This is a genomic window from Chitinophaga sp. W2I13, assembly GCF_050434005.1.
Taxonomy (GTDB): Bacteria; Bacteroidota; Bacteroidia; order Chitinophagales; family Chitinophagaceae; genus Chitinophaga.
Window position 1 is genome coordinate 6,499,091 of sequence record NZ_JBNPWD010000001.1, and the last position, 57,671, is coordinate 6,556,761.

Genomic DNA, 57,671 nt, shown 5'->3' on the forward strand with positions numbered 1-57,671 from the left:
TTGAAACACCTATTGAAATCAACGACACCCTGGAATACGAACTGAAACCGGTAACGGAAACGGGCCAACTGGAATTGCTCCGCAATAACCCCACTTACCGCCTGGTGGAAAACAAAACGGACCTGGCCAATGTAGCTGTAAAGGCGTCGCGGTCGCTCGCCCTGCCCAATATTTTTGCCATCGGCAGCCTGAACCTGTACCAGAAAGATTTACCGGTAACCATACCGCCATGGCTCATCGGGGTGGAAATGCAATGGAACCTCTTCGACGGCTTCCAGAAATATAAACGTACCAAAGCCAGTAAAATGCTGGTGGAAGAAGCGCAGATGGCGGCCCTGAACACTAAAACCTCGCTGGAACTGCAACTGAGGGTGTCGATCAATAAAATGAAAGCCCTGCAAAATGATGTGGCCTCGCTCGACAGCGCCCGGCAACAGGCGCACCTCACCACCACATTGGTCACCGACCGTATGCAAAACCAGCTGTCGTCTGTAAAAGATGTTAATGATGCACTCCTGCAGGAAGAGGAAATGCATAAGATCTACTATACCGCCGTAATGGGCTACTACCTCGCCCTGGCGCAGTACTGGAATGTAATAGGCACACCGGAACAATTTGCAGAATATGTTGACAGATAAACAGATTTTTTCATGAGAGCTGTACTTAAAAATTATTGGGCCCTGCTGATCCCCATCGCTATCCTGGTGATTGCGCTGATCTTCTTTGTGAAGAAGCCGGCAGCTGCAGATGAATCCATGATAGGCATGGTGGACGCCGACTACGTGGATGTGGCGGCAGAATTCCCCGGCCGGCTGGACAGCCTCCTGGTGAAACAGGGAGATACCGTCCGTAAGGGGCAGTTGCTGGGGGTGCTCCGCTCCACCGAAATCAATGCTATCCGTAACCAGGCGCAGGCGGCCATAGATGCGGCAAAAGGACAGCTCACGCTGTTGCAGAAAGGCGCCCGGCCCGAAGCCATCAAAGCAGCCGATAACCTCTATAATATCACCCAGCAACAGTATGAGCTGATGCAGAAAACCTATCAGCGTATGCAGAACCTCTTTAACGATGAGGTGATTTCCGGGCAGGAAAAAGACCTGGTATACTTCAAACTGCAAGCCGCGAAAAAAGAAATGGAAACGGCCAAGCTGAACATGGATATGCTGCAACAGGGCAGCCGGCCGGAACTCATCACCACCGCATCAGCCATTGTACGGCAGGCGGAACAAGGCTATGAACTCACCAAAGCATTATCTGATAACACTTATATACATGCGCCGTCAGACGGCATTATCACTTCCATGGTCATAGAAGAAGGGGAGATCGTGGCTATTGGCTACCCGCTGATGACGATCCAGAAACCAGCCACGTATCATATTACCTACAATGTGCGCCAGGATGATATGCCGCGTTTCCCGCTGGGAACCCGTGTACAGGTGCGGGTGCCGGGATGCGATCCGGAGAATTTTGAAGCCGAGGTACATAAGGTAGCGCCTTCTCTCACATTCGCCAACTGGGTACCTGTAAAAGAACAGGGCAGGTTTGAACTGCGCACTTTTACGGTAGACCTGAAACCTGTTAACCAGGCGGCTGTGAAAGGTCTGCGCCCTGGTATGACCGCCTCCATGAAACTGCCATGATGCGTTCCATCCTCCATATTGCAATCAGGGAGTGGAAGCGCATACTTACCCTCCCGGAACATTACATCGTACTGCTGGTGTTGCCGCCACTGGTATGCCTGCTCTATGGCTATATCTATAATAACCAGTTTGCCCGTGACCTCCCGGTGGCCATCTGGGATGAATCGCATTCGCCTTTATCGCGCAAGTTTGCATTTATGCTGGAGCAAACGGAGAGTATTCATATCACACAGCAGGTAGATAATGAAATCACCCTGCAAAAGATGATGGAACAGGGTGTGATCCAGGGCGCTGTCCATTTCCCGGAGAAAATGGATGATCATATCAAAAGCCGTCAACCGGTGTATATCACCGTATATACAAACACCGCAGCGGTAGTAACAGCAAAGCTGATCTATAAGGATGCCGCCAAAGTATTGATTACGGCGGGCTCGGGAGTTACGTTACAGAAGTTTGTAAAAACCGGCATGCCTGCCGGCAGGGCGATGGCGCTGGTGCAGCCCATCCGGCTCACCTCTTATATGTTATACAATCCGCAATACAACTACCAGCAATACCTGGTGCCGGGGCTAATTGCAGTGGCACTACAGATGATGATCATCATGGTAACAGTGCTTGCTTTAAACCTGGAAGAAAAAAGAGGCACCTTCGCGGAACTGAATACAATAGCCAATGGGTCAGCCTCCAATGTATTGCTGGGCAAAGGTTTGGCGCACCTGAGCGTAGGATGGCTGCATTATATCCTGGTAACATGTATTGTGTTCCCGCTTTTTGCGCACGGACGAATGGGCGGCTCCTGGCCGCTTTTCCTGCTTTTTACCTTGCTGATCATCGGATGTATCAGCATAGGATTGATGGTATCGGCCATTGTAAGCGATGTAATGGTGGCCTGCGACCTCGGACTGTTCTATACTTCCCCGGCCTTTGTATTCAGCGGTTTTACTTTTCCCCGCTGGGCCATGCCGTGGTATGACCAATACTACGCCTGGCTCATGCCGTTTACGCCTTTCCTGGATGGATTCTTCAAAGTATATTTTATGGAGTTGCCCATGCAGTATGTATATAAGGAAGCGGGCCAACTGCTGATCTATATAGCAGTTACATTCCCGGTGGCATTGGTATTCCTGCAACGGAAACTGGATAAACTTTCCTTACAGCATGCGTAATTTTTTCCATCATATAACCCGGTTGTTCCTGCGGGAAGTGAGGATGGTAGCCACCGACCACAGTTTGTTGCTTACCCTGCTGATAGCGCCGCTCCTGTATGCTTTTTTCTATGGCAGCATTTATAGTTATAAGGTAGAAGAGAAAGTATTACTGGCGGTGGCGGACGACGACAAAAGTGAATTATCCCGCGCCTTCCTGCAGCAACTAAGCAAAATGCAGATTGCAGCCGTAACAGGCGCCAGGGACCTGCAGGATGCACAGGAGAAAATGTATTACGGCGAGTGCCAGGGCTACCTGTACATTCCCCACGGCGTAGAGAAAAAAGTGCTGGCCCTGCAACAGGCCGATATTGTGCTGGCCGTGAATGCTGCGCGGTTTCTGCCTTCCAGCGAACTGGCCGGTGGCATCACCACGCTGGCGCTTACCGTAGGGGCAGGGGTAAGGCTGAAGTATAACGAAATGCAGGGGTTGAATGCCCAGATGGCCATGCGGGAAACCCAGCCGGTGAACCTCGACTACCGGCCGATGTACAATGCACGCTCCAGTTATGGCGCGTTCCTTTTACCGGGACTGCTGGCGCTGATATTACAGCAAACGCTGCTGATAGGTCTTTCCGAAAGCATGGCGCTCGACAAGGAAAAAGGGCGCGTGCATGAACTGGTGAAAACCGGTGGTGGCGGCTTATCGGCCACCCTCTGGGGGAAAGGACTTTTTTATATGGTGCTTTTTTGCTGCTATGCGTTTTTCTTTATGACGGTCAACTATACGACCCTGAACATCCCTTTCCGCGGACGGGTGCTGGATGTGGCAGTGGTGTTCTTCCTTTTCTTTTTCTCACTCATTCCCCTGGGAATATGGCTGGGCACTATGTTCCGCAGTCAGCTGATGGCGGCGCAGATGATGGTGTTTTCCACCTACCCGGTATTCCTCATTGCGGGTTATGCATGGCCATATGAATCCCTGCCGGTACCACTGCAGTGGTTATCGTCCATGGTGCCTACCACACCGTTCCTGAAAGTGTACCAGTCCATTGTGCAAATGGGCGGCACCCTGGCGGATAATGCTTCTTCCGTATTACATTTGCTGGCGCTGTCGGGGTTTTATACCCTGCTGGCATTACTTGGATTAAGGCGTTTGAATAAGCGGCAACAATCCATATCTTTGTAACGGATGTATGCAATTGTAGATATTGAAACGACAGGCGGGCATGCCAGCGCCAATGGTATAACGGAGATCGCCGTTTTCCTGTACAACGGGAACGAAGTGACGCAGCATTACCAAACCCTGGTAAACCCCGGAATCCCCATTCCTTATTACATAGAGTCGTTAACGGGCATCAGCAACAGTATGGTGGCGGATGCACCTCCCTTTGAGGCTATCGCCCCGTTATTATACGACCTGTTGAAAGACCGGATCTTTGTAGCCCATAATGTAAACTTCGATTACTCATTTATAAAGCACCAGCTGGCCAATGCGGGCTTCGACCTGCAATGTAAGAAACTGTGCACGGTACGGCTGGGACGCAAGATCTTCCCGGGGCTGAAATCATATAGCCTGGGTAATATCTGCCGCCATTTCAGCATACCGGTTAATGGCCGGCACCGGGCCGGCGGCGATGCCGAAGCCACCACCGTGCTTTTCGGGATGCTGCTGGCCAACGATAAAGAAAAGGTAATTGCTTCCATGCTGAAGGTGGGATCAAAGGAACAGTTCCTGCCGCCTAACCTGCCACCGGACCAGGTGAAAGGACTGCCGGCCCACCCTGGTGTTTATTATTTCCATGACCACAAAGACAAAGTAGTATACGTAGGCAAGGCAAAGGACCTGGGTAAACGGGTAAACAGCCATTTTACCGGGCATAGCGCCAGCCGCCAGCGGCAGAATTTCCTGCGTACTATTCACCGCATTTCCTACCAGGAAACGGCTACCGAATTAATGGCCTGCATCCTGGAGTCGGTGGAGATAAAGCGCCTGTGGCCAATTTTTAACTATGCCCAGAAGCGGGTGGAGTTCAGGTATGGATTTTACCTGTTTGAAGACCAGCAGGGATACCTGCGACTGGTTATAGAAAAGAAGCGGAAGTATTCGCACCCTGTACACAGCTTTAACCTGCTGATAGACGGTCACCGGCTGCTGCGCTCCCTCATAAAGGAGTTCCAACTGTGTCCCAAACTCTGCTTCCTGCAAAAGGGCAATGGCACCTGTGCGGGCATTACCGCCGGCACCTGTAATGGCGCCTGCGATAAGGTGGAAAAGCCGGAAAGCTATAATGAGCGCATGAAAGCGGCGATTGCATTTTTACAGGAGCAACAACCCTCCGTGATTATCGTAGACAAAGGCCGCAACAGCAGCGAGAAAAGCTGTATCCTGATGGAAAAGGGCCGCTTTTATGGAATGGGCTATATCCCTGCAGAAGTGAATACCGCCGAAGCCGCCCACGTCCGCGACTACCTGACCCCTTACGCCGAAAACGAAGTGATCATCAGCCTGCTCCGGCCTTATGCCGGCAACAGCCGGTGATGCGGATTTTGTCTTTCTCGCTGATTACGCTGATTTTACTGATTTAGAGATTTGATCACTTTGGATTTTAAATGATTTTGGGAGATATAAGCGAATATCTCCCAATCCATTAAAATCCTTATAAAATCCAAAAAGTAAAATCAAAGTAATCAGCATAATCAGCGTAATCAGTGAGAAAGACAACCTCCGCTAAGAAAAAAAATACACGATCGTTATAAATCACCTGATTCATGATTACTTTTGCATCTCGTAAAAGTGATTTTCATTTTTAATTATTAATATTTTTTTATTCATGTTAGAGTCAAGTTTCAAATTACCAGGTCAAACTGCCTTTTACAAAGGAAAAGTACGCGATGTTTACACCATTGAAGACAGGCTGATGGTAATGGTAGTAAGCGATCGCATCTCTGCATTTGATGTGGTACTGCCACGCCCGATCCCCTTCAAAGGACAGGTACTGAACCAGGTTGCGGCCATTATGCTGGAAGCGACCAAGGATATCGTTCCTAACTGGGTAAAATCTTCTCCGCTGCCTAATGTAACTATCGGGCTGAAATGTGAAACTTTCCCGGTGGAAATGGTGGTACGCGGTAACCTGACCGGTCACGCCTGGAGAACTTACAAATCCGGTGAGCGGGTATTGTGTGGTGTAACCATGCCGGAAGGACTGAAGGAAAACGACTTCTTCCCGTCGCCTATCATTACTCCAACCACCAAAGCACATGAAGGTCATGATGAGGATATTTCCCGTGATGAGATCATTTCGCAGGGACTGGTAAGCAAGGAAGACTACGAGCAACTCGAAAAGTACACCCTCGCTTTATTTGAAAGAGGTAAGGAAATGGCCGCCAAACGCGGACTGATCCTGGTGGATACAAAATATGAATTCGGTAAGATCGGCGATACCATTTATGTAATCGACGAAATTCATACGCCCGACTCTTCCCGCTATTTCTACGCGGAAGGTTATGAAGAGAACCAGAAGAACGGCGCCCAGCAGAAACAGCTCAGTAAGGAATTCGTGCGTGAGTGGCTGATGGCAAACGGTTTCCAGGGTAAAGACGGTCAGCAGGTACCGGAAATGACAGACGAATTTGTAACGAGCGTAAGCGAGCGCTACATTGAACTGTTTGAAAATATTACCGGTCAGAAATTTGTGAAAGAAGAAGTAGCGGCTGCGGATGCAGAATCCAGGATAATAGCTGCACTTAAAAGTTTATAATCATTCGATCGCTCCGGTGCAATGCCGGAGCGGTTTTTATCCCTTTGTGCACGATGAAATTACAATTATTGATCCCCGCGGTAGTTTGTTTGTTAAGCTTTGCCGCCTGCAACAACACCTCCAAATCCCCTAAAGAATTAAGCAGCGAGGAAGTACTGGAACTGGCTGGAAAATCGCCGGGCATGAATGCCGGCAGAGGAACCTTTACCGTAAATACCCCCGCCGGCTGGACGAAGATAGATACCGTGATGAGCCGGATAGAATATACGTTTATGATGGCGCCGGTAACCGATGATAGTACCTTTCAGGCCAATGTAAATATTGTTACGCAGGAACTGAAGAAAGGATTTACGCTGGATAAGGTGATGGAAAGCACCCAAAAAGAAATGGAAAGTTTCTTCGTGGATTATAAAAAGATCGATACCGGCGAACGCACGGTAACCGGCGTAAAAGCCAAATGGATGAAATGCCAGTATGCCCACCGTGAAAGCGGTACCCTGCTCAACGGAGAGGTAACCATCCTGGTAAAAAATAATATCGCCTACGCCATTACCCTCACCACACTCGCCGACGACCTGGCAAAATATGAACCAGCGCTGGAAGAGATCCTGGGGTCTTTTACCGCAAAGTAAAATAGGCGGATTTTGTCTTTCTCGCTGATTACGCTGATTATACTGATTAGTTTGATTTTTACTTTTGGATTTTATAAGGATTAAGGGAGATAGAAGCGGATATATTCGCTCTTATCTCCCTTAATTATTACTTGAGGAAAATCTAAAAATCAAAAAAAATCCAAAAGTAAAAATCAAACTAATCAGTATAATCAGCGTAATCAGCGAGAAAGACAAAATCCGCGGTCTTCTCCTTTATGCTTCGAATGCCTTATTTTTGTTTGCAAATTGACGACCGTTGAAACACCTTGCCGCGCTTAATAAATACTTTCTTACCAATAAATGGCTGCTGATCCTTGGACTGTTGTTTACCGCTATATCCATTGTGTTCAGTGTCTTCCAGCCTATCATGGTACGCCAGATCTTTGACCTGCTGGCGCATAATATAGATGAATACCGGCTGCTGGACAATACTGCACTGAAGGTGGCCTTCCGTGCGGATTTCACGCATGTACTGGCGTTTTACGGGGTGAGTATCCTGCTGTTTGCATTGCTGAGCGGATTCTTTTTATTCCTGCAACGGCAAACGCTGATTGTAATGAGCCGTCATATCGAGTACGATCTGAAGAATGAAATTTACCAGCATTATCAGAAGCTGGATCTTAACTTTTTTAAGATGCATCGTACCGGCGACCTGATGAGCCGTATTACGGAAGATGTATCACGGGTACGCATGTATGTAGGTCCTGCTATCATGTACGCATCGCGGACTGTATTTCTCATCGTGATCATTGTATACCTGATGCTGGAGGTGAATCCTTTGCTGACGCTGTATACCTTGTCGCCATTGCCTTTCCTTGCCTTAACCATTTATTATGTGAACAGGATCATTCACCGCAAAAGCGAAAAGATCCAGTCGCAGTTATCCAATATTACTTCCATTGCGCAGGAATCTTATTCCGGTATCCGCGTAATAAAATCATATATCCAGGAAGATGCCAGCGCACGCCATTTTGAAGAAGCGAGCGAAGCGTATAAAGACAGCTCTATCAGCCTGGCTAAAACAGACGCCCTGTTTCAGCCCACTATGGCGCTGATGATTGGCCTGAGCGTGATCCTCACTATTTTCATAGGTGGTATTCAGGTAATCAAGGGAAATATTACTGTGGGCAACCTGGCGGAATTTGTGATCTATGTAAACATGCTGATGTTCCCGTTCTTTTCTATCGGGATGGTGGCGTCCATGATACAGCGTGCGGCGGCCTCACAGCAACGTATAAACGAATTTTTACAGATAGCGCCTACGGTGAAGGATGAACCGGATGCGAAAACGGTGAAGCTGAAAGGAGGGGTGCGGCTGGAAAACGTGACTTTCACTTATCCGCATACGGGGGTTACCGCCATCAGCGATTTTAACCTGGATATCAAACCGGGGCAGAAGGTGGCCGTTATTGGCAGAACCGGGTCCGGCAAAAGTACGCTGGCGCAACTGCTTATCCGGATGTACGATCCGCAGGAGGGGAAGGTGATGGTAGACGACCAGGATATCCGTCACCTGCGGCTGGCCGATTTGCGTAGCCAGATCAGTTATGTGCCGCAGGATGTGTTCCTGTTTTCCGACAGCATCGCCAATAACATCCGTTTTGGCGATCCTAGCGCCAGTATTCAGGCGGTGCAAACCGCTGCCAGGCAGGCTTCCGTGGAGAAAGACATCCTGGGTTTCAACGAAGGCTTTGATACCGCCATCGGGGAGAGGGGCGTAACGCTGAGCGGTGGCCAGAAACAGCGGATCTCCATTGCAAGGGCGCTGATCAAGGACCCGGACATCCTCATTTTCGACGACTGCCTCTCCGCTGTTGATGCCCGGACCGAAAAAGAGATTATAGGTAACCTGTATGCCTATCTGAAAAATAAGACAGCCATTATCATCACTCACCGGATATTTGCCTTGTTTGAGTTCGATAGCATAATCGTACTCGATGAAGGAAAAATTGTAGAGCAGGGAACACATAATGATTTATTGTCATTGAACGGATACTACGCAGAGCTGTACGCGCGTCAGCAATCCGGCGACGAAGAAAGTGTAAGTGAGTAGCAATCACGTGCTTGTATATTCCCTGCCGCAGCCCGTTACACGTGGCTTTTATGATTTTTCAAAATCATTTAAAAATATTTTGATATTTGTAAAACAATAGTATATTTGTCTCTTATTGTAACAGGATTTGATTCGTTAACACTTAAATCTATCAACTGTGGCGTACGAAAACAACAATCAACAGGAAAGAAACAATGATAGCATCTTTTCTAAACGATTGAAAGCGGGCAAAAGAAGAACGTACTTCTTTGATGTAAAGACCACTCGGGGAAACGACTATTTTCTTACTATAACAGAAAGTAAGAAGCGTTTTAATGACAACGGTTATGACAGGCACAAAGTATTCCTGTACAAGGAGGACTTCAACAAGTTCCTGAACGCACTGACCGAAACCATCAACTATGTGAAAACTGAGTTGATGCCCGATTTCGACTTTGATGCCTACAACCATGATTATGTGCAGGAAGAACAGGACGAAACAGAAACAGAAGGAGTTGAAGTTAGCGCTTCAGTAGCCCCTGTTGAGGTAGAAGTACCTGTTGAGGCGTCAGTAGCCGCCCCGGCTTCACATAGCTCAGACGAGGTAGACAAATGGTAAGATTTTTACTTAAAGATTTTTACAAAAAATAATAGGCAACCCCCGGATTTCTCCGGGGGTTTTTTATTACCCGGATTTTGTCTTTCCCGCTGATTACGCTGATTATACTGATTACTATGATTTTGTTTTTTTTGATTTTATAAAGGATTTTAAATGATTAGAGGAGATATAAGCGAAAATATCCGCTCATATCTCCTCTAATCATTTAAAATCCAAAGTGATCAAATCCCTAAATCAGTAAAATCAGCGTAATCAGCGGGAAAGACAACATCCGCGTTCGCCGGAGGCGAACAATTACGCCGTGCGCATATGCTTCCACGCGTTGATCAGGCCATTGGTGCTCGCATCGTGGTTAAGTATGATGTCGTTGTTTTCCAGTTCGGGTAATATTTTGCTGGCTAATTGTTTGCCGAGTTCCACGCCCCATTGGTCGAAGCTGTAAATGTTCCAGATCACGCCCTGAACAAAGATCTTGTGTTCGTAGAGGGCGATCAGTGAACCCAGGGAGCGGGGGGTTATTTCCTTTACCAGGAAGGAGTTGGTGGGGCGGTTGCCAGGGAAAATTTTCGATGGCAGGATATTCGCCATTTCTTCTGCCGAAGCGCCGGACTTCTCCAGTTCAGCACGTACCTCTGCTTCCGTTTTGCCATTCATCAGCGCTTCTGTTTGTGCAAAAAAGTTCGACAATAGTTTCACATGATGATCACCGATGGGATTGTGGCTGATAGCCGGTGCGATAAAGTCGCAGGGAATCAGGCGGGTGCCCTGGTGGATGAGCTGGTAGAAAGCATGTTGACCATTGGTGCCTGGTTCGCCCCAAACGATAGGGCCGGTTTCATAACTAACGGTGTGGCCTGTACGATCGGTGGATTTACCATTGCTTTCCATATTGCCTTGCTGGAAATAAGCAGCAAAGCGGTGCATGTACTGGTCGTATGGCAATATGGCTTCTGTGGCGCTGCCGAAGAAATTACCATACCACAGGCCAATCAGCGCCATGATAATAGGTATATTCTGTTCCGGTGGTGTATCGGCGAAGTGCCTGTCCACTGCATGTGCGCCATCAAGTAGCTGCGTGAAGTTGTCGTACCCGATGGTGAGTGCAATAGATAAGCCGATAGCGGACCACAGGGAGTAGCGGCCGCCAACCCAATCCCAGAATTCAAACATATTCTTTGGATCGATACCAAAGGCTGTTACTGCTTTTTCGTTGGTAGATAAAGCAGCAAAATGTTTGGCTACAAATTTCTCATCTTCTGCGTGTTCCAGGAACCAGTTGCGCGCGGTGTGGGCGTTGGTCATGGTTTCCTGGGTGGTAAATGTTTTGGAGGCGATGAGGAACAAGGTTTCGTCCGGTGTAACTTTTTTCAGGGTTTCGGCGATGTGCGTGCCATCTACGTTAGATACAAAATAGGTTTGTATGTTAGGTTTCCAGTATGGTTTCAGCGCTTCCGTAACCATCACCGGGCCGAGGTCGGAACCACCGATACCGATATTTACGATATAACGTATAGGCTTACCCGTGTATCCTTTCCATTCGCCGGAGTGTATCTGCCGGCAGATGTGATCCATTTTGTTCAATACTGCTTTTACATCAGGCATTACATCGCGGCCATCCAGTAAAACAGGTTTATCTGATGTGTTGCGTAAAGCGGTATGCAGTACAGCACGGTTTTCTGTAACGTTTATTTTTTCTGCGCCAAACATCGCTTTGATCGCATCCGGTACGCCGCATTCTGCTGCCAGTCCTAATAACAGGCTGCGGGTATCTTCCGTAATAATATTCTTGGAGTAGTCGAAAAGGATGTCTTCAAATTTCAGGGAAAACTCACTGAAGCGTTCTTTGTTTTCCATAAACAAGGCACGCATATGTACCTTTTTCATTTCTTCTGCGTGCTTCTTTAAGGCGTCCCACGATTTGGTGGTTGTTGGATTGGTAGATGGAAACATAGTCGTGTATATATTAAATGCGCATCAAAAATAATCTTTTAGATTCATGATTTCTGTTTCCTGTACAATTGCCAGGAAATTGTTATGGCAATCACGCCAATGGCAATAATGCAGGTATGGATGATGGGGTTCTCATCCATGGTGTCGGCAGCCCTTCTCTTCAGCAGGATACCATAGAAGGCCCACACAATAACAAGGGCATAGGTGATATTGTTGCGAAGCAGCACCATGGCTATACTCAGCAGGGTACCCACGCTGATCATGGCAATAGCCCACAGCACCTGGGAATGGCGGCTGCCTTCCCACCCGGTGTATACCAGCAGCGCCGTGATATTAGCGATGGTGGCAATAGAAATCCATCCAAGGTAGATGCTGAAAGGAATATGAATAAATAATTTCTCCGTCAGCGTAGCAGGAGCGATGCCGATACCAAAGTTGAGATGTACGATGATCAGTGAAATCAGGAGGATCACCATGATAGCCACGCTCACAGGTATCAGGTGATAATGCCAGGCAAACAGCCAGCAGGCATTGGCCACACAGGAAATGAGGAACCAGTCTTTCATACGCTGCATCACATATGCCAGCGTTGCAGGTTGTTTATTAGAGAAAGATAACCATAATTGATATATGATAAATGCCGTTAAAGAAAGATAGATAACACTCCAGATAGAGAACGTAATTCCCGCCGGTATAAAAAGGTTAGGGTATTCTTCCGAAATCTGTGCGGTTGTTTTACCATTGATGGGAAGCAGCACTGCCAGTGCGTTTGCGGCTATCATGATAATAAAACCTAGCGTGTTGAAGATGGACCGGTTTTTAAAGTGGAGGGTTTCATGGCTCACCATAACGGATGGGTGCTTTTTATAATATTAGTGACATTGGTTACCGTGTTACAACACAAAAATTATGCTAAAGTAAACAATCACAACAAAGTTTGAAAGCCGTTAGTATATATCTCCATTTTTTCCATACATTTGCCAGCTATGACAGCTGAGCAACTTAAAGCTATGAGGGACCGTTTATATGTCCTGGGAGGTTTTCTTTAACGTACCTGACCGATTAGCAAAAATAGAAAACGACAAACAACTAAGCCTGGCGCCTGGTTTCTGGGACGACAACGTCAGAGCCACTTCGATTCTGAAGGAAATAAAGGTTAACAAATATTGGGTAGACCTTTACGATCAGGTGAATGCTGCTATTGACGACAGCGCTGTACTGAACGATTTTTTCAAAGAAGGGGAAGCAACGGAAGAAGAGGTAGAACAGGCCTACAATGCTGCAGTAGCAGCGCTGGACGACCTGGAATTTAAATCCACCCTCAACCAGCCGGAAGATGAAATGCCCGCAGTATTAACCATTAACTCCGGTGCAGGCGGCACGGAAAGCCAGGATTGGGCCGAAATGCTGCTGCGCATGTACCGCATGTATGGCGAAAAGCAGGGATGGAAAGTATCAGAAATTGATACACAGTATGGAGATGGAGCCGGTATTAAATCCGCTACACTGGAATTTGATGGCGACTTTGCATATGGTCATCTGAAAGCGGAAAGCGGTGTACACCGCCTCGTCCGTATTTCACCTTTCGATTCCAATGCACGCAGACATACTTCTTTCGCCTCCGTATATGTATATCCGTTAGTAGACAATACTATCGAGATCGCTGTGAACCCGGCAGACCTGGAATGGGAATTTTACCGTTCAGGTGGTAAGGGCGGACAGAACGTAAACAAGGTAGAAACAGCGGTACGTTTGAAGCACATCCCGTCCGGTATCATCATCGAATGCCAGCAGGCACGTACGCAGGGAGAGAACCGTGAAAAAGCGCTCACCATGCTGAAATCACGCCTGTATGAAGAAGAGATCCGCAAAAGGGAAGAACTGAAAAATGCAGCCAACGCCAACAAACGCAAAATTGAGTGGGGATCACAGATCAGATCATACGTATTCCATCCGTATAAAATGATCAAGGACCATCGCACCGACTTTGAAGTAGGCAACGTAGGACCTGTAATGGACGGCGACCTGAACGGCTTTGTGAAAGCATACCTGATGATGCAGAAGGAAGAGGACAATAATTAATAAGTATCGACTAATTATTAATAAGCGCGTAGGCGTTGTATAACTTAATTTTGCTGCGGAAACAATACTCGTAGTCATTTGTTTATTTGATTGTTTGTGGGCCTCCAGGTTTACAAATGATCAAATAAACAAATATAAAAATTAGGATACAATGAATACAGGATACTTTGAGTACGCAGCGCCTGCTAATGAGCCTGTGTTGTCTTATGCACCCGGTTCTGCTGAGAGAATTGCATTAAAGAAACAATTAGCCGCCTTCAAAAGCGAAGTAGCAGATATACCCATGTATATCGGGGGTAAAGAAATCCGCACCGGAAACACCGTTGATCTGCGCCCTCCCCACGAAATCAAACACAAATTAGGTCACTTCCATATGGGCGATGCGTCTCATGTGAAAACCGCCATCGCAGCAGCGCTGGAGGCACGTGAAAAATGGGCCAATATGGACTGGGAACAACGCGCCGGCATCTTCCTGCGCGCTGCCGAACTCCTGGCCACCAAATACCGCTATCACATCAATGCCGCTACCATGCTGGGCCAGAGTAAGAATCCTTACCAGGCTGAAATTGACAGCGCATGTGAACTGATCGACTTCCTCCGCTACAACGTACACTTCCTGAGCGAAATATACCGCCAGCAGCCGGTTTGCGCCCCCGGTATCCATAACAGGGTAGAATACCGCCCGCTGGAAGGGTTTGTACTGGCCGTTACACCTTTCAACTTCACCGCTATTGCCGGTAATCTGCCTACGTCTGCTGCTATGTGCGGTAATGTAGTAGTATGGAAACCCGCCAATACACAGGTGTTTGCCGCACAGGTGATCATGAAGGTACTGATCGAAGCAGGCCTGCCCGATGGCGTTATCAACCTCGTGTATGCCAACGGTCCCGTTGTCGGCGACGTTTGCTTCGCAGATCCTCACTTTGCAGGTATCCATTTCACCGGCTCTACCGGCGTATTTCAGACCATGTGGAAAACCATCGGTGAAAACATCCACAAATACAAAACTTACCCGCGCATCGTTGGTGAAACAGGTGGTAAAGACTTCGTACTGATCCACAAATCAGCGGATGTTGACATCGCCGTTACCGCTTTGGCCCGCGGCGCTTTTGAATACCAGGGACAGAAATGTTCTGCCGCCTCCCGTGCATACATACCAAACAATCTTGCTGACGATATAAAATCAAAATTAGTTGCGGAGCTGAAAACCATGAAAATGGGCAGCACCGAAGATTTCAGCAACTTCATCAACGCAGTGATCGATGAACGCTCTTTCGATAAGATCGCGCAATACATCGACAATGCAAAGAAAGATCCGGCAGTAAAGATCATTGCCGGTGGTAATTACAACAAAGCTGAAGGTTACTTTATTGAGCCTACTGTTATCGAAACTACCGATCCGAAATACATCACTATGTGTGAGGAAATTTTCGGACCCGTATTAACGATCCACGTGTACGACGCAGAGAAATTTGAAGAAATCATGCAGGTGGTAGACAGTACCTCCGAGTATGCTTTAACCGGTGCCATCATTGCGCAGGACCGTTATGCAGTGGAACTGGCTACCCGCACCCTGGTAAACAGCGCCGGTAACTTCTACATCAACGACAAGCCAACCGGCGCAGTAGTAGGGCAGCAGCCATTTGGCGGCGCCCGCGCTTCTGGTACCAACGATAAAGCAGGCTCTATGCTGAACCTCTATCGCTGGTTAAGCGCCAGGAGTATCAAAGAAACTTTTGTACCGGCTACCGATTACCGGTACCCGTTCCTGAAAGAAGCTTAGTAAATGTTCATGATTTATATGCGGGCGGTGGATCTATATCCATCGCCTTTTTTGTACCTTGCATCCTCATTCAGTATCCAGGAATTATGCAGGCAGATATCTTACAAAAATACTTCTCAACACCTCATGAGCATTACCGCGTAGCAGACCTTGAACAATTACTGCTCGCCGACGGAACGCCGCAGCCCGAAGCCAGCATCGCTGCCGCCGGCGCTTTTGATGAGTATTTTAAGAAACAACTGCGTAAAAAAGGAACTAAAGCGGCTATCTTCTTTGGCGTGGGCCTCATTGCGCTTATCCGCGTTATAACCCTCACCAACCGTGAAGAAGGCAGCTTTATGCAGGTATCTTTGTCCCTGGCGCTGGTAGCTTTTGCGTTGGTGCTAGGGATCATATGGGGCATGCAGCTGTTTGCGCTTAAGGAAGAGATTTCCACATTTAAGGATATGAGAAAGTTGTAGTATCTTAAGATACCCATGAGGCAGCTTTTTATCTTCATTTCTTTATCCCTGGCAGGTTGTAGTATACACCACAAAGAACCTGCAGATAAAATCATTCAGCCTGCTCCCGTAAAACAGGTTATCAAATCCCCACAAATTGTATTCAGTAAAGTAACCGGAGAACCCACTGAGATTCCCGTCAAGGATCTCGATAATTTCCTGCGGGAGAAATATCATTTACAGCGTTCCTTCGAAAAAGAACTGGAAGTTAAAATGAAGGAGACGGAAGAAGTGATGGGAGAAAAACTATTAAAGCGGGTCGATTTGCAAAATGAGCAGTACAATATTCATTATGAATATTTTTCAGGTTATACGGAACCAACTGCTGTTAAGCTAATCATTAACGATAGAAAAATAGACAGATGGTTATGGGAGTCATCCAATGAAAACCAGGCAGCATCAGATCTTACGTTGAATAGCGTATACACATTCCATAGTAATAATGCTGATTACCTTGTTATTACAGGTAATAACTTACAAGCGGTAGGTAAGTTCAGCCAGATCACCTTCGGACTTCTGATTAACCTCTCTAATTCATCACTTACAGCAAAGGTATTGACAACCTATAGTAATCCCGGAAGATTTTTCTTTAATCCTAATGGGGAAACAGGCCGTCTAAAGTATTTAACTGCCTATCCACTGGATAATGATGACGGGGAACTGGCAGCACATCTTTCTGTACAGGTAAATGAAATAGTGATGCCTTGAGGCATCACTCACTGCAACTTCTGCAACGCCGCCAGCGACTCTGTTACATGTTTCTCTCCATCACGCAGCGAATTAAATTCATGCACAATCACGCCATTCTTATCTACGATATAAGTCACACGACCCGGTATCACAAAAGTTTTAGGCACACCAAATAATTTGCGTACTTCATTTTTCGGATCACTGAGCAGGGTGAAAGGAAGATTATGATGCGTGGCAAAACTGCGATGCGAAGCCACGTTATCGGCACTGATGCCGATTACCAGTGCGCCGTACTTCTGAAAGTCCTGGTACGAATCACGGAATGAACATGCTTCTTTGGTGCATACACTGGTTTCATCTTTCGGATAGAAGTAAATGACCAATGGCTGTTTGCCTAATACGGTATTGATATCAAAAGTTTTTCCATTCTGGTCCTGTAGCGAAAAGGCTGGAATTTTATCCCCTGTTTTTAATTGTCCCTGGGATTTACATCCCCATAATTGCAGAAAGGCGGTCATAGCTAAAATGATCTTTAAAAGTTTCATACCCCGTTTATTGATACTGCTAAAGTACGAAGAGTAGAGGAGCAACGGGTCATATTGATTTTTTTGTGTAACTATAAGGCAGCAAGCCTGTTTTAAAACAGCCCTGTTTTAGAAAAGATTCCCTTGTTTATCAATCTTTTCTAATATTCAGCTTTTTATCTGTAGCATTTAATCATTATTTTTGGCCCCTAAAACGTTGTGTTTTGAAAACCATACTAAACGGCAAGCAAATGGCTATTACGATAGACAGGCTTTGTCATCAGTTGATAGAAAATAACTTACAGTTTGAGCAAACCGTGCTGATTGGATTGCAGCCCCGGGGAATTTATTTATCCGGAAGAATTCATCAAACCTTGCTGAAATTAGTACCCGGAGCGCGTATCGATTACGGTAAACTCGATATTACTTTTTACCGGGACGATTTTAACCAGAGCAAAACCCTGCATGTACCCAACGAAACGAATATTGATTTTTCCATAGAAAATAAAAAGGTAGTGTTGATAGATGATGTGTTGTATACCGGCCGTACAATCCGTTCGGCGCTGGATGCAATGCTGGACTTTGGCCGGCCCGCGGCTGTGGAGCTGCTCACGCTGATCGATCGTCGCTTCAGCAGGCAGTTGCCTATTCAGCCCGACTATACCGGACGTACCATTGATGCCCTCATTTCCCAGAAAGTAAGGGTGTTGTGGAACGAAAGAGATGGTAAAGACGAAGTAGTTCTGATTGACTAAAATGAATCCGGATTTCAGAATTCAGATTTCACCCTTTATATTTGCACATTAATGTCACTTTCTGTAAAACACTTACTCGGAATTCGCGATCTGCAGCGCCAGGATATAGAGCTTATTTTTCAAACAGCCGACCAGTTTAAGGAGGTTTTACAAAGGCCTATTAAAAAGGTTCCTACGCTTCGCGATACAACAATTGTAAATTTATTTTTTGAGAACTCTACCCGCACACGCATCTCTTTTGAGTTAGCGGAAAAGCGCCTGGGTGCAGATACGGTTAACTTTTCTGCCTCCGGTTCTTCCGTTTCCAAAGGGGAAACGCTGATAGATACGGTGAACAACATCTTATCCATGAAAGTGGATATGGTGGTGATGCGCCACTCTGCCAGCGGTGCGCCGCATTTCCTGGCAAAGCACATCAACGTGCCCATCCTCAATGCGGGCGACGGCATCAATGAACATCCCACCCAGGCATTGCTGGATGCCTTCTCTATCCGGGAAAGGCTTGGTAGTGTGGAAGGTAAGAAGGTAGCCATCTGTGGCGATATCATGCACTCCAGGGTAGCCCTTTCCAATATCTACTGCCTCAAAAAACTGGGCGCAGAAGTAACAGTGGTAGGCCCGCCCACACTGATCCCGAAATACATGGCAGCTGCTCTCGGCGTAAATGTGAGCTACAATATCCGCGAAGCCCTGCAATGGTGCGATGTGGCCAATGTGTTGCGTATTCAGCTGGAAAGACAAAACACCCCGCTGTTTTCTTCCCTCCGGGAATATTCCCTCGCATACGGTGTAAACCGCCAATTGCTCGATAGTTTAAATAAAGAAATTGTGATCATGCACCCCGGACCCATTAACCGCGGAGTGGAAATAAATTCTGATGTGGCAGACTCAGGTCAGTCCATCATCCTCGAACAGGTGGAAAACGGTGTGGCCATACGTATGGCGGCATTGTACCTGCTCGCAGGAAAGAAAACGGAGTAGAAACATACTTACTACCTGCTATGTTGCCTAATGAAGACGATTTTCCTCCGTTGAATTCAAAATCCGCAAGACGGCTAACCGTTGTGCTGAAAGTATGCCTGCTGACCTTTTTTGCATTGGTCCTGGCGGCGCTACTGGCAGGTGTGGTATTTTCCTTTTGGATAAAAGAAACAGGTGCACGGATGCTTACGATAGGCGTCGCAGCGCCGGTTTTATGTGCTTTGATATGGATGGCAGTCGCCACTTACCGGTCAGGCAAGCCCCGGTATACGCAGGCCCGGGTAGACAGGGAAGGGCTGCACCAATACGGCGAAGGTGTACCTGCGCTGTCGTTGTGTTATGAGGCGCTGAGTACAAATAGCAGCGGCGATGCGTACGACGTGCTTTGGACCGATTGGGGTTACGACGAAACGAATCCGGGTTTGTATGTGTTTGTCAAAAACGAATCCGGAGCGGTGCGGGTGCAGGCGGTGGAGTTTAGAATTTTCCTGGTACCCAATGGGAATGACCTGCTGGCGCATTTTGTAAAAGGTATCATGCGCTTTCGACCCGATTTGAAAATAGCGCCCCAGGTGCTGAGCCGCTACAGGATTGCACACTAGCTGATTTTAATGGCAGTGCATAAGGCCGGATCAGAAGCCAACAGTCAGCCCCAAAGTATATGATCTGAAAAACGGATATACGTTTCCGTTATAACCTCCCGCCTGTTCAGGATCATAATATTTAATTTTCATTTTAGTAGTTTCCCACAGATCCTGTCCGGAGAAATAAATACGCAGATTAGTGATCCATATTTTCTTCAGCCAGTTCGGCGGCAGGGTATAACCTACCTGCAGGTTTTTCAACCGGATATAGGCGCCATTCATTGCCCAGTGGGAGGATGGGGCGGTATTCTGCTGGTCGTTCAGATACAGCCGTGGAAATAATGCGTTGGGATTTTCCGGCGTCCAGTAGTCCTGGTTAATGTCCCAGGGCTGCTGCCAGTTACCGGTAAAAGGAAGATTATAACGCGGGTCAGGCATCACCTTGCGTCTAGCCACTCCCTGGAAGAAAACGGAGACATCAAATCCTTTCCAGGCAAAGCCCGCGTCGATCCCGTAGGAGAACTGCGGATCGGTGCTGCCCAGGTATACGAGGTCGGCATTGTCTATTTTGTTATCGCCGTTGATGTCTTTGTAGCGAAGGTCGCCCGGACCGGTATTTTCGTGCTGGAAGGCATGCTGAGTCACTTCACCGGCCGATTGGAAGTAGCCATCAGACTCATAGCCAAACAGGGAAGAGTAAGGATATCCTGCGATGCCCTGGTTCCAGCCAGCCTGTGGCGCCACATTATCATTTTTCAGTACTTTATTGCGGTTATAAAAGAGATTCCCGTTAATATACCAGGTAAAGGGGCCCCGGTCGTCTCTCCAGCCCAGGTTGATTTCCCAGCCCCAGGATTTCATTTCACCCCGGTGAAAATCCAATGGCCAGGCCCCATCTGTGGAGGCTGTCAGTACCGGGATCTGCATGTCGCGGTTATGCTTAATAAAATAATCTGCTGCAATGGTCAACCGGCCCCTGAACAAGGTAGCATCCCAGCCGTAATTATTGGTAGCAATGTTTTCCCATCCCTGTGCCTGGATGATGGGGTTCTTGTAAACAAAAGGCTGAAAACGGGGCAAGGTGTTAAAGCTGAAAGTCTGCAACCGTTCGTCGTTAGGAATACTGTTCCAGCTGTTGATATTCCCCAATCTGCCCCATGACCACCTCAGTTTGAACTCATTGAAAAATGGCAACGCGCGGTTAAACCATGTTTCGTTATTCAGGCGCCAGCCGGCGGAAAACGACGGGAATGCCTGCCACTGTTCGCCGCCAACAAAAGAGGTGCTGTACTGTGATAAGCGCGATGCTATGAGGTTTGCTTCCAGCAGGTAGCGGTTGTCGTAGTTGTAACTGATCTTTCCGAATATCGACAACAAAGAACCGCTGGCCGCCAGTAACTGCGTGTATGCAGGCGCGTTATTAAAGTGATTGGAATTGATTTCAGCCTGGCTGATATCGTACGATGCCGCCGTGTTTTGCGTGGTGTTGTATGTTTCCTGCGTGGCGCCGCCGAGCAGGTGAATGTTATTTTTATTTTCTTTGATGTCGTAGTCGGCCAGCAGTTGCAGGTTGCCGCCTTTTGCTTCCAGCTTGCTTTTCTGCAGCATATTATGCGGCTGTACCAGCGTGGCGGTATCCACCCGGTTCCATAAGGCAATGGTATTGCGGCCCATATCGTCCCGCAGGGTGTGTTTTTGCGGACTGTAAATAAGCCGGAGCGTAAGACCCTTTGCGAGGCTGTCGGCCCGCAGGGTAAATACCGCATCGATATAATTATTTTTTTCATCGCGTTCCCCGCCGTCTTCCAAAACAGCATATCCCGGTGCGCCGCCATAGGCATAGTTGCCGGTATTGGGCACATACACCGGCACATTACCCGGTCCCCGGAAAATGCCTGCCAGCAAGCCATTGGGGCCCTCTACCGGCTGGGAAGGGGAGAAGGTATTGGTTTGGGCGTACGACAACCGCGTTTCCAGGCTGAAGTGTTTACTAAAGCGGTTGTTCAGGTTCACGCGGGCATTCACTCGGTGGGTACGGTCCGGGCCAACGGCAAATAGTCCCTGCCGCCCGAAGTAACCCAGCGATGCAGAGAACTGGTTGGAGCTGTCGCCGCCTTTTACCGACAGGTTATAGTTTTCGATGCCGGTTCTGCTTTTGGTAAGCACAGGCAAAGGATTATAGTTATAATAGTATTTATAGAAGTCAGGCTTTTGATAGTCGATCGCATAGTGGTTCCCCGTTTTCATTAAATCTATCTCCATGGGGTCCCAGGGGGCGGTTTGACCGGCATTTTCCGCGGCGGTGTTCTGCATGGCGGCCGATTGCCAGGAGGGCAGCCGGTTGGGCAACCGGATGGGTGTTTCAAATCCGCCAAGGGTGTTGAAATCCACTTTCAGCTTACCAGGTTTCCCGGTGCGGGTAGTTACCAGCACCACACCGCCTGCGCCGCGTGCGCCATAAATAGAGGCGGCAGCTGCATCTTTCAGGATGGATACGGATTCAATGTCGTCCGGGTTGATGACGGCCAGGGAGCCGGGCACGCCATCGATGACCACAGGCGTATTACTGCCGGAAGAAGAGCCTACGCCCCGTACCTGTATATTAAATCCTTCGCGGCCGGGCTGTCCGTTGCTGCGGGTCACCACCAGGCCGGTGGCGGTACCCTGTAAGGCGGCCATCACGTTGGCTACCGGGCGGCTTCTGAGCCGTACGCCATCCACCTGCGCAATGGCGCCTGTGATATTAGCGCGTTTCTGCAGGCCATAACCCAATACTACCAGCTCGTTGAGCTTCCGCAGATCAGGTTGCAGCAACACCGATATATTCCTTCTTTCCCTCACGGCAATTTCTTTGGTTTCAAACCCGATAAGGGACACCTGGATGATAGCCTGCCCATTGGCCAGATCCACTTTGAAAGTACCATTTTCCGTAGTGGCGGTACCGTTAGTGGTGCCTTTTTCCCTGATAGATACACCGCTTAAAGGCTGCATACCGTCGGAAACGGCGCCGGTAAGGGTCCATTTATCAGGATTGGAGCTGGTGCTGGAAGGAGGTGTGAGATCTGCCGCAGTGGCGTTGAGCGGGATAACGATGATCTGGCCGTCTTTTATCTCTACTTTATATTTGGCAGGAGGGAAGATCTTTGGCAATACTTCCAGGAGAGGGCTGTTGTGAACATGTAAGCTAACGCCCTGGCGGGTTTCCAGTTCTCCGGAAGAAATAGCAAAGGTATACTTTGTTTGTTTTTCTATTTCCCGGATCACGGTTTTCAGGCTGGCATTGGTAAACTGAAGGGAAACTTTTCTTGGAGGGGCATTAGGATTTTGGGCCATAGCTACAGCATTGGCCAATACCAGGATAACAACGAAAATAAAATCAGGCACGCGTCCAAACCTGGAATTGGAGATACGCGCCTGTAGCAATAATTGCTGCATAAATAAAAGGTCAGGCGCGCATTAGTAGATGTCTACCAGGTCGTTTTTATGCGAAATGTTAATTTGAAGGGTTTTTCTCATAATGTCCAGTACCTCATCCAGCGACATGTTGGGGAAGGTAGCCAGCAGTTTCTTATCAGCCAGTTGTTGATTGCTGATTTTAATCTCTACATTATAAAAATCTTCGAGGGCGTCCGCCACTTCTGTGAGCGGGGTATCGTCAAAAGTTAAGGTCCGGGTTTTCCAGGCCAGAATATTGTTGTTCTTTTTATGGACACGGGTATCTATTTCGCTGCCATTATGCTTCAGAGAGGCTTCCACACCGGGGGTGAGAATTACCTTTTTCTCTTTGCCTTTGTAGGCGGCGCTCACCTTTCCTGACTGCACGAATACTTTAACACCGCTGTTGGCGGCTTTCACGTTGAAGGCAGTACCGAGTACCTGTACTTCTACTTCGGGGGCATTTACAATGAAGGGGAGGGCATCGTTTTTGGTAACATCAAAAAAGGCTTCTCCTTTATCTATTTTAACCTGTCTGTTATCTTTTCCAAATCCACGGGCATAGCGTACCTGTGTATGCGCGTTGAGGTACATCATAGAGCCATCCGGCAGGCGCAAACTATCCTGTTGCTGTGCAGTGGCATAGGTTTTATATCCACCGGGGCCGAGCCAGGTCCATGTGCCGGCTATCAGCAGCACAGCGGCGGCAGCCCACCAGTACCTGCGGTTCATCCTGATCACACGGGTGTTTTGCTCTTGTGCAGGAAGCGCGGCAGTGACTGCGGGAACCTTATCCAGCATGGTATCCAGTGCCTGCCATTGTTCCTGGGTGTCGAAAGCAGAGGCAGCAGGAAGCGGATCGCCGTGCCACATGCCTTTCATATCCAGGAAGATGTCCAGGTTACCAGCATCCTGTTGAATCCATTCGTTGAGCTGCATTTTGTGCTGCTCATTGTCCGGATCTTCCAGGTAACGGATCACTATATCTATGTCTGTTTGATTATTCATGGCTTCTTATTAGTAATACAACCAGGGAACGTTATACCATTAAGCGATAATAAAAAAAATTTCAGGCGTATCCTACGACTTATTAATAAGGTCTACCCGTAATCGTTTTAAGGCTGTGGTCAAATGGGCGTATACTGTATTGATAGAGATATTCAGTTGTTCAGCAATTTCGGCTGGCGACAAGCCTTTCAGGCGGCTCATTTCAAAAACACGGCGGCATTGTTCCGGTAATTTCTCCAGGGCAGAGCGGTATTTGGCTTCCAGCTCCTTATGTTCCAGCAGGGAATGATTATTTTCCGAAGGACTGGCAGTTTGCATTTGTTCCTTGGCGTATACTTCTTTCCGTTGTTCTTTTTTTATGCGGTTTAAACAGGTGTTAACGGTCGCTCTTGCGAGATAATGATTAACCGGGGCTCTCTCATCCAGGTTTTCCGCACCTTTCCACAAGTTGAGGAAAACATCCTGTACCATATCGTTCGCGTCATCTTCATCTTTTACATACCGGACCGCTATATTATACATAGAAGGGGCGAACTGTTTAAAAACAGCTTCGAATACATCTTTGTTTCTGCTCCGGATGCCTTTTACTATTTCGTCGTTACTCAATTGCAACATGCTTTTGATCTTTTGTCTTGTTTCCGTAGTGCGAAGATAATTTTTAAAATTACTAATTACGAAAGCAGCCAGTATACTGATTCATAATTCTTTTTTTCACTTTAACATTTCTTTGACTAATGGTAAGTGAATTGTCGGATGTATTGTTTATATACGGTAGCCAACGATGAGGGCATATAACAAAAACCATGCACATTCATCCGGACCGGGGATAATCATCATAAATATTAACCATACAAAAAATTGATGCCATGAAAAAATCAATTGTAGGAACGCTCGCTTTAGCAACAATGGTAATCGGAATGTCTGCTTTCAAAAGTGCTGATGTAAAAGCAGTAAAATCTGTAGACAGCACCGCCGCAATGGTGGATTCAATTGCAACAGATTCCCTTGTTAGCCTCGATTCAGTAAAAGTTTTCAGTGTTGATTCATTACAGCGCCTGGACTCTTTAAAAGGATTTGATTCCTTAATGACAGTAGATTCTCTGATGGGAATCGATTCTCTCCAGAAAGTTGATTCCCTGAGCGGAATAGACTCATTGCAGAGAATGGACTCTTTACAGGTGGATTCCCTGAGTGGAATGGATTCTTTACAGGTAGACTCCCTGAGCAGAATGGATTCTTTGCAGGTTGATTCCCTGAGCGGAATGGATTCTTTGCAGGTTGATTCCCTGAGCGGAATGGACTCTTTACAGGTAGATTCTTTAACCGGAATCGACTCTTTACAGAGAGTAGATTCTTTACAGGGTAAAGATTCTCTGAAAGTATTAGTAGTAGAAGGTGGTTCTATCACCGGTAAAATTACTCCGGCTGACAGTGCTACAGAAGTAGAAGCAGACAATGGTACAGATAAGCTGAAAGGCGCTATCTCACAGGGTGCATTCACTATCCCCGCTGCTAAAGCAGGATCTTACACTATTACTATTCTCGGTAAAAGCCCTTACAAAAATGCCGTAGTTAAAGATGTAAAAGTAGAAGACGGTAAAGCTACCGACCTGGGCGAAATCAAATTAGAACAATAGTCTTTAATAATGAAATAGCAACCAACAACACAAAATCAGTCCATGATGGAAAACCCATTTTGGTTTGATGCAGGGGGGCCTCTTACGGTCCCTCTTTTTTTTATGCGCGGATTTTGTCTTTCTCAGGATTACCGCTGATTAGGCTGATTTTTGTTTTTTTGATTTTGGGAGAAGCATTGTTGGGTTAGCTGCAGGTGGTCTTTTATTTTTTCTGGGAGATGACAAACGCGGCCTCTATTAACCGGTTTAGTTCTGTAAAACAGGACAACACTTTCATTCGCTCACTCACAGCGCTATAGGGACTGCCAGGGTTTGTAAGGGCTTCAGTTTGAACAGAGGCGAGGATGTCGTTGGTTTCGCCCGGCCAAATAGCTCGAAGTAGTTTTTCAACACCATTTCCGGAGAATGGTATTCTTCTTCGGAAAGGCGAAATGGGTTTTGGTTAAAAACAAATATGGCTGAAGAAGATTGCATGGTTAAATGTTTTAATAAAGATACTTAAATTAGTAATATTATAACTCATATTGGTTGTAGTATTACTAATTTATGCTGTGCTCATATTTATAATGTTGTTATTCAGTTAATAAATAATTGCTATTTTGCTATTTATAGTTCTGAAAGCACCTATTTATGTCTAAAAAAATAATTAACCGGATTAAAATAGTAATAGTAGAACAGGGAAAAACTAATAATTGGTTGGCAGAACAACTGGGTGTTTCTATTGGAAGCGTGTCCAAATGGTGTACTAATACTGTTCAACCAGGGATAGAAACCTTATTTGAAATCGCCGCTGCGTTAGATGTGGACGTACGGGAGCTATTGGTTAGTACAAAGAAACATTCCTGATTTTAACAGATCTGACCTCCTTCACAATAAAATTCAGTCCATTCTGAGGCTCCTGACAGGACTCGCCAGCGCTGCCCGGATCGCCTGAAAACTCACCGTAACCAATGCAATCAGCAAGGCAGCCAAACCCGCTGCCAGGAAAATCCACCAACTGAAGTTTACCCGGTAAACAAAGTCCTGCAGCCATTTACGCATGATCCACCAGGAGAAAGGAGTGGCAATAACGAAGGCGATGGCCACCAGCTTTATAAAATCTGCCGAAAGCAAACGGACAATCCCCTGTATGCTTGCCCCCAACACCTTGCGGATTCCCATCTCCTTTGTTCTTTGTTCAGCCACAAAAGTCGCCAGCCCGAACATACCGAGGCAGGAGATCAATATAGCCAATACCGAAAAGATAGTGGCAATCTTCCCGACCTGTTGTTCGGATTGGTACATCTCGTTAAAAGAATCATCCAGGAACCGGAAGCTAAAAGGTATGCCAGGCGCCAGTGCAGCCCATTTGTCCCGGATCTTTCCGATCAGCGGGGCAATAAGCGAAGTATTTACTTTAAAAGAGGCGAGGCCTGTGCTTCTTTGCAAGGTGAACATGAGCGGGCGGACCTCATGGTGCAATGTTTCAAAATTAAAATTCTTTACTACACCTATGACCGGGTAAGTGGTTGGCTTTCCGGCATCGTTGAAGGTATATATATTCTTTCCAACCGGATCGGCGTAGCCTAAAATCCGCGCAGCCGCCTCGTTGATGATAACAGCCGACGAATCAGTGGTGAAACCGGGGGAGAAGTTCCTTCCCTTTAAGACCTTGATGCCTATGGTAGGAAAGTATCCGTCATCGATCGCCCAGGTTTCTACATTGAAACTATTTGATGCGGTTTGAACAGGGTCTTTGAAGACATTATATACATTGCGGGCCGATTTGGAAACCGGTAAAAAGGCACTCAGTGTTCCTGCTTTCACGCCAGACAATTGCGTCACTTCCCTCTTAAAAACATCCGCATTATTGCCCAGCGCATCAACACCATCAATAATCAATACCTGCTCCTTATTAAATCCAAGGTCGCGTGTCTGAATATAACGCAGCTGCCTGAACACGACGATTGTAGCAATGATCAGCACAATTGAAATGGTAAACTGCACGACAACCAGGGTGCTCCGAAGCCATCCACTTTTTGTACCCGCCTTCAACTGACCTTTTAATACTTCGATAGGTTTAAAGCCAGACAGGAAAAAAGCGGGATAGCTTCCTGCCAGCAAACTCACCGCAAAAGGCAATGCAATCAGCAATGGGAGAATCACCGGCGAAAAAAGACTGGCCAGGGTCATTGTTTTGCCAGACAATGAATTGAAAAGTGGCAGCGCCAGGAAGGCGATCCCGATACCAATCAATAACGACAGGAACACCATCAGGGTGGATTCCGTCAGGAACTGCATCACCAGCTCCCCGCGTGCGGTTCCTAATGCCTTACGGACGCCCACTTCCCGCGCCCTGCCGGCGGATCGCGCCGTTGTCAGGTTCATAAAGTTGACGACGGCAATAAGCAGGATGAACAACGCTACGGCAGAAAAAATGGCGACATATTGAACACTGCCGGGCGGGCTCAATTCTTCACCGCCCTGCCTGTCGGAATACAGATGGATTTGTGTTACAGGAATGAGTGAAAAGCGGAATCCGTTCCCCGATTTTTCCAGGTCTGCCATACTGTAGATCTGAAAATCCTTCATAGCCGGAATAAGATGTTTCTTAATATAAGCGGGAAACTTTTTTTCAAAAGCCTTGTAATCGGTGCCAGGTTTGAGGAGGAGGTAAGTGTGAAAATTGACATTGCCTATCTGTCCCCACTTGTAATCGAGGCTTTGCATGGAGAACAACAGGTCAAAATGGAAGTGGGTATTGCCCGGTATATTCGCGATCACGGCAGTCACTTTATAGGGAACGTCTTTACCGCCGTCCTGGACTTCGATCGTTTTCCCGATGGCATTGTTGGCCGATCCGAAATAGCGGGCCGCGGCCGATGCCGTCATCACCACAGCATAGGGGACATTCAACGCAGTCCGGGTATCGCCTTCCAGCGCCGGGAATGCAAAGACGTTGAAGAAGGTTGAATCGACATAAGCCGTACGTGTTTCGGTGATGTATTCGCTCCCTTTCCTGATCAGCTTCGTGTCGCCACTGTGGGAGTAAATCCGGGTGTATTCCTGTATCTGCGCATAATCCTCTTTAAGAATAGGGCCCATCATATCTGAAGTCTCAGCCACCCGAAGCTCCTGGCCACCCCAACGAACATCCGCGTTGATACGGTAAATATTTCCTGCTTTATTGTAGTAACGGTCGTAGCTCAATTCGTCCAGCACATACAGTGCAATCAACAAAAAGCAACCCAATCCCACGGCCAGACCAGTGATGTTGATAAAGGAGAAGGTCCTGTTTCTTAGCAGATTTCGCCAGGCAACTTTCAGATAATTTTTGAACATACTGACCAATTGGCTTTTTGCGGGTAACTATCGCCCAAAAACATGCCTTTTTATATTGATTTGATTATCAAATCGATGAAGATCCTTTACTGTCCACTTCTGAACAGAAGCAGTCCGGATCCGGGCGCCGGTATGATACAGCTGTTACTTCTCGGATACTTCTCCGATACATCTCCAATACTTTTTCGGATGCTTAGGAGTAGCGTATGTGTCGTACTCCCCATATAGTCCCTATACACTTCCCATACACTCCCAATACACTATTCCGGTGGCATCGTCCTGAAATAGGTTTACACTTTTGTCAGATAATCCTGTTTAAGGTTTACAGGTCCCGCCCCGAGATACCAATGCAGGTGAACAAATAATCGGGATATTATTTTACAAAATTATAGATTTGGACAAACTTTGAATCACGCATGCGCACTATTATTTTGCTCACCATCTCCAATACCTTCATGACTTTCGCCTGGTATGGCCACCTCAAACACCAGGATGTTGCTCTCTGGAAAGTAATCCTTATCAGCTGGGGCATTGCCTTCTTTGAGTATTGTTTTATGGTGCCAGCCAACCGCTACGGCGCACAGGAGGGGTTCAGCGGCTTCCAGCTTAAAACCATCCAGGAAGTCATTACCCTCACCGTTTTCAGCATTTTTGCCGTCACTTTTCTTAAGGAACCCCTGAGATGGAACTACCTGGTTTCGTTTTTCTTTCTCATCGGCGCCGTGTATTTTATGTTTAAAAAGTAGCGCGATATTAAAGCAGCGGGCTTATATCCTTTAGAATCAATTTATATTACATAAAAAAAGATGTTAGGCAAGATCAAATTAAGAAAAAATCTGTATTATCTTTAGGGATCAACTTTCAACCAAAAACCAAATCATTGAGGGAAGAAGCTAATATACAGCTACTGGTGGAACGGGTGGCATCTCTTGGGGATGAACAGGCTTATAAAGCATTGTTCAGGTTGTTTTACAAACCATTGAGTCAGTTTGCCTTTTCTATTGTGAAATCCTGGGAGTCTGCGGAAGAAATTGCGTCAGATGTGTTTATGAACGTCTGGAAGCAGCGCGAACGCCTGCTCCAGGTAGATAACCTCCGGGTATACCTCTATGTATCTACCAAAAATATTGCCCTCAACTACTTAAATAAGGAAGCCCGCACGCAACATTTCAGTCTCGATGAAGTGGCAGTGGACATCAGCGTCAGTTACGCCACGCCGGAACAGATCTTCATTTCCGGGGAAATGGTAAAAAGGATAGAAGCTGCCGTAAACGCACTCCCACCTAAAAGGAAGATGATCTTTAAACTGATCCGCGAAGATGGCCTTAAATATAAAGAGGTAGCCCAGATCCTCGATATTTCTGTGAACACCATTGATGTTCACATGGCCCAGGCACTCAAAAAAATCAGCGAGGTAATTAACCTCTCCTTTATCAAAACAAAATAATTTAAATTTTTTTTTAGGTGGAGTAGTAGATTCTTGCAATTTACTTGTCCTTCTATATAATCATGCTTTTGTATCATACACATGGAACAGGAAAGAATATGGCTTTTGATGGGAAGGAAAGTATCGGGCGAGGCCACGATGGAGGAGTTGCGTGAACTGGAAGCATCATTGCAGAAAGATCCGGATCTGAGATATAAATTATCTGTATTAAGCAACTGGCCCCAACCGGCCGGCAATAAGGAATGGGAAACCAGGACCGAGCTTGCATTGGAAAAACACCTCGTGAGAATGGAAGAGGAGTTTCCGCAGGAGGAATTACCCGTTAAGAAAGTCAAAAGGAACTTCCGCAAATGGGTGGCCGTGCTTTCTGTACTGGTAGTGATGCTGGGAGGCTATTGTATCTATCTCTTATCAATAAAATATCCGCAAAAAGCCGGTAAAGCAGCTATGGCGGCCATTTATACCCGCGATGGTTCCCGCTCCAGGGCACAGCTGCCGGACGGAACAGAAGTATGGCTCAATGGTGGCAGCCGTTTAACCTATAATCCTGATATGAACAACCTGGAAAACCGGGAGGTTACTTTAGAAGGAGAAGCGTTTTTTGATGTAGCGAAGAATGCAGCCAAACCCTTTTCTATCCACACTTCCAGGATGGATATCAAAGTACTGGGCACCTCTTTTAATGTAAAAGCATATACAGGGGATCAAACCACAGAAGCTACACTGATCACCGGCGCCGTAGAAGTAATCTTGAATGACGGCATGGAAAGGAATGTGAAACTAACGCCTAACCAAAAGATCATCTTACAACACGCACCGGCAGATAAACTGACCCAACCCAACCTGGTGGCAGGCTACAAGGTGGAAAATATTCATAGTAACACGCAGGACAGCATGGTGGCGGAAACCGCCTGGTGCGACAACTACCTCGTATTCGACAATGATAACTTCGAAGATATTGCGCTGAAAATGGAACGCTGGTATGGTATCAAAATCCATCTCAACGGTAACAAATTAAAACAATACCATTTCACCGCTACTTTTAAAAATGAATCGTTTTCAGAAGTACTGGAAGCGCTGAAGGTTACAACATCATTTCATTGCAGAATAGCAAGCAATGAAGTATTTATTACCCAGTAAAGGGGTGGAAGTCAACAGAAAATCGATACCTCTCATATAAAAAAAAGGGCAAATGCTGCAAACATTTACCCCTTTTGTTGAGATCAAACGGCAGTTAGCTTCACTTGGCAATGTAGTCCTGTCGTAGTTTTATGACCTTTTACAACCTAAATGTATGGAAAAAAATCATACATTATGTAATCCTTTTGCGTCTAAAAACATAGGGAAAAGTTGTACTGATAATGAAACTGGTGTCCTTTATTATTCTTATTACCTGTTTGCAAATAACTGGGAATGTCTTCGGTCAACAGGACCGGCGCATTTCCATCAAAGCAGATTCATTGCCATTGACACGGCTGCTGAAGATGATCGAAAAGAAAAGCGGTTACCGTTTTGTTTACCGCAACGATCTTATTCCCACAGGCAAAAAAGTGTCGGTGAATGAAACCAATGCTTTGACAGAAGATATTTTAAAGAAGATACTGAAAAACACCGGCCTCACGTTTAAACAGCTTTCTGCCACCCTGGTGGCTATTGCACCGGAAAACAAAGAGATCAGGAATGTCAGTATCAACGGAACGGTAACAGATGTTTTCGGACATCCGCTGCCAGGTGTGAGTTTGCGTATTGCAGGTCTTAATAAGGGAACTACTACAGATGAGAACGGAGCATTCCACATGGAAGCGCCTTCCTCAGCAACGTTGATCTGTTCTTTCATTGGTTATGAAGAACAGCGGGTGACGGTAAACAACACGGCTCATCTCAACATCATGCTGAAAGACGATTCCAAAGGATTGAATGAAGTAGTGGTAGTAGCTTATAGCGTGCAAACAAAAAGTTCTTTGACAGGTTCAGCTACTATGGTAAGTGCTTCATTGTATGATAAAGCGCCCCGTAGCAGCTTCCAGGAAAGCTTACAAGGCAATGTACCCGGCTTACAATCTACCAATGGTTCCGGCCAGCCCGGATCCATACCCAGTATTCACATACGTGGTATAGGCTCTATTACCGCAGGCAGCTCGCCACTTTACGTGGTAGACGGCACGCCTGTGGTAACAGACAACCTCACCGATTATAATGTTAATTCCCTGGCAGGAATTAACAGCGCAGATATCGCTTCTATCTCTGTTTTGAAAGATGCAGCTTCTGCGTCGATCTATGGCTCCCGCGCTGCCAACGGTGTAATACTGATTACGACGAAAACCGGCAGCCAGGGCAGAACAAAGATCGGCGCAACCATACAAAGAGGCAGCAACCAGCTCACCATTCCGCAGGCCAACTATCCGCTCAATACCAACGAGATGATGGAACTCCTCCGCGAAGGATGGGCGCACAAAGCAGATGGCACAGGGGAAGCCGGTTTTCAACGGGAACTCCGCGCACGTGGCGTGGATACAACCGTTAATACCAACTGGATCGATGTGCTAACCCGCCATGGAGGCTATACACAAGCCAATCTATCTGCCGCAGGCGGAAGTAATAAAACAAAATTTTATGTTTCCGGCGGCTTATATGATTCCAAATCAGCCCTGAAAGGAGTGGACTATAAACGTATGACGGGTAAGCTCAACCTGAGCAACCAGGCCACCAACCGCCTATCATTCGACGTTAACCTGTCGTTATCCTACCAGCGTGCAAACGCAGTAGGAGATGTAGGACTGATGGCTAACCCGGTACGCTCACTCGTCCGCCTGCAACCCTGGCTGAAAATTTATAACGCCGATGGCAGCTACGACTTCAGCTACAACAACACCTTTAACCCGGTGGCAGTACTGAATGGCGATACCCGCACAGGTACCATCTATGGCCTGCTCGGCGGGGCCGGCGCCAAATATGCATTCACTGATTTTCTTTCCTTTGAAACGAAGATCAGCCTCGACCTGAACTACGCCCGCAGCAATTCATTTTTTGCACCGGGATTTGGCGACGGAAGAAATACCAATGGCTGGGTATCGGTAAACAACAACCTGTGGAACAACTGGGTATCTACAAATATCCTGCGGTTCAACAGGAGATGGGGTTACCACGGAATCAACACTTTTGTAGGATATGAAGCACAGAAAACAACCAACAGCGGTAACTCCTCAGCAGCCTCCAACCTGCTGCCCGACCTGCAGCTGCTGGCCGATGCTTCCAAACCGGAAAGTGTATCCTCTGTATCCAACGCAAATTCATTAACAGGATTGTTTCTGAATAACAGCTACGATTACCAGCAGAAATATTATCTGACCGCCTCCATCCGGAGAGACGCCTCTTCCAGGTTCGGCCGTCAGAAAAGAAGTGCCGCATTCTGGTCCATTGGAACCGCGTGGAATATCTACCGGGAACCATTCCTCCGGAATGTAAACGTCATTAACGAATTAAAGATAAGAGCCAGCTACGGCAGCAACGGAAACCAGGCTATTGATAATTATGCTTCATTGTCGCTGTATAGTCCGGCAAATGATTATGATGGGAAACCGGGGTATGTGCTCACGCAATACCCCAATCCTTTCCTTACATGGGAACAGAACAGGCCATTTAATATAGGACTGGATTTTGCCCTGCTTAAAAACAGGTTGTCCGGTTCGGTGGAATACTATAACAGAACCACTTCAAGGTTACTGCTCAATGTACCGGTATCTTCTGCAAATGGTATTACTACTGTTTTCAGAAATAATGGAGAGATGAAAAACAGCGGCTGGGAAATATCCCTTTCTTCCCGCAACATCATCGCAAAAAATGAAAATGAATTCTCATGGCGTACAGATGCCAACATCTCAACGCTGAATAATAAAATTACCCGGCTGGATAATCCAATTACCGGCATCCCGTATAAAAGAGAAGTGGGAACAGATTTCTACCAGTTTTTTCTCGCAGGATTCGCAGGGGCGGATCCGCAAACAGGTGAAGCACTGTGGTATAAAGATGCGTCTAAAACCGCTACCACCAAATCTTACGGCGAAGCACAAAGGTTTAACCAGGGAAGCGCCCTGCCAAAATTTTATGGCGGCCTTACCAATTATTTCAGCTACAAAGGATTTGATTTCAGCTTCCAGTTCTTTTATAACTGGGGAAACAAAGTATACGACAACTGGGGAACATTCACAGAATCAGATGGCAGTGGTGGATTTGGCGGAGGCGCAAAAATGTCGCGCCTCATCTATGAAAACCGCTGGCAGAAACCCGGCGATATCACCAATGTACCCAAGGTAGTATTCGGTGGCACACAATCCGGTTTAAGCAACCAGAGCTCATCCCGGTTCCTGTACGACGGCAGCTTTATCCGGCTGAGGGACGTGATGCTCGCTTACAACCTGCCGCAAGACTGGTTGAAGAAAGCCAATATCAACGAAGTGAAAATATATGTACGCGGCAATAATTTATGGACGTATGTAAAAGATAAGTATCTCACAATGGACCCGGAAGTACCGGTAACAGGAGATTATGATCAGCGTCCGCCAGTATTTAAAACCTTCCTGGTAGGGTTGGATGTAAATTTTTAAGGTATTCATGCAAAAGAAATATACATACGGTTTACTGATATTACTGGCTGGCTTACTCGGCGCCTGCAGCAAGGATTTCCTTGATCAGAAACCGGACCAGTCAACAGAAACCGGTCGCGCTATTACCGATCTGCCCGGACTGCGGGCGGCCATCAATGGCGTGTATTCGCTGATGCAGAATGAAAATTATTACGGACGCACCATGCCGCTGCTGCCTGATCTCCGGTCCGACAATGGATTTATCAGCGTCATCAACAGCAACCGGTATCGTAACCAGGACCAGTACATTGTTACTGCCAACGACCAGTATACCACCGATTCATGGAACCAGTTATACGCCGTAGTAGCCAATGCCAATATGGTAATTATGAAGGGACCCAACATCTCCCTGTTACCATCGGCGGCAGACAGCGCAGAGGCAAAACAGATTGTAGCGGAAGCTTACGCATTGCGGGCACAGGTGTTCTTTGATATATCGCGCATGTTTGCGCAGCCATATAATTATACACCCGGCGCCACGCACATGGGCATTCCGATTGTGACCGTCACCAATGTGGATTCGGTGCAGTCGCCTTCACGCAGTAGTATGAAAGATACATATGCGCAGATCATCCGCGACCTTACCACGGCGATCAGCAGGTTTGAAGAAAGCAAAAGCACGGCTTTCTCTTCCGGACGTATTAATGTGTATTCCGCCAGGGCGCTGTTGTCGAGGATATTGTTGTATAAAGAAGACTGGCAGGGCGCTGCAACTTATGCGGATGCGGTGATCCGGTCCAACAAATACGCATTGCTGCTGAACGGAGAACTGGTGAGCGATTTTAAGATCACCAATAATAATGAAACCGTTTTTGAAATCATCAATACCCCGGTAGATAACCGGAACACAGATGGTTTAAGTTATATGTTCAGCCAGGATGGATATGGTGATATACTCGCAACGAATAACATCTACAATATCTACCAGGCAACAGATGTGAGAAGGGACTTTCTGCTGAAAGGTAAACGCGCCGGCAACGGTGGCGAAGACCCGGCAAACATCATCACCAAATACAAAGATGTGAGCACATTCACAGAAAGTATTAAAGTGATGCGGCTGGCAGAATTATACCTGATCCGTGCAGAAGCAGCTGCACACCTTGGAAGCACCGCGGAAGCACAGGCTGACCTGCAACTGGTGGCTCAACGCGCCGATCATAATGCACCGCCGGTAACCGTTACCGGACCTGCACTCCTGGACGCAATCCTGTTGGAAAGAAGAAAGGAACTGGCCTTTGAGGGACACCGGCTGTTTGACTTAATCAGAACAAAACGTTCATTCACCAAATACCTGGCGAGTGACAAAACGATACCGGTAGTGTGGCCTAGTACGAAAGTAATATTGCCCATACCACAAAGAGAACTGGATGCTAACCCCAACATACGCAACCAGCAGAACGAAGGTTACAATTAAATCTAAACCGCCTTTGTTAATAATTGGTTTTTGCTTACGAGCTGGTTGGATTTTTGCTTATGAAGAAATAAAGTCCCGGTGGTTCTCACCGGGACTTTTCTATTTATTCTGACTTCAAACTCTTCACGGGGTTAGCCAATGCAGCCTTTACCGATTGAAAACTGATGGTCAGGAAGGTGAGCAGGATAATGGAAATACCCGCTACTACAAATATCCCGGCGTCTATACGGATACTATAGGCAAACCCTTTCAGCCACTGCGTGGTAGCCCACCAGGCCACCGGGAAAGCAATCAGCATAGCGATCAATACAAGTCGCAGGAAATCCTTCGACAACATCATCACAATAGTACCTACAGTGGCGCCCAGTACTTTCCGGATGCCAATTTCTTTATTTCTCCGCTGCGCTGTAAAGGCGGCCAGTCCGAATAAACCAAGACAGGAAATGAGAATAGCAAGACCGGCAAAGTATCTGGACAACCGGGAGATCTGGTTTTCTGCGGCATATAAGGTCTGGTATCTTTCATCCAGGAACTTGTAATCAAAAGAGAACCCCGGGTTCATTTGCAGGTACATTTCCTGTAATCTGGCAATCACCGCTTTCTCCCGGCCTGTTTCTACTTTAATCATAAACCGGTTGGCATTTTCCGGAGACAGCTCAAAAAACAAGGGCTTTACCTCTTCGTGCAGGGATTCAAAATGAAAATCCTTCACAACTCCTCCAATCCGCATATCCTTACCCCACAGTTTAACGGATTTTCCAACAGGGTCTTTCATCCCCATGAATTTTATGGCGGCTTCATTAAAGATGATCATGGAGGTGTCAGCGCCAAAGTTGCGTGAAAAATCCCGGCCTTCTTTTATCTTAATATCCAGCGTTTTCAGCAGGTCATAATTTACATCCACCACTTCAAATTCGGTTTCATCTTTCAGATCCTTTCCTTCCCATACTACATCGGAGGTACCGCTGCTATGACCGGTTAATCCATGCCCCATACCAGAAGCAATTTTTACTCCCGGTATATCTTTCACCTCAGCAAGAAAACGTTCACTTACCTCGTTCCGTGACAGTTTTCCCTCTTTCGCGAACGTAATTACATGGTCCCTGTCGTAACCCAGATTTTTTGTCTGGATAAAGCTGATCTGCCGGTACACCACCAACACCGCAACGATCAGTACAATGGAGAGGGAAAATTGAAACACCACCAATCCTTTCCTGATCAGCAGTTCCCCCACAGAACCATTGATCTTTCCTTTCAGCACGGCAGCAGGCTTAAACCCTGAAAGATGAAACGCAGGATAGCTACCTGCCACTAAACCGGTAAAGAATGTAATGCCGAGTCCTGATAATATCAGTGCGGTATCAAAATGGAACAACGAGAGTTGTTTCCCTGTAAGATTGTTGAAAACCGGCAGCAACAGGAACACAAGTAAAATGGCCATCAGCAGCGATGCAAAAGCCATTACCATAGATTCCCCGAGGTATTGCAGCATAAGTACACCCCGGCCGGCGCCCATCGCTTTTTTGATGCCTACTTCCTTTGCCCTTCCGGCTGCCTTTGCAGTAGAGAGGTTCATAAAATTGATGCAGGCAATCACCAGTATAAAAATGGCGATAATGGAAAACAGCCGTACATAATCTATCCGGCCTCCCACCTGGATACCGTTCTCAAAGCGGCCATACAAATAATTCTCTGAATAACGCTGAATGAATGGCGTGCGGTAGGTAATCTCATTGTTCGTTTTAAGCTTAATGTAGTTGGCGATTTTAGCATTGAACTTGTTGATGTTGGTGCCTGGTTTTAGCGTTATAAACGTGTAGTATCCTGTATTGCCCCATTCATCAGCGTTTTCCTTTATCATCTTCAGCATGCGGACAGGTAAAACAAAATCAAACTGTTCCGATGAATGTTGATCAGGTGCTTTAAACACACCAGAAACAACAAATTTTTGCTCATGCTGGAAGTCGACCGTTTTGCCGATCACATTTTCGGTAGTGCCAAACAATTTTGTAGCGATAACATCAGATAGCACAATAGCTGTTGGATCAGCCAGCACCTGGTTTGGATTTCCTTCCATCAGATCAAAAGAGAACATATTGAAAAAATCCTTGTCCGCATATTTACCCTTGGTCTTTATGCCAACATCATCTTTTACAGAAAGTGTGGATTGCCTCACGGGAGAGACATAGGCGGCATACTCCACTTCGGGCATGTCTTTTTTCAGCGCTTCGGGCATTGGTACAGGAGAGGATTTCGCCGTCCAGATACCGCTCGCCTGTACTCTGTTTTCCAATACCTGGAAAAGGGTGGCGTCGTTTTTATGAAATTTGTCGATACTCAGTTCATCCTGTACCCAAACATAGATCAGGAGCGCACATGCAAGCCCTGTAGATAAACCAATTAAATTGAGATAAGCAAACCGGCGGTCTTTGATCAGATTACGCCAGGCAACCTTCAGGTAGTTTTTTATCATAGCAGAGAATATGTGGTTCGTGTTGCCCAAAGGAGATGCCACTGACCGGTACCACTATAAACCAAAAGAATGTATATTTAGAATATATTTAAACTGTTCGGTTTTGATACAGCTACTGTTCGTATATGTATTGAAGATACTGCGATCCTGCGTTCTGCTACGTTCATCATATTTATCTTCCCGTCCCACTAATTAATTATTACTTTTGGCCATCTGTAAATTCACGTACCAACAAATGTTTATAAGACGATCTACCGCACTGGTTATAATTTTATTGGCAGCATTGGGTTTACCCGCATTGGCACAGCCTTCACCTGTATGGAACGCAGCCGACATAAAACTGCAATTGAAAAAGTTAGATACGCTTGGAAGCGTATTGTACATTGCCGCCCATCCTGACGACGAAAACACCCGTTTGCTCGGTTACCTGGCAAAGGAAAAACTATATCGCACCGGCTACCTGTCGCTCACCCGCGGTGATGGCGGGCAAAACCTGGTCGGCAATGAACAGTCCGAGTTACTGGGCCTGATCCGTACACAGGAACTGCTGGCGGCACGCCGCATCGATGGTGCAGAACAATTTTTTACCCGTGCACAGGACTTTGGCTTCTCCAAAAATCCACAGGAAACATTTACCATCTGGAACAGGGAACAGATCCTGGGAGATGTAGTATATATGATCCGCAAATTTCAACCGGATGTGATCATCTGCCGCTTCCCGGCCGACAGTCGCGCCGGACACGGACATCATACCGCTTCGGCCATGCTGGCGGAGGAAGCCTATAGCGCCGCAGCCGATCCCAAACGCTTTCCCGAACAGCTGACACGGGTAAAACCCTGGCAGGCAAAACGGATCCTCTGGAATACCTTCAGCTTCGGTAATGTCAACACTACCTCCGACGATCAGTTTAAAATAGATGTAGGCGCCTATAATCCATTGCTTGGAAAAGGCTTTGGTGAGATTGCCGCCGAAAGCCGCTCCCAGCACAAAAGCCAGGGATTTGGCGTTGCGGCAGCCAGGGGCAGCTCGCAGGAATATTTCCTGACGATTAAAGGCAACACACCCAAAAACAGTTTACTCGACGATATCAATACCAGCTGGACAAGGATTCCCGGCGGCAACAAAGTAGGTGCCCTGGTAGACGCCGCCCTCGCGGCCTACAATATGGAAGATCCTGCGGCCTCCGTGCCCGCCCTGCTGGAAATACGCAGCGCCATCCGCTCATTACCGGAAGGGTACTGGCGTGATCTGAAGCTGAAAGAAACCGAGCAACTGATCTACGCATGCGCAGGCCTGTGGGCAGAAGCCTACAGCACTTCACCTACCGTAGTGCCCGGAACCAATATGGAAGCCACCGTGCAACTGATCAACAGGGGGCCGTTAAAAATAACGCTGGATAAGATTGATCTGCCCGGCAATACCAATGCAGGCGATCAGCAACCACTGGCCTTTAATAAATTCACCAGCATCTCCAAAACAATGCAGGTACCCGCCAGCACGCCGGAGTCGCAGCCTTATTGGCTGGCAGACGCGCACCCGGTAGGTACTTACATCATCAATGATCCGCTGCTGGTGGGCAATCCTGAAAATATTCCTGCACTGCAGGCGCAAATCCACCTGACTATCGGCGGACAACCATTTACCATTGCACGGCCTTTACAATATAAATATACCGACCCTGTAAAGGGAGAGCTGTATCAGCCGCTGGTGATAGCACCGCCGGTAGTAGCCGATCTCAGCAACCAGGTATATATTTTTACAGATACCAAAGCACAGTCGGTACCTGTGAAGCTCCGCGCGATGGCTGATAACGTACAGGGAACTGTACGTCTGCAATTGCCCGCCGGCTTCACCGATGGCAACAGCCAGCCCTTTAGCTTAAAACAGAAAGGAGATGAGGTGGAACTCCGGTTTGATATCAAACCCGTTAAAGGTGTAGCGGAAAATCATGCAGATACCCTCACGGTTGTAATGACCTGTAACGGTAAAGAATATACGCAGAGCTTACAGCAGATCCGCTATGATCATATTCCGCTGATCACCCTGTTTCCACCAGCGCAGGCCAGGCTGGTATCCGTTAACCTGAAACATAACGGCAACCGCCTCGGGTATATTCCCGGTGCAGGCGACATGGTGGCAGCATCGCTCCGCCAGGTTGGATACGATGTAACCGAACTGGGTGAAAAAGATATTATGGGCGGTAACCTGCAGCAATACGATGCCATCATCACCGGAGTGCGCGCTTATAACGTAAACGCACGTATGAAATACTGGCAGCCGAAGCTGATGGAATACGTAAACAACGGCGGCAAACTGGTGATCCAGTACAACGTGAATGGTCCGCTGGTAACAGGCAACCTGGGACCGTATCCGTTTGGATTGTCGCGGGACCGGGTAACGGATGAAAATGCCGCTGTAACATTTAACAACCCGAAAGATCCGGTGCTGCATTATCCGAATGAAATTACTGCGGCCGATTTTAACGGTTGGGTACAGGAAAGAGGTTTGTATTACACCGCTAATGCAGACAAAGCTTATGATAAGCCTTTCAGCATGAACGACAAAGGGGAAGGACCGCTCGATGGATCAACCCTCGTTGCTCATTACGGTAAAGGAGCCTATGTGTACACCGGCTTATCATTTTTCAGGCAGCTGCCTGCAGGCGTACCCGGCGCCTATCGTTTATTTGTAAACCTGATTTCTGTAAAATAGGGATGAAAGACAATGAGTAAGAAGCATCAAGAAAATCGTCCCAGGCTGAAGATCGCCGCTGGCTTTTGTATTATCCTCGGTTTGCTGATCGGATTTACCATCAAGCGCGTGCAGGTGGGATTGATCATCGGTATTGCGTTGGGACTGCTGACCAGCAGCATGTGGACTAAAAGCAACTCAAACGATTAAATTATGGCAGCAGATAACCTGCAGGAAGAAAAGCCGCCATTGTTCCCGTCATGGACGTGGTGGTACGTATTGGTAACAGCCTGGTTGCTGTTACTGGTCGCGTTCTTCTACTTATTCACCAAAACGTTTTCATGAGTCCTTTAGATTGGATGGTACTGATCGGTACCCTCACTGTAATCATATGCTATGGTGTCTGGAAAAGCCGTGGCCAGCGAAACATGGAAAGTTATTTCCTGGATAACCAGTCAATGCCCTGGTATATCATTTTGCTGTCGATCATTGGTACCCAGGCCAGCGCTATCACCTTTATATCAGCGCCCGGCCAGGCATATACGGATGGGATGCGCTTTGTGCAATATTACTTTGGTTTGCCCCTGGCGATGGTAGTGCTTTGTATCACGTTTGTACCCATCTTCCATAAACTGAAAGTATATACGGCTTATGAATTCCTGGAACAACGGTTCGACCTGAAAACCCGTACCCTCGCGTCCTCCCTGTTCCTGATCCAACGCGGTTTATCTACCGGTATCAGTATCTGTGCACCTTCTATTATTTTGTCTTCTTTACTGGGCTGGAACCTGTACTGGACAAATATGATCATGGGCGGATTGCTGATCATTTATACGGTGGCAGGCGGTACCCGAGCCGTGGCCTACACACAAACATTCCAGCTGGCCATCATTTTCGGAGGTATGTTCCTCGCGGGCTGGATGGTCGTTCACCTGTTGCCGGCCGATATTGGTTTTAAGCAGGCGTTGCAGGTGTCGGGAAAAATGGACAAGCTGAATGTGATTGTTACGAAATTTGACTGGCAGGATAAATACAACATCTGGAGCGGGGTGATAGGAGGGTTCTTCCTGGCGCTGTCGTACTTTGGTACGGACCAGTCGCAGGTAGGTCGTTACCTTACTGCAAAATCAATCAAAGAAAGCCGTATGGGCCTCCTGATGAATGGTCTTGTAAAGGTGCCCATGCAATTCCTGATCCTGTTGATAGGCGCCCTGGTATTTGTTTTTTACCTGTATTTCCGTGCGCCGATTTTCTTCAATGAAGCACAGCTGGCAAGGGTGCATAAAACCGAACAGGGCCCGGCGATGCTGAAACTGGAAGACCAGTACAATGAGCTGGGAACCTTAAAACAGCAGCAGGTAAAGCAACTGGCTGCTGCACTCGAAACAGATAACCACACACAGATTGCCTCCGCAAAAAAAGCGTTGCAGCAAACCGATGATCGGTCGCAGCTGGTAAGAACCCAGGCATTATCACTCATCAAGGCATCCGATCCTACCGCAGACACCAATGATACCAACTATATATTCCTTCATTTTGTAGTGAACAGCTTACCGAAAGGACTGGTGGGATTGCTGATTGCCATCATCTTCCTGGCAGCCTGGGGCAGTATTGCTGCGGCGCTGAATTCGCTGGCGTCCACCACGGTGATAGACGTGTACAAACGATTGTACAACGAACATGCTTCAGAAGATCATTATCTGAAAATATCCAAGCTGTGGACATTGATCTGGGGTGTATTCTGTATCGTGGTAGCGCAGTTTGCCGGCAGCCTGGGTAGTTTGATAGAAGTGGTGAACGTGCTTGGCTCCTGGTTTTACGGGGTGATCCTCGGTATTTTCATGGTAGCTTTTTACCTGAAGCGGGTAGGAGGCACAGCTACTTTCTGGGCGGCCATCATTGGAGAAATTGTGGTATTGGTAATTTACTGGACCGGCACGGTGTCTTTCCTCTGGCTGAATGCGATCGGCTGCTTGCTGGTAGTATTACTGGGTTGGATCTTCCAGTATTTTGTAAATACGCGAAGGTTGTCTGACTCAGGATTACGCTGATTATACTGATTACCTGGATTTTACTTTTTTGATTTTATAAATGATTATAAAAGATTGGGGAGATAAAGCGGATCATCCGCTTATATCTCCCCAAATCTTTTATAATCAAAAGTGATCAAATCCAGGTAATCAGTATAATCAGCGTAATCCTGAGTCAGACAACCTCCGCGCTATTTTAACGTAGCCAGTAACTTCTTGTTCAACGTTACATAGTCGTCGTTTTTAGCAGTAGTAGCCAGTTCTATTGACTTCTGCGCTGCTTCTTTCGCCACTTTCACGTTTTTAGCTTTCGCGTTGATGCGGGCTTTCTGGTACCATATCCAGAAGGCGTCGGGGCTTTGTGTAGCTGCCTCATTGATCCATTCTACCGCCTTGTTGATGTCTTTACCACTTTCATAGTAATATACAGCTGCCTGGAAGTAAGGTTTCTTTTCGGCGTTCTGCATGGCATCGTTGATCTGGGCGGTGATTTTATCGTCGATATCCGCTTTTATCACTACGGGTACTTTGGTTTTATCCCAGCTGAGGGCCAGTACCACGGAGTTGGAACGTACATTTTCGAATCCGATGGTAAAGCTTTCCTGGCTGAAAGGGGTAGCTACCGGTTTTACGTTTACACGGGCCACATCGTTTTCTGGTTTGTAAGCAGCAGGGCTGGTTACATCGAGGCTGCTGGTCAGGATAACGGTCCATGACTGAGCGCCTGGAATAGAAAGCAAACCGTATTTACCAGCTTTCACGGGTACGCCGCCGAAAATTACGTCTTCACCGAAAGTAACGGTGGTAGCACTGTTGGCGCCGGTTCTCCATACTTTACCATAAGGGACCAGGTCGCCCATGATAACGCGGCCGTTTTTCAGCGGACGGGAGTAGCTCAGCTCTATATTGGATAAAGCGAAGTCCTGTTTAATGGTTTGCGTAGGACTTGGCGCAGGCATTTTAATGCCCTGGGCCAGGGTAGTGCCGGCATACAAGAGCAGCATAGCGCCCGCTGTAGCGGCAAAGGTTCTGATAGTACTCATATTTGGTGGGTATTTAAAACTATTCTATTAATCCGTTACGGAATGCATACAGTACCAGACCAACGCTGTTTTTAACGTTGATTTTTTCAAGTAATTTTTGACGGATCCCCTCTACAGTACGGGGGCTTAGGAAAATCTGTTCGGAAATTTCCTGGGTAGTCAGTTCATTGCAGATTAGCTTCAGTACTTCCTGCTCCCGGTCATTGAGCTGGATTTCATTTTTTAGTGTTGGCTTAAATTGTTGTTTGTTTTTGTGTAATACCTTTTTAAGCAGTGCCAGGTTTACGTTATCATTAAAATAAAATCCTTTTTCAAAGGTAGTACAGATGGCTTCATAGATCTCTTCCGGTTCCGCATTTTTCAACAGGTAGGCGTTGGCGCCGTTTTCCACCAGGTGGACAATGAAGTTGTCGTCCTCATACATGGTGAGTATAATGACCTTTACGTCGGGATACTTTTCCTTTACCTTAATGGTGGCTTCAATGCCGTCCATATTGGGCATTTTCAGATCCATCAGGATAACATCCGGCTGTTGTGTTTCCATGTTCTGCAGCAGATGCAGGCCATCGTCGGCTTCAAAAACGAAGCTGATATTTTCATAAGGAATCAGTGTGTTTATGACTCCACTGCGGAAGATCTTGTGATCATCAGCAATGGCCACTTTTATGTGTGCCATAGGTGGACAGTTAGAAGATTTGCTATTATTTTATTCAGAATAAATTACTATGAGTCATGTCGTTACAAGCGGGTTCAACACAACCGGATGGCAATTTAGCAATAAAACAACATAAGTATCAACTATTCTGTGCAGGTGTCTGATAATTCTCTACACTTATCGTAGCAATGGTACCTTGTGGTGTTCCGGGAGTGAAGTTAATATTTCCACCGATAATATTGAGGCGGCTTTCAATATTTTTAAGTCCCAGGCTGCCTGTTTTGGCGCGGGAAGCGGGCAGAGAGGTTAGCAAAGCGCCATTACCATTGTCTTCCACGGTAACGGTAAGAAGGGACGGAGTGGTTTGATAGGTGATGAGTACATCCGTTGCCTGCGCATGTTTCAGGATGTTATTGATCAGTTCCTGCACCACACGGTAAACGTTTAAAGCCTTTTCGCGGTCTACCGTTTGCCCGTTGCCGGCTGTTTTAAATGCTATTTTTACCTGTTTGTTTTTGTTCATCAGGTTGCAGAAGGAGTCCAGCGCATGTGCCAGGCCCAGGTTTTCCAATGCCTGGGGGTGCAGGCTTTGGGAGATGAACCGCAGTTGTTGTATAATGGTATCGGTAAAGTCCTTGGTTTCCTTAAGCCGTTCTGTTTCACCGTTGCCGGTTTTCAGCAGGGGCTGAAGACCTCCGAGGTTGAGTTTCAGCACAGACAGTTGTGCGCCCACTTCGTCGTGCAGGTCTTCCGCAATCCTTTTACGTTCCTGTTCCTGGCCCTGGAGTACTGCGATGAGGCGTTCCCGTTGGAGCTGAAGGTCTTTGTCACGTATATCAAGTTTATGTTGGATAACCATTTTTTGTTGGAGCATTACCAGCAATATCACAATGACTCCCAGCATTAACATTACTGTAGTACCAATTACAATAACATCAATAATTCGCATGTCTTAGTTTTTTGATCTTAGAGAACCCAATATAAAGAAGAATCATTGATATCATTCCAACAATATAATTGATACTCAGTATTGCGATGGTCATACCCATTCTGGCAACACCGGTGGTGAAAAGCGCCTGTAAGTGGTTATAGCTGATGCAAAATAGAAATTCAGTACAGGCAAAGATAAAGATCCCTGAATTATACCAGAATATCGGCAAAGAATCAATGTATATCGATTTTTCTATGAGATTCCTGTCCCTCAGCAGTTGTAAAAAGAGATATAGACCATAGGTAAGTACTACCAGTTGCTTAACGCCCGATGAAATGGAATTAAAGGCGCGTACCCCCTCTATGAAAAACAGGTCAAATATAAATATTGCCAGTAGTAGTAAAGGCATATACTTCACAATGTTTTTCATAGTGGGGTTAGAGATGCTCCGGTAAAAAAATACAGAGAGGATCACAAACTGGATAAAGTGCATGAGGCTGAAGAACCACATGTTGTTCCCGATATACCGTTCTACCAGAACAGACCCTCCTGCAAAAAAAATACAGCTCAAAATGTAAAAAAATATGCACCTGGACGAGAAGTCCAGGGACTTATAATTTAAAAGGAAGGGGATCAAGACCAGTGCTTCGATCCCCACCATGCTGTAAAAAATAGTAAAAAATAAAGTTACATTCACGAGATGGCTTTGTTGATGATATTATTTATCACTTATCCTTTTCCTCCGGGTTTTGTACAATATTCGGGGCAGGGTAATCCTGAATCAAGTATTTTCGCCATAGCGCCTTTGGATACCACGCCACCGGGGCCTGCATTGGTGGTTTCTGTGGGAAGGATGTCATTACCTTCTTCATCAACGGCTACCAGGATCATTTTCTTTTCCTTTATTCCATCTCCGTCAGTATCTACCTTAATACCATAATAGATTCTCAGAGCTGTTGCCCCGGGTTGGTCCAGCAATTCAATAATTTTGTCTTTACCAAAACACATCGCCTTAACATGGGTACCAAAGGACTTCTGATTTACATGATCCTCATCGTGATTTTTTGTAAGGGTGGTCATTTCTTCAAGTGAAATGAAAGCGCCGGTATCCGAAGGGATCGGCCTTTTTGGAAAATCATTCATTGTGGGTAAGTTTTAGTTTGCAGTAAAATTATTACAAATAATCGCATATACAATCCGGCCACCAACCGGTAATGTAACCCGAAACTGTGTTTTTACGCAGGTGGAATTGAATGTGCTATTGCATTTGAGCGGTTTTATCATCTTAAGTAAAGGGAGCGGATTCCGTAGGCTTCACTTCAGAATGCGTATTTATACGCATTACTTTTTACCTGCCGGAAAACAACCAAAAGGTGAATAGCGTAGTTCCCATATTCAATTTGCGTAGTTATACGTAAAGCTTTTTTTCAGTTGTTAAACGCTTGACTACTCCTTTAAAGTTCTTAATCTTTGTATTGTCAACCGGCTTTAAATCTATTGTCCTCAGAAAAGTTCATAGTAATTGGCCTTTCTACCATGTTTGTTTTTTTCGGTTAGTAATATGCAGAATCAATTCATCAGGTGATGCTCGTTAACCCCTTTTTTTTTCTTTAAAAAAAATAAAATTATGAGTTACCTATTAATCGGAAACATCTCTGCACTTATTTGTAACGATTGCGTAGAGCCCCTGGCAAATGCGCGGATCCGGGTTTACCTCCCTGCTGTATTGCAGGCGGCAGATCAGCCCCACGGAATTTTTAACGACATGAAACCATTGTCGGCCCGGGAAGTACTGATGAAGGCCGACCGGTTACTGGCGGAAACCACCCTGGATGAAAAAGGCAACTTCAACCTCTCGTGGAATGAAGTACACCTGTTCACCGAAGCATTGGAACTGGATCTGTGCCTGGATCAGCTGCCGGGAAAGAACGGTACAAAGCAGTCCCGTAACTTCCACCTGAGTAAACTGGTGTTGCACTGGAAACGTAACAGCGGCGGCTACGTAGGCGCATATGCTTATGTTATCCCCGCCGCCACCTGGCATAATATATACGCCAACGCGGGCGCCTGGGTAATTACCGGCGTAGTAAAACCGCATATGGCAGCATCAGGACAGCCCCATCTGAAAGTGGAAGCGTATAATGCGCTCACCGGCAAACTGATCGGGCAGGCGCACACCAACGAAGCTGGACGCTACACCCTGCACTTTTCAAGGCAGCATCTTGCAAATGGCATCCTGCACTCCATTATACCCGGACGCAGGAACCTGGGTCCCGATGTGTACTTTAAAGTTTACAGGAATAACGAATTGCTGTGGGCGGAAGATGAGAAGATGGCCCGGATGCCCCACCGGCAGGACCTGGGTCCCTGCAGCAATGTGAATATAATTTACCGTCCGTCCCGGGTGAAACGCGCCTCAGACCAGATTGGCAACTGGTTCAGTGATGTGATCACCCTTACTAACCCAAAGAAGAACAAGCAGGATAAATACCGCTTGCTAACCCATAGCTTATTGTAATAAGATTGTTTGAATACACCTTCCTTATCATGGCAAAAACTACCCGATTGTTTGTGACCTTCTAACAGCAGAAATGAAACAGCTACCTTTCCCCGGTAGCTGTTTTTTGTTTACGGTATCAAAACCGGGGATGGAAACGCAGGAGGGTATCTCTTAAATATTCCCGGTCCAGGTGAGTATAGATCTCCGTAGTAGTAATGCTCTCATGTCCCAGCATTTCCTGTACGGCGCGGAGATCGGCGCCGCCTTCCACCAGGTGGGTGGCGAAGGAGTGCCGGAAAGTGTGGGGCGACACATTTTTATGAATACCGGCTTTTTGGGTCAACTCCTTTATAATAAGGAAGATCATCACCCTGCTTAATGCGCCGCCGCGGCGGTTGAGGAAAAGGGTGTCTTCCTGGCCGTGCTTAACGGGCAGCTCTATACGAACATTTCTCCGGTAAATATCTATCTGGCGCATGGCATCTTTGCCGATGGGGACCATCCGCTCTTTGTCGCCTTTCCCGATTACCCGGATAAATCCTACGTCCATGTGGAGCTGGCTGATCTGGAGGTTAATGACCTCGCTTACCCGCAGGCCGCAGCTGTACATGGTTTCAAGGATGGCTTTATTACGGTGACCTTCCGCGGTATCCAGGGGGATCTGCGCAATGATCTTTTCAATCTCTTCGAAGGTGAGTACATCGGGCAGCTTGCGTAAAATCTTCGGAGCTTCCAGCAGTTGGGTAGGGTCCTCGTGGGCCATGTCTTCCAGCAGGAGGAACTTGTAAAAGGCTTTGAGGCCGGAAATGGTTCTGGCCTGGGAGCTGGCAGTCATTCCCAGTTTGGCGATCCATTGCACACAATCCTGCAGGTCCTCAAATGTTACATCCTGGGGCCGGAGCTTTTCTTTTCCATGAGCGAGGAGGTACTGCTCCAGTTTTTCCACGTCCCTTACATATGCTTCCACGGAGTGGTCAGACATAGACCGCTCTAATCTTAAATACCCTTTAAACAGTTTCCGGAATGATTCCCACATATGCCGGCAAGTTAAAAGCTTTTTACAAAACTACGGTCACGGCTATCCGGGAAATATCCTTTCAGGGGTAAAATAATATCAGAAAAAACAGGTGTTTCTGGAGTGAAAAAGAGGAGAGTGGTTTTACTTAAAGTAAGATGATGGAGTTTTGTTGTAATTATTTGATAATGAAATGTATATAAGGATGTAAAACGGATCTGTTTTCCTCTTTAAAACATTCATTTTTGCTGATTTTCGGGGCTCATATTTTCATTAAAAATCATGTGATTACGCCTTTTTGTCAGCCTTTGCATTATATCTAAAGTGTTACTTCCTATAGATTGTGTAAATCAATCTAAATGAATTGGTTATAATGAAGAAAAATATTGAAGGCAAATAAAAAAGGCCAGCTTTTCGAAGCTGACCTTTTTGTAATGATTTTGCCCGTCAGGACTAGAATTTCTCCAGACCGCTGAAGAAGAAGTTACCTTCTATAGCAGCGTTCTCATCAGAGTCGGAACCATGAACCGCATTGCGGCCGATAGACTCTGCGTATTTTTTACGGATGGTACCTTCTTCTGCGTTGGCAGGATTGGTAGCACCGATCAGTTTGCGAAAATCTTCTACGGCGTTGTCTTTCTCCAGGATAGCTGCTACGATATGGCCGCTGCTCATGAATTCTACCAGTTCACCGTAAAAAGGTCTTTCCGCATGTACTGCATAAAACTCACCTGCTTTAGCAGTAGATAACTGCGTCATTTTCATGGCTACGATGCGGAAACCTGCAGCGTTGATCATGTTTAAAATGCCGCCAATGTGCCCGTTTGCTACTGCATCAGGCTTGATCATAGTAAATGTTCTGTTGCTCATATAATGTTTAATTCCGAATTACAGATTAGGCCGCAAAAGTAATTACATTTTCTTTAGTGGTAAAAAATTTTGAAATTCTGGCTCAAATAAAGATCTTCGCACTTCGTTTTCTGTTTCAACCACTTGTTGTGATTGGAAATCAACTCTTAACATTACAGTTTTTTAATGAAGCCGATCGAGGAAATTAAGCCTTTGCTGGAGAGCCCTAAGAAAGTGGTGATTACAATGCACCAGAAGCCAGACGCGGATGCCATGGGATCTTCCTTAGCAATGTATCACTACTTAGTACAGAAAGGGCATCAGGTAACTGTAATCTCACCTACAAATTTTCCGGATTTCCTGAAATGGATGCCAGGAGCCGACGACGTGATTGACTACGAATCCTCTATGGACCGGGCCATTCAGGCGCTGGAAGGCATCGATCTCCTGTTTTGCCTGGATTTCAATGCGCTTTACCGCACTAAAAACCTGGCGCCACACCTGGAAAAACTGGACTGTATCAAAATCCTGATAGACCACCACCTGGAGCCACAGCCCAGCTTTGAGTATGGCATAAGCGATACCAAAGCCAGCTCCACCGCCCAATTAGTTTATGAAACTATATATAAATTGGGAGATGAGCAGTATATTAACCTCGAAATTGCACAGTGTATTTATGCCGGCACTGTAACAGATACAGGTTCTTTCCGCTTTGCATCTACTTCCGCAGCCGTACACCGTATGGTAGCCGACCTGATGGAAAGGGGACTGAAACATGAGGTGATCCACCAGGCGATCTATGATAACTTCCTGGAAAACCGCCTGCGCTTCCTCGGACATAGTCTGCTGAACCGCATGGAAGTGTTCTATGAATATAATACCGCCATGCTGGCCATCCCGTACTCCGATCTTAAACGGTTCGACCTCCAGACAGGAGACACCGAAGGACTCGTGAACTTCCTGTTATCTATACAGGGCATCAAGATGGCCGCTTTGATCATTGACCGTAACTCAGAAGTGAAGCTGTCGTTCCGCTCAAAAGGCGACTTCGACGTAAATACCTTCGCCCGCAAATATTTCGACGGGGGAGGGCATTTCAACGCTTCCGGAGGCCGCAGCACCGATCCGCTGGAAAAAACAGTGGACCGCTTTATCAAAGCCGTGGAAGAGAACGAAGACCTGTTACAATAAACTGTAAATAAAGTATTTCAACCTACTAATACAATCAAATGAAAAAAAACAATCAGTTTTTAGTTGCAACTGCGGCTTTAGGCTTTCTTTTAGCCAGTTGCGGTACAGGTGTTAAAAAAACACCGGGCGGTATTGAGTATATCGTTCACAAATCCGGCAGCGGAGCACAACTGAAATTAGGCGATACTGCCCTGGTGAATGTTACCCAGCGTATCAATGACTCCCTGCTGGGCGATTCCCGCAAAATGGTAGGTGCTGCAATTCCGGTGCTGGTGGCAAAACCACAGAATAAGTACGATCTGATGGAAGGTATTGCCCTCCTCCACGAAGGTGATAGCGCAACCTTTATCATTCCATGGGATTCATTACCAGCCCAGGAGCGTCCTCCATTTGGTAAAAAAGGTGATAAACTGAAAATCACTTTCGCAGTAGAAAACAAATACTCTGCTGCTGCTCAGAAAGAAAAAGACGAAAAAGTTATTAAAGAATACCTGGATAAGAACAAGATCAACGCCACTAAAAACGCTGAAGGCGTTTACGTAGCAGTAACCCAGGAAGGTACAGGCAGTACACCTAATCCAGGTGACACCGTTTATGTACACTACACAGGTAAGCTCACCACCGGTAAAGTATTTGATTCCAGCCAGGATTCAACTATGCGCCCGGGCATGCCTTTAGAACCCATTAAGTTCCCTATCGGTCGCGGCTTCGTGATCAAAGGCTGGGATGCTGGTTTAAGCGGCCTGAAAAAAGGTTCCAAAGCTACCCTGGTAATTCCTTCTGTACTGGCTTATGGCTTACAGGGAAGTCCTCCGGTAATTCCTGGAAACTCTGTCCTCGTATTTAACGTAGAGTTAGTAGATATTAAAGCAGGCGCTCCGGCTCCTTCTCAATTCGCTACTCCCGGTAAGTAATTGATTATAACCGCATAAAAGGAAAGCCCCCTGCCATTTGGCAGGGGGCTTTCCTTTTATGCTATGTGGCTTATTCCCGGATCAGGCATATCCATCTATCAACACTTCGTATAGCTTTACTTTCAGGTCTTCCAGCGACACATCCTGGGTGAGTACCCCGTCGATCGCATAAGACACCGTCCCCCTTTCTTCAGAAACAATGATCGCCAGGTTATCGCTATGCTCCGTAATGCCCACCGCCGACCGGTGACGCAGCCCTATACGGGTAGGAAGGTTCGGATTCTCAGATACCGGCAGGATCACTTTGGCCGCCAGGATCTTATTGCCTACAATGATCAGCGCCCCATCATGCAGGGGACTGTGTTTCTCAAAAATGCTCTCAATGAGTTTCGCACTCACGTTTCCATCAATAGGAATACTGGACGCGGAATCAAATTTCAAACGGTAGGTGGTGGCAATTACCATCAAAGCCCCGGTAAAGGTGCTCTGCATCCGGCTCACCGCCACAATAATTTCATTAATAATGTTTTCTTCTTCTTTATAACTCTTAAACTTATCAGGCAGGAACAATTTGGTTAAAAAACTGTCCTTGCTCAGCGGCGTTTTCTTACCCAGCACCAGCAGGAACTTCCTGATCTCGGGCTGGAAAATGATGATGATCGCAATGATACCAACATTGATAAAGTTTTGCAGGATAATGGTGAGAATAGGCATCTTTAACGCCCTCACCAGGAAATATGCGGCATATACCATTAACAGGCCTACGAAAATATTAAAAGCAAGACTCCCCTTTAATAAACGATACAACTGAATGATCAAAAAAATTACAATCAGCAGGTCCAGCAGATCCAGCCATCGAAACTCAACTCCATAAAATTCTATTACTTCCTTCATAGTTGTAAAAATAGCAAGATTAAATTATCCGTTCATTTTCTCCGTAATCCTTACCGCTTCCACAGCGGCTTTTACATCGTGTACCCTTAATATATGGGTGCCCTGTTGCAAGGCTATGGTGTTTAATACAGTAGTGCCGTTCAAGGCATCGGCCGGGGTTATGTTCAGTAGTTTATAGATCATCGACTTACGGGAAATGCCCGTCAGCACAGGTACTCCAAGTATATCATAAAACAGGCGCAGGTGTTTCAGCAGGGCATAGTTATGATCAATTGTCTTTCCAAAACCAAATCCCGGGTCAGCAATAAAGTCCTTTATACCGGCGGCACGGCAGGCCGCCAGCTTTTCCTTCAGGTAATCGAGCACTTCGGACACCACATCGTTGTACTGCGGATTTTTTTGCATCGTGGCAGGCTTGCCCTGCATGTGCATCGCAATATAAGGTACCTGCAGCTGACCAACAACCGGAATCATCTCCGCATCCATATCCCCGGCGCTCACATCATTGATAATAGCCGCGCCGGCATGTACCGCTTTCTCTGCCACCGCAGCATACCAGGTATCTACAGATATAATTGCGGAAGGATACTTATTCAAAATGGCATGTATCGCCGGGAGCAGCCGGTGAATCTCTTCTTCCGGTCCCACCATCTCCGCACCGGGGCGGGTACTCTGTGCGCCCAGATCCAGTATGGCAGCCCCTTCCTCCAGGTGTTGCTTCGCTTTCTCCATCACCTGGTGCAGCTCATGCATGCGGTTGCCTTCATAAAAAGAATCGGTGGTAACATTAATAATACCCATTACAGCAGGGGTAGACAGGGATAACAATTGCCCCCTGCAATTTATTACCGGTGAAGACATTGTTGTTACGGGGATATGGTCTGGTTTCATTTGAATGCGTTAAGAAGTTAGCATGCAGGCTCTTGCTCCTGAATTTTCACATAGTTCCGGCCTTTTACCCGAAATTCTTTATTTTGCCTGCAAATCTAAGAAGGAAAATCAATCATTGCCGAATTTAGGAATTTAGCAGTTCAATTTCAGAAATAGATTTGGCGCGCGTCAACTCACTTTCAGATACGCTCATCAATTTCCCGGGAAGGTAAACCCTGATTGTTCTTATCTTCACGGATCACTTAACCATTAAACTATTTTATGAAGATTATCCTTAACCTGTTACGTATAATCGTTGGGGTGTTATTCATTTTCTCAGGTCTGATTAAAGCCAATGATCCGTTAGGACTCAGCTATAAAATGGAGGAGTTTTTCGAGGTATTGCACCTTACCTTCCTGTCTCCCTATTCCCTGGCATTTTCTATTATCATGAATGCCTTCGAAATTATTGCCGGCGTAGCAGTGCTCATCGGCTACCGCATGAGGGTCTTTTCCGTGCTGCTGTTGCTGCTCATTATATTCTTTACCTTCCTTACCGGGTACGCATTATTCAGCGGTACCATCCGTGAATGCGGCTGCTTCGGCGACTGTATCAAACTCACCGCCGAGGAAACCTTCTGGAAAGATGTGATCCTGCTGGTGATGATCCTCGTGATCTTCTTTTACCGGAACACCATACAGCCACTCTTTAAAGGAGCCGGTGCAGTACTATTGCTCTCGGCCTTATTCGCTTTCGGTATCCAGCGGTATACTTTAAAACACCTTCCGCTTTTCGATTGCCTGCCGTATAAAGTAGGTAATAATATTCCCGAGAAGATGAAACTGCCGCCGGGCGCTACGCCAGACGTGTATGAGATGATCTTCATTTATGAAAAGGATGGGCAGAAGAAAGAATTTACTGCCGACAATTACCCGTGGTCAGACAGTACCTGGAAGTTTGTGGACCGTAAAGATAAACTGGTGAAGAAAGGAAACGCAGAACCGGCCATCAAGGATTTCATTCTCACTGATCTCGATGGGGTGAACCAAACGGAAGCCATCCTGTCTGAAACCAAACCGGTATATCTCTTCCTGGTATTGAATACTCAAAAGGCCGGCAGCGGATGGGACGAAAAAATAAAAGCCCTGCAACAGCAATGGAAAAACCAGCAGGTAGTTATATATGGAGTAACCGCTTCCACCAAAGAAGAAATTACTGCCTTCAAACAACAACATGGCCTGGAGTTTCCATTTGTGCAGATGGATGGCGTAGCCATTAAAACCGCCGGCAGAAGTAATCCTGCCCTGATCCTGCTGAACAAAGGCACCATCAAAGGCAAATGGCACTATAACGATATACCATAATAATATATGCTTCGTTTTCTGCTTCGTAAAACCGGATACGGATTGCTGGTACTGCTCGGCGTAGTGGTGCTGGTATTCTTCCTGTTCAATGTGCTGCCCGGCGATCCAGCACGGCTTACATTGGGGCAGCGGGCCGATGTGGCCTCCCTGGAAAACGTGCGCCGGGAACTGCATCTCGACCAGCCGGTGGGGACGCAGTTCCTGTATTACCTGAACGACCTGCTGCCGGTTGGAGTCCACACCCAACAGGAAGCGGATGAAAATCTCCGCTATCTAACGGTGGCGCATATATCAAAGGATAAACTCCTGGTGCTGAAAGCACCCTATCTCCGCCGCTCTTACCAGGGCAAAAAACAGGTGTGGGATATTTTAATGGAGGCATTGCCGGGTACGTTGCTGCTGGCCATAGCTGCGATGGTGTTTGCCACCATCACCGGCATTGCCCTGGGCGTATTATCGGCGGTAAAGCAAAATACCTGGATGGATACTGGTGCAGTATTCGCCAGTGTGGCGGGAATTTCCGCCCCTTCATTTTTTGCAGGCATCGTGCTGGCCTATCTTTTTGGCTTTGTACTCAGCGATTATACCGGCCTGCATATGTCCGGCAACCTGTTTGATGTGGATCCGTTCAAAGGCAGGGTACTTAACCTGCGCAACCTGGTGCTGCCGGCTATTACTCTTGGTATCCGCCCGCTGGCCATCATCGTGCAGCTCACGCGCAGCGCCATGCTGGATGTACTGCACCAGGATTATATCCGCACGGCCTACGCCAAAGGCCTTTCCCGCTCCACAGTGATCTGGCGGCACGCATTACCTAACGCCCTCAACCCCGTGATCACCGCCATCACCGGCTGGTTCGCCGAACTGCTGGCAGGCGCCTTCTTCGTGGAATACATCTTCGGCTGGAAAGGCATCGGCAAAGTAACCGTGGAGGCGCTGGATAAATTCGACTTCCCCGTGGTAATGGGAGCCATCCTCTTTACGGCCGGCATCTTCGTGATCGTCAACCTGCTGGCCGACCTGCTCTATACGCTCATCGACCCGCGGATCAAACTGGATTAACGCGGATGTTGTCTTTCCCGCTGATTACGCTGATTATACTGATTTAGGGATTTGATCATTTTTGATTTTAAAGGATTTTAGGAGATATGAGCGGATATTTTCGCTTATATCTCCCCGAATCATTTAAAATCTTTTGTAAAATCAAAAAAAAAATCAAGGTAATCAGTATAATCAGCGTAATCAGCGGGAAAGACAAACTCCGCAAAAAAAATATCAGCATCTTTGTAACATCTTCTTTTTACAGTCGTCTTCTTTCAAAACGCACTATTCTGCATGTCATTAGATCGATTCCTTACCCAGGTAGTTCCAGTCAGGCCAAAGCTTTACCGCTTTGCGTTCCGCCTGCTGGGCAACGAGGAAGACGCGCAGGATATCACCCAGGATGCCCTGATGAAAGTTTGGGACATGCAGGAGAAGATGGCGGAACTGCAAAACATGGAGGCCTGGTGCATGCGCATCACCCGCAACCTGGCCCTGGATAAAATCAAAGCCAGGAAATACCGGATGTCTGATGAACTGGACAGGGCAGGAGAGCTGCCGGCAACGCAGCAGAAAAGTCCCCATGCGGTAACAGAACAGA

General features: G+C 46.8%; 50 protein-coding genes (2 of these 50 running past the window's edge). 33 read left to right on the forward strand and 17 right to left on the reverse strand.

The window, feature by feature from the left end:
- The 9 genes from QFZ48_RS26595 to QFZ48_RS26635 form a co-directional block, all read left to right on the forward strand.
- A protein-coding gene (locus QFZ48_RS26595) for a TolC family protein (RefSeq protein ID WP_429064577.1) crosses the window boundary here: on the forward strand, nt 1–638 show its 3' end. It extends 817 nt beyond the left edge of the window; 638 of the gene's 1,455 nt are visible here — the last part of the coding sequence; its start codon lies beyond the left edge, outside the window; it ends in the stop codon at nt 636–638.
- A 12-nt stretch (nt 639–650) separates the two neighbouring features.
- Nucleotides 651–1,640 carry an HlyD family secretion protein gene (locus tag QFZ48_RS26600; RefSeq protein WP_429064579.1) on the forward strand — a complete coding sequence of 330 codons (990 nt, stop codon included), beginning with the start codon at nt 651–653 and terminating at the stop codon, nt 1,638–1,640.
- A complete protein-coding gene (locus QFZ48_RS26605; RefSeq protein WP_429064581.1) occupies nt 1,640–2,806 on the forward strand; it encodes an ABC transporter permease in 1,167 nt (388 codons plus the stop codon). Before QFZ48_RS26600 ends, QFZ48_RS26605 begins: the two co-directional genes overlap by 1 nt.
- Entirely contained in the window at nt 2,799–3,974 is a 1,176-nt protein-coding gene (locus QFZ48_RS26610; protein ID WP_429064583.1) for an ABC transporter permease, read from the forward strand. The genes QFZ48_RS26605 and QFZ48_RS26610 overlap by 8 nt, the downstream gene beginning before the upstream one ends.
- 3 nt (nt 3,975–3,977) lie before the next feature.
- Nucleotides 3,978–5,327 carry an exonuclease domain-containing protein gene (locus QFZ48_RS26615; protein WP_429048087.1) on the forward strand — a complete coding sequence of 450 codons (1,350 nt, stop codon included), beginning with the start codon at nt 3,978–3,980 and terminating at the stop codon, nt 5,325–5,327.
- 292 nt (nt 5,328–5,619) lie between these two features.
- Complete coding sequence (locus QFZ48_RS26620; protein WP_429048085.1) at nt 5,620–6,549, forward strand: phosphoribosylaminoimidazolesuccinocarboxamide synthase; 930 nt, start codon at nt 5,620–5,622, stop codon at nt 6,547–6,549.
- A gap of 53 nt (nt 6,550–6,602) precedes the next feature.
- Nucleotides 6,603–7,181: an LpqN/LpqT family lipoprotein gene (locus QFZ48_RS26625; RefSeq protein ID WP_429064584.1), complete on the forward strand. Its 579-nt coding sequence runs from the start codon at nt 6,603–6,605 to the stop codon at nt 7,179–7,181.
- Between the two features lie 277 nt (nt 7,182–7,458).
- Nucleotides 7,459–9,255: an ABC transporter ATP-binding protein gene (locus tag QFZ48_RS26630; RefSeq protein WP_429064586.1), complete on the forward strand. Its 1,797-nt coding sequence runs from the start codon at nt 7,459–7,461 to the stop codon at nt 9,253–9,255.
- 157 nt (nt 9,256–9,412) lie between these two features.
- Entirely contained in the window at nt 9,413–9,853 is a 441-nt protein-coding gene (locus tag QFZ48_RS26635) for a DUF3276 family protein (RefSeq protein WP_429048081.1), read from the forward strand.
- A 294-nt stretch (nt 9,854–10,147) separates the two neighbouring features.
- Here the strand turns inward: QFZ48_RS26635 and pgi are convergent, their stop codons facing one another.
- Nucleotides 10,148–11,803: a glucose-6-phosphate isomerase gene (gene pgi, locus QFZ48_RS26640; RefSeq protein ID WP_429048079.1), complete on the reverse strand. Its 1,656-nt coding sequence runs from the start codon at nt 11,801–11,803 to the stop codon at nt 10,148–10,150.
- 44 nt (nt 11,804–11,847) lie between these two features.
- On the reverse strand, nt 11,848–12,651 hold the full coding sequence (locus tag QFZ48_RS26645; RefSeq protein WP_429048078.1) for a hypothetical protein: 804 nt from the start codon (nt 12,649–12,651) through the stop codon (nt 11,848–11,850).
- 138 nt (nt 12,652–12,789) lie between these two features.
- Here QFZ48_RS26645 and prfB point away from each other — a divergent pair.
- From prfB to QFZ48_RS26665, 4 genes are all read left to right on the forward strand, one after another.
- Nucleotides 12,790–13,885, forward strand: a protein-coding gene (prfB, locus tag QFZ48_RS26650) for a peptide chain release factor 2 (protein WP_143313671.1) whose coding sequence is annotated in 2 segments (ribosomal slippage) — nt 12,790–12,849 and nt 12,851–13,885 — 1,095 coding nt in all. Because the reading frame shifts where the segments join, the coding sequence is not laid out codon by codon here.
- A gap of 151 nt (nt 13,886–14,036) precedes the next feature.
- The gene (pruA, locus tag QFZ48_RS26655; protein WP_429048077.1) at nt 14,037–15,668 is read left to right on the forward strand and encodes an L-glutamate gamma-semialdehyde dehydrogenase; all 1,632 of its coding nucleotides are present in this window, start codon (nt 14,037–14,039) and stop codon (nt 15,666–15,668) included.
- Nucleotides 15,669–15,754: 86 nt separating this feature from the next.
- A complete protein-coding gene (locus QFZ48_RS26660) occupies nt 15,755–16,129 on the forward strand; it encodes a hypothetical protein (RefSeq protein ID WP_429048075.1) in 375 nt (124 codons plus the stop codon).
- A gap of 15 nt (nt 16,130–16,144) precedes the next feature.
- Nucleotides 16,145–16,876 (forward strand): hypothetical protein, encoded by a 732-nt coding sequence (locus QFZ48_RS26665; RefSeq protein WP_429048073.1) that lies wholly within the window; start codon nt 16,145–16,147, stop codon nt 16,874–16,876.
- 8 nt (nt 16,877–16,884) lie between these two features.
- Here the strand turns inward: QFZ48_RS26665 and QFZ48_RS26670 are convergent, their stop codons facing one another.
- Nucleotides 16,885–17,403 carry a peroxiredoxin gene (locus QFZ48_RS26670; RefSeq protein WP_370913152.1) on the reverse strand — a complete coding sequence of 173 codons (519 nt, stop codon included), beginning with the start codon at nt 17,401–17,403 and terminating at the stop codon, nt 16,885–16,887.
- 203 nt (nt 17,404–17,606) lie between these two features.
- On the opposite strand from QFZ48_RS26670, the gene pyrR reads away from it, so the two are divergent.
- From pyrR to QFZ48_RS26685, 3 genes are read left to right on the forward strand one after another with little or no spacing between them, the layout of a single operon-like run.
- The gene (gene pyrR, locus QFZ48_RS26675; RefSeq protein ID WP_079471968.1) at nt 17,607–18,137 is read left to right on the forward strand and encodes a bifunctional pyr operon transcriptional regulator/uracil phosphoribosyltransferase PyrR; all 531 of its coding nucleotides are present in this window, start codon (nt 17,607–17,609) and stop codon (nt 18,135–18,137) included.
- 51 nt (nt 18,138–18,188) lie between these two features.
- Complete coding sequence (locus QFZ48_RS26680; RefSeq protein ID WP_429048072.1) at nt 18,189–19,118, forward strand: aspartate carbamoyltransferase catalytic subunit; 930 nt, start codon at nt 18,189–18,191, stop codon at nt 19,116–19,118.
- A gap of 20 nt (nt 19,119–19,138) precedes the next feature.
- A complete protein-coding gene (locus QFZ48_RS26685) occupies nt 19,139–19,720 on the forward strand; it encodes a hypothetical protein (RefSeq protein WP_429048071.1) in 582 nt (193 codons plus the stop codon).
- Nucleotides 19,721–19,750: 30 nt separating this feature from the next.
- Here QFZ48_RS26685 and QFZ48_RS26690 read toward each other — a convergent pair whose 3' ends face one another.
- The 3 genes from QFZ48_RS26690 to QFZ48_RS26700 all read right to left on the reverse strand — a co-directional run bounded on the left by QFZ48_RS26690 (nt 19,751) and on the right by QFZ48_RS26700 (nt 24,760).
- The gene (locus QFZ48_RS26690) at nt 19,751–23,137 is read right to left on the reverse strand and encodes a SusC/RagA family TonB-linked outer membrane protein (protein ID WP_429064588.1); all 3,387 of its coding nucleotides are present in this window, start codon (nt 23,135–23,137) and stop codon (nt 19,751–19,753) included.
- Nucleotides 23,138–23,158: 21 nt separating this feature from the next.
- Complete coding sequence (locus tag QFZ48_RS26695) at nt 23,159–24,145, reverse strand: FecR family protein (RefSeq protein ID WP_429064590.1); 987 nt, start codon at nt 24,143–24,145, stop codon at nt 23,159–23,161.
- Between the two features lie 72 nt (nt 24,146–24,217).
- Nucleotides 24,218–24,760, reverse strand: coding sequence for an RNA polymerase sigma-70 factor (locus tag QFZ48_RS26700; protein WP_370913147.1), 543 nt, complete (start codon nt 24,758–24,760; stop codon nt 24,218–24,220).
- A gap of 251 nt (nt 24,761–25,011) precedes the next feature.
- Between QFZ48_RS26700 and QFZ48_RS26705 the strand changes: the two genes are divergently transcribed.
- Entirely contained in the window at nt 25,012–25,782 is a 771-nt protein-coding gene (locus QFZ48_RS26705; protein WP_429064592.1) for a hypothetical protein, read from the forward strand.
- Nucleotides 25,783–26,412: 630 nt separating this feature from the next.
- Entirely contained in the window at nt 26,413–26,628 is a 216-nt protein-coding gene (locus QFZ48_RS26710; protein WP_429064593.1) for a helix-turn-helix transcriptional regulator, read from the forward strand.
- 33 nt (nt 26,629–26,661) lie between these two features.
- Here QFZ48_RS26710 and QFZ48_RS26715 read toward each other — a convergent pair whose 3' ends face one another.
- The gene (locus tag QFZ48_RS26715; protein ID WP_429064594.1) at nt 26,662–29,103 is read right to left on the reverse strand and encodes an ABC transporter permease; all 2,442 of its coding nucleotides are present in this window, start codon (nt 29,101–29,103) and stop codon (nt 26,662–26,664) included.
- 416 nt (nt 29,104–29,519) lie between these two features.
- Between QFZ48_RS26715 and QFZ48_RS26720 the strand changes: the two genes are divergently transcribed.
- The 5 genes from QFZ48_RS26720 to QFZ48_RS26740 all read left to right on the forward strand — a co-directional run bounded on the left by QFZ48_RS26720 (nt 29,520) and on the right by QFZ48_RS26740 (nt 36,607).
- Nucleotides 29,520–29,849, forward strand: coding sequence for a DMT family protein (locus QFZ48_RS26720; RefSeq protein WP_106531455.1), 330 nt, complete (start codon nt 29,520–29,522; stop codon nt 29,847–29,849).
- A gap of 134 nt (nt 29,850–29,983) precedes the next feature.
- Nucleotides 29,984–30,550, forward strand: coding sequence for an RNA polymerase sigma-70 factor (locus tag QFZ48_RS26725; protein ID WP_370913143.1), 567 nt, complete (start codon nt 29,984–29,986; stop codon nt 30,548–30,550).
- A gap of 108 nt (nt 30,551–30,658) precedes the next feature.
- Entirely contained in the window at nt 30,659–31,690 is a 1,032-nt protein-coding gene (locus tag QFZ48_RS26730; protein ID WP_429048059.1) for a FecR family protein, read from the forward strand.
- Nucleotides 31,691–31,947: 257 nt separating this feature from the next.
- Nucleotides 31,948–35,154, forward strand: coding sequence for a SusC/RagA family TonB-linked outer membrane protein (locus QFZ48_RS26735; RefSeq protein ID WP_429064596.1), 3,207 nt, complete (start codon nt 31,948–31,950; stop codon nt 35,152–35,154).
- A 7-nt stretch (nt 35,155–35,161) separates the two neighbouring features.
- Nucleotides 35,162–36,607: a RagB/SusD family nutrient uptake outer membrane protein gene (locus QFZ48_RS26740; RefSeq protein WP_429064598.1), complete on the forward strand. Its 1,446-nt coding sequence runs from the start codon at nt 35,162–35,164 to the stop codon at nt 36,605–36,607.
- 103 nt (nt 36,608–36,710) lie between these two features.
- Here the strand turns inward: QFZ48_RS26740 and QFZ48_RS26745 are convergent, their stop codons facing one another.
- Nucleotides 36,711–39,080 carry an ABC transporter permease gene (locus tag QFZ48_RS26745; RefSeq protein ID WP_429064600.1) on the reverse strand — a complete coding sequence of 790 codons (2,370 nt, stop codon included), beginning with the start codon at nt 39,078–39,080 and terminating at the stop codon, nt 36,711–36,713.
- A gap of 235 nt (nt 39,081–39,315) precedes the next feature.
- On the opposite strand from QFZ48_RS26745, the gene QFZ48_RS26750 reads away from it, so the two are divergent.
- From QFZ48_RS26750 to QFZ48_RS26765, 4 genes are read left to right on the forward strand one after another with little or no spacing between them, the layout of a single operon-like run.
- A complete protein-coding gene (locus QFZ48_RS26750; protein WP_429064602.1) occupies nt 39,316–41,793 on the forward strand; it encodes a PIG-L family deacetylase in 2,478 nt (825 codons plus the stop codon).
- A 12-nt stretch (nt 41,794–41,805) separates the two neighbouring features.
- Nucleotides 41,806–41,982 (forward strand): hypothetical protein, encoded by a 177-nt coding sequence (locus tag QFZ48_RS26755; RefSeq protein WP_370913137.1) that lies wholly within the window; start codon nt 41,806–41,808, stop codon nt 41,980–41,982.
- A 3-nt stretch (nt 41,983–41,985) separates the two neighbouring features.
- Nucleotides 41,986–42,117 carry a hypothetical protein gene (locus QFZ48_RS26760; protein ID WP_429048051.1) on the forward strand — a complete coding sequence of 44 codons (132 nt, stop codon included), beginning with the start codon at nt 41,986–41,988 and terminating at the stop codon, nt 42,115–42,117.
- The gene (locus QFZ48_RS26765) at nt 42,114–43,823 is read left to right on the forward strand and encodes a sodium:solute symporter (protein ID WP_429064604.1); all 1,710 of its coding nucleotides are present in this window, start codon (nt 42,114–42,116) and stop codon (nt 43,821–43,823) included. Before QFZ48_RS26760 ends, QFZ48_RS26765 begins: the two co-directional genes overlap by 4 nt.
- A gap of 170 nt (nt 43,824–43,993) precedes the next feature.
- Here the strand turns inward: QFZ48_RS26765 and QFZ48_RS26770 are convergent, their stop codons facing one another.
- From QFZ48_RS26770 to QFZ48_RS26790, 5 genes are all read right to left on the reverse strand, one after another.
- Complete coding sequence (locus tag QFZ48_RS26770) at nt 43,994–44,845, reverse strand: DUF2911 domain-containing protein (RefSeq protein ID WP_370913134.1); 852 nt, start codon at nt 44,843–44,845, stop codon at nt 43,994–43,996.
- 19 nt (nt 44,846–44,864) lie between these two features.
- Entirely contained in the window at nt 44,865–45,521 is a 657-nt protein-coding gene (locus QFZ48_RS26775) for a response regulator (RefSeq protein WP_370913133.1), read from the reverse strand.
- A 118-nt stretch (nt 45,522–45,639) separates the two neighbouring features.
- On the reverse strand, nt 45,640–46,449 hold the full coding sequence (locus QFZ48_RS26780) for a sensor histidine kinase (RefSeq protein WP_429048047.1): 810 nt from the start codon (nt 46,447–46,449) through the stop codon (nt 45,640–45,642).
- Nucleotides 46,436–46,942 carry a hypothetical protein gene (locus tag QFZ48_RS26785; RefSeq protein ID WP_429048045.1) on the reverse strand — a complete coding sequence of 169 codons (507 nt, stop codon included), beginning with the start codon at nt 46,940–46,942 and terminating at the stop codon, nt 46,436–46,438. The genes QFZ48_RS26780 and QFZ48_RS26785 overlap by 14 nt, the downstream gene beginning before the upstream one ends.
- Nucleotides 46,943–47,160: 218 nt before the next feature.
- Complete coding sequence (locus tag QFZ48_RS26790; RefSeq protein ID WP_370913130.1) at nt 47,161–47,574, reverse strand: hypothetical protein; 414 nt, start codon at nt 47,572–47,574, stop codon at nt 47,161–47,163.
- Nucleotides 47,575–48,058: 484 nt separating this feature from the next.
- Here QFZ48_RS26790 and QFZ48_RS26795 point away from each other — a divergent pair, with 484 nt between their 5' ends.
- Complete coding sequence (locus QFZ48_RS26795) at nt 48,059–48,949, forward strand: hypothetical protein (RefSeq protein WP_429048043.1); 891 nt, start codon at nt 48,059–48,061, stop codon at nt 48,947–48,949.
- A 118-nt stretch (nt 48,950–49,067) separates the two neighbouring features.
- On the opposite strand, the gene xerD is transcribed toward QFZ48_RS26795, so the two are convergent.
- Together xerD and QFZ48_RS26805 are read right to left on the reverse strand one after the other, a co-directional pair.
- Nucleotides 49,068–49,967: a site-specific tyrosine recombinase XerD gene (xerD, locus tag QFZ48_RS26800; protein ID WP_370913128.1), complete on the reverse strand. Its 900-nt coding sequence runs from the start codon at nt 49,965–49,967 to the stop codon at nt 49,068–49,070.
- 432 nt (nt 49,968–50,399) lie between these two features.
- Nucleotides 50,400–50,816 carry a nucleoside-diphosphate kinase gene (locus tag QFZ48_RS26805; RefSeq protein WP_079471943.1) on the reverse strand — a complete coding sequence of 139 codons (417 nt, stop codon included), beginning with the start codon at nt 50,814–50,816 and terminating at the stop codon, nt 50,400–50,402.
- Between the two features lie 165 nt (nt 50,817–50,981).
- Between QFZ48_RS26805 and QFZ48_RS26810 the strand changes: the two genes are divergently transcribed.
- Both QFZ48_RS26810 and QFZ48_RS26815 read left to right on the forward strand, forming a co-directional pair.
- Complete coding sequence (locus QFZ48_RS26810; RefSeq protein ID WP_370913127.1) at nt 50,982–51,986, forward strand: DHH family phosphoesterase; 1,005 nt, start codon at nt 50,982–50,984, stop codon at nt 51,984–51,986.
- A 38-nt stretch (nt 51,987–52,024) separates the two neighbouring features.
- The gene (locus QFZ48_RS26815) at nt 52,025–52,900 is read left to right on the forward strand and encodes an FKBP-type peptidyl-prolyl cis-trans isomerase (RefSeq protein WP_370913126.1); all 876 of its coding nucleotides are present in this window, start codon (nt 52,025–52,027) and stop codon (nt 52,898–52,900) included.
- Nucleotides 52,901–52,981: 81 nt separating this feature from the next.
- On the opposite strand, the gene QFZ48_RS26820 is transcribed toward QFZ48_RS26815, so the two are convergent.
- Complete coding sequence (locus QFZ48_RS26820; protein ID WP_370913125.1) at nt 52,982–53,794, reverse strand: diadenylate cyclase; 813 nt, start codon at nt 53,792–53,794, stop codon at nt 52,982–52,984.
- A 24-nt stretch (nt 53,795–53,818) separates the two neighbouring features.
- Complete coding sequence (gene folP / locus QFZ48_RS26825; protein ID WP_429048040.1) at nt 53,819–54,685, reverse strand: dihydropteroate synthase; 867 nt, start codon at nt 54,683–54,685, stop codon at nt 53,819–53,821.
- A gap of 261 nt (nt 54,686–54,946) precedes the next feature.
- On the opposite strand from folP, the gene QFZ48_RS26830 reads away from it, so the two are divergent.
- The 3 genes from QFZ48_RS26830 to QFZ48_RS26840 all read left to right on the forward strand — a co-directional run.
- The gene (locus QFZ48_RS26830) at nt 54,947–56,029 is read left to right on the forward strand and encodes a BT_3928 family protein (RefSeq protein WP_429048038.1); all 1,083 of its coding nucleotides are present in this window, start codon (nt 54,947–54,949) and stop codon (nt 56,027–56,029) included.
- Nucleotides 56,030–56,035: 6 nt separating this feature from the next.
- The gene (locus tag QFZ48_RS26835; RefSeq protein ID WP_429064606.1) at nt 56,036–57,091 is read left to right on the forward strand and encodes an ABC transporter permease; all 1,056 of its coding nucleotides are present in this window, start codon (nt 56,036–56,038) and stop codon (nt 57,089–57,091) included.
- Nucleotides 57,092–57,364: 273 nt separating this feature from the next.
- Nucleotides 57,365–57,671, forward strand: partial view of an RNA polymerase sigma factor gene (locus QFZ48_RS26840; RefSeq protein WP_370913121.1) — the 5' portion only. Its footprint extends 209 nt past the window's final position; only the first 307 of its 516 coding nucleotides appear in the window; it begins with the start codon at nt 57,365–57,367; the stop codon falls past the right edge of the window.

Coding starts and splice junctions, on each gene's coding strand:
- QFZ48_RS26795 (WP_429048043.1), top strand. CDS start 48,059: ATGAGTTACCTATTAATCGGAAACATCTCTGCACTTATTTGTAACGAT.
- QFZ48_RS26660 (WP_429048075.1), top strand. CDS start 15,755: ATGCAGGCAGATATCTTACAAAAATACTTCTCAACACCTCATGAGCAT.
- folP (WP_429048040.1), bottom strand. CDS start 54,685: ATGAAACCAGACCATATCCCCGTAACAACAATGTCTTCACCGGTAATA.
- QFZ48_RS26790 (WP_370913130.1), bottom strand. CDS start 47,574: ATGAATGATTTTCCAAAAAGGCCGATCCCTTCGGATACCGGCGCTTTC.
- QFZ48_RS26760 (WP_429048051.1), top strand. CDS start 41,986: ATGGCAGCAGATAACCTGCAGGAAGAAAAGCCGCCATTGTTCCCGTCA.
- QFZ48_RS26605 (WP_429064581.1), top strand. CDS start 1,640: ATGCGTTCCATCCTCCATATTGCAATCAGGGAGTGGAAGCGCATACTT.
- pgi (WP_429048079.1), bottom strand. CDS start 11,803: ATGTTTCCATCTACCAATCCAACAACCACCAAATCGTGGGACGCCTTA.
- QFZ48_RS26680 (WP_429048072.1), top strand. CDS start 18,189: ATGTCACTTTCTGTAAAACACTTACTCGGAATTCGCGATCTGCAGCGC.
- xerD (WP_370913128.1), bottom strand. CDS start 49,967: ATGTGGGAATCATTCCGGAAACTGTTTAAAGGGTATTTAAGATTAGAG.
- QFZ48_RS26770 (WP_370913134.1), bottom strand. CDS start 44,845: ATGAGTACTATCAGAACCTTTGCCGCTACAGCGGGCGCTATGCTGCTC.
- QFZ48_RS26820 (WP_370913125.1), bottom strand. CDS start 53,794: ATGAAGGAAGTAATAGAATTTTATGGAGTTGAGTTTCGATGGCTGGAT.
- QFZ48_RS26645 (WP_429048078.1), bottom strand. CDS start 12,651: ATGGTGAGCCATGAAACCCTCCACTTTAAAAACCGGTCCATCTTCAAC.
- QFZ48_RS26670 (WP_370913152.1), bottom strand. CDS start 17,403: ATGAAACTTTTAAAGATCATTTTAGCTATGACCGCCTTTCTGCAATTA.
- QFZ48_RS26620 (WP_429048085.1), top strand. CDS start 5,620: ATGTTAGAGTCAAGTTTCAAATTACCAGGTCAAACTGCCTTTTACAAA.
- QFZ48_RS26710 (WP_429064593.1), top strand. CDS start 26,413: ATGTCTAAAAAAATAATTAACCGGATTAAAATAGTAATAGTAGAACAG.
- QFZ48_RS26690 (WP_429064588.1), bottom strand. CDS start 23,137: ATGCAGCAATTATTGCTACAGGCGCGTATCTCCAATTCCAGGTTTGGA.
- QFZ48_RS26750 (WP_429064602.1), top strand. CDS start 39,316: ATGTTTATAAGACGATCTACCGCACTGGTTATAATTTTATTGGCAGCA.
- QFZ48_RS26695 (WP_429064590.1), bottom strand. CDS start 24,145: ATGAATAATCAAACAGACATAGATATAGTGATCCGTTACCTGGAAGAT.
- QFZ48_RS26745 (WP_429064600.1), bottom strand. CDS start 39,080: ATGATAAAAAACTACCTGAAGGTTGCCTGGCGTAATCTGATCAAAGAC.
- QFZ48_RS26815 (WP_370913126.1), top strand. CDS start 52,025: ATGAAAAAAAACAATCAGTTTTTAGTTGCAACTGCGGCTTTAGGCTTT.
- QFZ48_RS26755 (WP_370913137.1), top strand. CDS start 41,806: ATGAGTAAGAAGCATCAAGAAAATCGTCCCAGGCTGAAGATCGCCGCT.
- QFZ48_RS26600 (WP_429064579.1), top strand. CDS start 651: ATGAGAGCTGTACTTAAAAATTATTGGGCCCTGCTGATCCCCATCGCT.
- QFZ48_RS26775 (WP_370913133.1), bottom strand. CDS start 45,521: ATGGCACACATAAAAGTGGCCATTGCTGATGATCACAAGATCTTCCGC.
- QFZ48_RS26610 (WP_429064583.1), top strand. CDS start 2,799: ATGCGTAATTTTTTCCATCATATAACCCGGTTGTTCCTGCGGGAAGTG.
- QFZ48_RS26785 (WP_429048045.1), bottom strand. CDS start 46,942: ATGTGGTTCTTCAGCCTCATGCACTTTATCCAGTTTGTGATCCTCTCT.
- QFZ48_RS26730 (WP_429048059.1), top strand. CDS start 30,659: ATGGGAAGGAAAGTATCGGGCGAGGCCACGATGGAGGAGTTGCGTGAA.
- QFZ48_RS26685 (WP_429048071.1), top strand. CDS start 19,139: ATGTTGCCTAATGAAGACGATTTTCCTCCGTTGAATTCAAAATCCGCA.
- QFZ48_RS26805 (WP_079471943.1), bottom strand. CDS start 50,816: ATGAGCAACAGAACATTTACTATGATCAAGCCTGATGCAGTAGCAAAC.
- QFZ48_RS26720 (WP_106531455.1), top strand. CDS start 29,520: ATGCGCACTATTATTTTGCTCACCATCTCCAATACCTTCATGACTTTC.
- QFZ48_RS26810 (WP_370913127.1), top strand. CDS start 50,982: ATGAAGCCGATCGAGGAAATTAAGCCTTTGCTGGAGAGCCCTAAGAAA.
- QFZ48_RS26700 (WP_370913147.1), bottom strand. CDS start 24,760: ATGTTGCAATTGAGTAACGACGAAATAGTAAAAGGCATCCGGAGCAGA.
- QFZ48_RS26665 (WP_429048073.1), top strand. CDS start 16,145: ATGAGGCAGCTTTTTATCTTCATTTCTTTATCCCTGGCAGGTTGTAGT.
- QFZ48_RS26780 (WP_429048047.1), bottom strand. CDS start 46,449: ATGCGAATTATTGATGTTATTGTAATTGGTACTACAGTAATGTTAATG.
- QFZ48_RS26740 (WP_429064598.1), top strand. CDS start 35,162: ATGCAAAAGAAATATACATACGGTTTACTGATATTACTGGCTGGCTTA.
- pruA (WP_429048077.1), top strand. CDS start 14,037: ATGAATACAGGATACTTTGAGTACGCAGCGCCTGCTAATGAGCCTGTG.
- QFZ48_RS26625 (WP_429064584.1), top strand. CDS start 6,603: ATGAAATTACAATTATTGATCCCCGCGGTAGTTTGTTTGTTAAGCTTT.
- QFZ48_RS26615 (WP_429048087.1), top strand. CDS start 3,978: ATGTATGCAATTGTAGATATTGAAACGACAGGCGGGCATGCCAGCGCC.
- QFZ48_RS26835 (WP_429064606.1), top strand. CDS start 56,036: ATGCTTCGTTTTCTGCTTCGTAAAACCGGATACGGATTGCTGGTACTG.
- QFZ48_RS26830 (WP_429048038.1), top strand. CDS start 54,947: ATGAAGATTATCCTTAACCTGTTACGTATAATCGTTGGGGTGTTATTC.
- QFZ48_RS26765 (WP_429064604.1), top strand. CDS start 42,114: ATGAGTCCTTTAGATTGGATGGTACTGATCGGTACCCTCACTGTAATC.
- QFZ48_RS26715 (WP_429064594.1), bottom strand. CDS start 29,103: ATGTTCAAAAATTATCTGAAAGTTGCCTGGCGAAATCTGCTAAGAAAC.
- QFZ48_RS26705 (WP_429064592.1), top strand. CDS start 25,012: ATGAAAAAATCAATTGTAGGAACGCTCGCTTTAGCAACAATGGTAATC.